General features: G+C 45.8%; 44 protein-coding genes and 1 pseudogene (2 of these 45 only partly in view). 6 read left to right on the top strand and 39 right to left on the bottom strand.

Features of this window, described 5'->3' with window-relative positions:
- Positions 1 to 1,027: the 5' portion of a glycosyltransferase family 2 protein gene (locus tag PSTEL_RS04220; protein WP_038693687.1), read on the bottom strand. The gene continues 38 nt to the left of window position 1, outside the view; the window shows 1,027 of its 1,065 coding nt (coding positions 1-1,027); it begins with the start codon at positions 1,025 to 1,027; its stop codon lies off the left edge, out of view.
- A gap of 203 nt (positions 1,028 to 1,230) precedes the next feature.
- Between PSTEL_RS04220 and PSTEL_RS04215 the strand changes: the two genes are divergently transcribed.
- Positions 1,231 to 1,428: a hypothetical protein gene (locus tag PSTEL_RS04215; protein WP_038693685.1), complete on the top strand. Its 198-nt coding sequence runs from the start codon at positions 1,231 to 1,233 to the stop codon at positions 1,426 to 1,428.
- Between the two features lie 140 nt (positions 1,429 to 1,568).
- On the opposite strand, the gene PSTEL_RS04210 is transcribed toward PSTEL_RS04215, so the two are convergent.
- From PSTEL_RS04210 to PSTEL_RS04195, 4 genes are all read right to left on the bottom strand, one after another.
- Positions 1,569 to 2,762 carry a PDDEXK-like family protein gene (locus PSTEL_RS04210; protein ID WP_038693684.1) on the bottom strand — a complete coding sequence of 398 codons (1,194 nt, stop codon included), beginning with the start codon at positions 2,760 to 2,762 and terminating at the stop codon, positions 1,569 to 1,571.
- 12 nt (positions 2,763 to 2,774) lie between these two features.
- A complete protein-coding gene (locus PSTEL_RS04205) occupies positions 2,775 to 3,725 on the bottom strand; it encodes a helix-turn-helix transcriptional regulator (protein WP_038693682.1) in 951 nt (316 codons plus the stop codon).
- Between the two features lie 87 nt (positions 3,726 to 3,812).
- On the bottom strand, positions 3,813 to 4,076 hold the full coding sequence (locus PSTEL_RS04200) for a hypothetical protein (RefSeq protein WP_038693680.1): 264 nt from the start codon (positions 4,074 to 4,076) through the stop codon (positions 3,813 to 3,815).
- 11 nt (positions 4,077 to 4,087) lie between these two features.
- Positions 4,088 to 5,035 (bottom strand): vWA domain-containing protein, encoded by a 948-nt coding sequence (locus PSTEL_RS04195; RefSeq protein ID WP_038693678.1) that lies wholly within the window; start codon positions 5,033 to 5,035, stop codon positions 4,088 to 4,090.
- Between the two features lie 520 nt (positions 5,036 to 5,555).
- On the opposite strand from PSTEL_RS04195, the gene PSTEL_RS04185 reads away from it, so the two are divergent.
- Positions 5,556 to 6,706 (top strand): IS3 family transposase gene (locus PSTEL_RS04185; RefSeq protein ID WP_281176753.1). Its coding sequence is split into 2 segments (ribosomal slippage): positions 5,556 to 5,811 and positions 5,811 to 6,706, totalling 1,152 coding nucleotides; the frame shifts between segments, so codons are not numbered across the junction.
- 24 nt (positions 6,707 to 6,730) lie between these two features.
- Here PSTEL_RS04185 and PSTEL_RS04180 read toward each other — a convergent pair.
- From PSTEL_RS04180 to PSTEL_RS04135, 11 genes are all read right to left on the bottom strand, one after another.
- Entirely contained in the window at positions 6,731 to 7,120 is a 390-nt protein-coding gene (locus PSTEL_RS04180; RefSeq protein WP_052098179.1) for a uracil-DNA glycosylase family protein, read from the bottom strand.
- 1 nt (position 7,121) lies between these two features.
- Positions 7,122 to 8,243, bottom strand: a complete 1,122-nt coding sequence (locus PSTEL_RS04175; protein WP_245625072.1) for an SIR2 family NAD-dependent protein deacylase — start codon at positions 8,241 to 8,243, stop codon at positions 7,122 to 7,124.
- Positions 8,244 to 8,446: 203 nt separating this feature from the next.
- The gene (locus PSTEL_RS26710) at positions 8,447 to 8,971 is read right to left on the bottom strand and encodes an IS3 family transposase (protein ID WP_084064683.1); all 525 of its coding nucleotides are present in this window, start codon (positions 8,969 to 8,971) and stop codon (positions 8,447 to 8,449) included.
- The gene (locus tag PSTEL_RS26705; protein WP_084064681.1) at positions 8,965 to 9,357 is read right to left on the bottom strand and encodes an IS3 family transposase; all 393 of its coding nucleotides are present in this window, start codon (positions 9,355 to 9,357) and stop codon (positions 8,965 to 8,967) included. Before PSTEL_RS26705 ends, PSTEL_RS26710 begins: the two co-directional genes overlap by 7 nt.
- A gap of 303 nt (positions 9,358 to 9,660) precedes the next feature.
- Positions 9,661 to 10,371, bottom strand: a complete 711-nt coding sequence (locus PSTEL_RS04165; protein ID WP_038693672.1) for a hypothetical protein — start codon at positions 10,369 to 10,371, stop codon at positions 9,661 to 9,663.
- A 378-nt stretch (positions 10,372 to 10,749) separates the two neighbouring features.
- The gene (locus PSTEL_RS04160; RefSeq protein ID WP_038693670.1) at positions 10,750 to 10,998 is read right to left on the bottom strand and encodes a hypothetical protein; all 249 of its coding nucleotides are present in this window, start codon (positions 10,996 to 10,998) and stop codon (positions 10,750 to 10,752) included.
- Positions 10,999 to 11,014: 16 nt separating this feature from the next.
- Positions 11,015 to 11,518 (bottom strand): hypothetical protein, encoded by a 504-nt coding sequence (locus tag PSTEL_RS27370; protein ID WP_156995771.1) that lies wholly within the window; start codon positions 11,516 to 11,518, stop codon positions 11,015 to 11,017.
- Positions 11,519 to 11,537: 19 nt separating this feature from the next.
- On the bottom strand, positions 11,538 to 11,948 hold the full coding sequence (locus tag PSTEL_RS04150) for a tellurite resistance TerB family protein (RefSeq protein ID WP_038693666.1): 411 nt from the start codon (positions 11,946 to 11,948) through the stop codon (positions 11,538 to 11,540).
- Positions 11,949 to 12,424: 476 nt separating this feature from the next.
- On the bottom strand, positions 12,425 to 12,967 hold the full coding sequence (locus PSTEL_RS04145) for a hypothetical protein (protein ID WP_156995770.1): 543 nt from the start codon (positions 12,965 to 12,967) through the stop codon (positions 12,425 to 12,427).
- Positions 12,968 to 13,013: 46 nt separating this feature from the next.
- Complete coding sequence (locus PSTEL_RS04140; RefSeq protein ID WP_084064678.1) at positions 13,014 to 13,502, bottom strand: PD-(D/E)XK nuclease family protein; 489 nt, start codon at positions 13,500 to 13,502, stop codon at positions 13,014 to 13,016.
- On the bottom strand, positions 13,499 to 14,041 hold the full coding sequence (locus PSTEL_RS04135) for a hypothetical protein (protein ID WP_038693661.1): 543 nt from the start codon (positions 14,039 to 14,041) through the stop codon (positions 13,499 to 13,501). The genes PSTEL_RS04140 and PSTEL_RS04135 overlap by 4 nt, the downstream gene beginning before the upstream one ends.
- Positions 14,042 to 14,499: 458 nt before the next feature.
- Between PSTEL_RS04135 and PSTEL_RS04125 the strand changes: the two genes are divergently transcribed.
- The gene (locus PSTEL_RS04125) at positions 14,500 to 14,850 is read left to right on the top strand and encodes a hypothetical protein (protein WP_038693658.1); all 351 of its coding nucleotides are present in this window, start codon (positions 14,500 to 14,502) and stop codon (positions 14,848 to 14,850) included.
- 21 nt (positions 14,851 to 14,871) lie between these two features.
- On the top strand, positions 14,872 to 15,753 hold the full coding sequence (locus PSTEL_RS04120) for a LysR family transcriptional regulator (RefSeq protein ID WP_218917573.1): 882 nt from the start codon (positions 14,872 to 14,874) through the stop codon (positions 15,751 to 15,753).
- A gap of 233 nt (positions 15,754 to 15,986) precedes the next feature.
- On the opposite strand, the gene PSTEL_RS04115 is transcribed toward PSTEL_RS04120, so the two are convergent.
- Positions 15,987 to 16,820 carry an amino acid kinase family protein gene (locus PSTEL_RS04115; protein ID WP_038693656.1) on the bottom strand — a complete coding sequence of 278 codons (834 nt, stop codon included), beginning with the start codon at positions 16,818 to 16,820 and terminating at the stop codon, positions 15,987 to 15,989.
- 14 nt (positions 16,821 to 16,834) lie between these two features.
- Positions 16,835 to 17,647 (bottom strand): amino acid kinase family protein, encoded by an 813-nt coding sequence (locus PSTEL_RS04110; protein WP_038693655.1) that lies wholly within the window; start codon positions 17,645 to 17,647, stop codon positions 16,835 to 16,837.
- Positions 17,648 to 17,824: 177 nt separating this feature from the next.
- Between PSTEL_RS04110 and PSTEL_RS04105 the strand changes: the two genes are divergently transcribed.
- A complete protein-coding gene (locus PSTEL_RS04105; RefSeq protein WP_038693653.1) occupies positions 17,825 to 18,859 on the top strand; it encodes an IS630 family transposase in 1,035 nt (344 codons plus the stop codon).
- 973 nt (positions 18,860 to 19,832) lie between these two features.
- The gene (locus PSTEL_RS04100) at positions 19,833 to 20,588 is read left to right on the top strand and encodes an alpha/beta hydrolase (RefSeq protein ID WP_038693651.1); all 756 of its coding nucleotides are present in this window, start codon (positions 19,833 to 19,835) and stop codon (positions 20,586 to 20,588) included.
- Positions 20,589 to 21,201: 613 nt separating this feature from the next.
- Here the strand turns inward: PSTEL_RS04100 and PSTEL_RS04095 are convergent.
- The 21 genes and pseudogenes from PSTEL_RS04095 to PSTEL_RS03995 form a co-directional block, all read right to left on the bottom strand.
- Positions 21,202 to 22,608 (bottom strand): hypothetical protein, encoded by a 1,407-nt coding sequence (locus PSTEL_RS04095; RefSeq protein ID WP_038693649.1) that lies wholly within the window; start codon positions 22,606 to 22,608, stop codon positions 21,202 to 21,204.
- 21 nt (positions 22,609 to 22,629) lie between these two features.
- On the bottom strand, positions 22,630 to 23,199 hold the full coding sequence (locus PSTEL_RS04090) for a hypothetical protein (protein ID WP_038693648.1): 570 nt from the start codon (positions 23,197 to 23,199) through the stop codon (positions 22,630 to 22,632).
- 14 nt (positions 23,200 to 23,213) lie between these two features.
- Entirely contained in the window at positions 23,214 to 23,690 is a 477-nt protein-coding gene (locus PSTEL_RS04085; RefSeq protein WP_038693646.1) for a helix-turn-helix transcriptional regulator, read from the bottom strand.
- A 370-nt stretch (positions 23,691 to 24,060) separates the two neighbouring features.
- The gene (locus tag PSTEL_RS04080; RefSeq protein WP_038693101.1) at positions 24,061 to 25,242 is read right to left on the bottom strand and encodes an IS110 family RNA-guided transposase; all 1,182 of its coding nucleotides are present in this window, start codon (positions 25,240 to 25,242) and stop codon (positions 24,061 to 24,063) included.
- A 360-nt stretch (positions 25,243 to 25,602) separates the two neighbouring features.
- Positions 25,603 to 27,591 (bottom strand): annotated as a pseudogene (locus tag PSTEL_RS04075) (DUF262 domain-containing protein); the annotation flags it as partial.
- Positions 27,592 to 27,601: 10 nt separating this feature from the next.
- Complete coding sequence (locus PSTEL_RS04070; protein ID WP_038693644.1) at positions 27,602 to 28,954, bottom strand: IS4 family transposase; 1,353 nt, start codon at positions 28,952 to 28,954, stop codon at positions 27,602 to 27,604.
- Positions 28,955 to 29,140: 186 nt separating this feature from the next.
- Complete coding sequence (locus PSTEL_RS04065) at positions 29,141 to 30,697, bottom strand: DUF262 domain-containing protein (RefSeq protein ID WP_038693642.1); 1,557 nt, start codon at positions 30,695 to 30,697, stop codon at positions 29,141 to 29,143.
- 670 nt (positions 30,698 to 31,367) lie between these two features.
- A complete protein-coding gene (locus PSTEL_RS04060) occupies positions 31,368 to 32,813 on the bottom strand; it encodes an AAA family ATPase (RefSeq protein ID WP_169744533.1) in 1,446 nt (481 codons plus the stop codon).
- An 11-nt stretch (positions 32,814 to 32,824) separates the two neighbouring features.
- Positions 32,825 to 33,817 (bottom strand): hypothetical protein, encoded by a 993-nt coding sequence (locus PSTEL_RS04055; protein WP_038693639.1) that lies wholly within the window; start codon positions 33,815 to 33,817, stop codon positions 32,825 to 32,827.
- Between the two features lie 53 nt (positions 33,818 to 33,870).
- The gene (gene brxL / locus PSTEL_RS04050) at positions 33,871 to 35,946 is read right to left on the bottom strand and encodes a protease Lon-related BREX system protein BrxL (RefSeq protein ID WP_038693638.1); all 2,076 of its coding nucleotides are present in this window, start codon (positions 35,944 to 35,946) and stop codon (positions 33,871 to 33,873) included.
- Positions 35,947 to 35,958: 12 nt separating this feature from the next.
- Positions 35,959 to 38,550 (bottom strand): BREX-1 system phosphatase PglZ type A, encoded by a 2,592-nt coding sequence (pglZ, locus tag PSTEL_RS04045; RefSeq protein WP_038693636.1) that lies wholly within the window; start codon positions 38,548 to 38,550, stop codon positions 35,959 to 35,961.
- A gap of 11 nt (positions 38,551 to 38,561) precedes the next feature.
- Positions 38,562 to 41,915: a BREX-1 system adenine-specific DNA-methyltransferase PglX gene (pglX, locus tag PSTEL_RS04040; protein ID WP_038693634.1), complete on the bottom strand. Its 3,354-nt coding sequence runs from the start codon at positions 41,913 to 41,915 to the stop codon at positions 38,562 to 38,564.
- A gap of 14 nt (positions 41,916 to 41,929) precedes the next feature.
- Complete coding sequence (gene brxC, locus PSTEL_RS04035) at positions 41,930 to 45,451, bottom strand: BREX system P-loop protein BrxC (protein WP_038693632.1); 3,522 nt, start codon at positions 45,449 to 45,451, stop codon at positions 41,930 to 41,932.
- Between the two features lie 13 nt (positions 45,452 to 45,464).
- Entirely contained in the window at positions 45,465 to 46,022 is a 558-nt protein-coding gene (locus PSTEL_RS04030) for a DUF1788 domain-containing protein (RefSeq protein ID WP_038693631.1), read from the bottom strand.
- 10 nt (positions 46,023 to 46,032) lie between these two features.
- Entirely contained in the window at positions 46,033 to 46,641 is a 609-nt protein-coding gene (locus PSTEL_RS04025; RefSeq protein WP_052098178.1) for a DUF1819 family protein, read from the bottom strand.
- Between the two features lie 51 nt (positions 46,642 to 46,692).
- Positions 46,693 to 46,884, bottom strand: a complete 192-nt coding sequence (locus PSTEL_RS04020) for a helix-turn-helix domain-containing protein (protein ID WP_038693630.1) — start codon at positions 46,882 to 46,884, stop codon at positions 46,693 to 46,695.
- A gap of 347 nt (positions 46,885 to 47,231) precedes the next feature.
- Positions 47,232 to 51,677, bottom strand: coding sequence for a coiled-coil domain-containing protein (locus PSTEL_RS04015; protein WP_038693628.1), 4,446 nt, complete (start codon positions 51,675 to 51,677; stop codon positions 47,232 to 47,234).
- Positions 51,655 to 52,473, bottom strand: a complete 819-nt coding sequence (locus PSTEL_RS04010; protein WP_245625071.1) for a DUF6063 family protein — start codon at positions 52,471 to 52,473, stop codon at positions 51,655 to 51,657. The genes PSTEL_RS04015 and PSTEL_RS04010 overlap by 23 nt, the downstream gene beginning before the upstream one ends.
- Positions 52,463 to 53,977 (bottom strand): hypothetical protein, encoded by a 1,515-nt coding sequence (locus PSTEL_RS04005; protein ID WP_038700097.1) that lies wholly within the window; start codon positions 53,975 to 53,977, stop codon positions 52,463 to 52,465. The genes PSTEL_RS04010 and PSTEL_RS04005 overlap by 11 nt, the downstream gene beginning before the upstream one ends.
- Positions 53,959 to 55,008, bottom strand: a complete 1,050-nt coding sequence (locus PSTEL_RS04000) for a Wadjet anti-phage system protein JetD domain-containing protein (RefSeq protein WP_038693626.1) — start codon at positions 55,006 to 55,008, stop codon at positions 53,959 to 53,961. Before PSTEL_RS04000 ends, PSTEL_RS04005 begins: the two co-directional genes overlap by 19 nt.
- Positions 55,009 to 55,116: 108 nt before the next feature.
- A protein-coding gene (locus PSTEL_RS03995; protein ID WP_084064669.1) for a DEAD/DEAH box helicase crosses the window boundary here: on the bottom strand, positions 55,117 to 57,671 show its 3' portion. Its footprint extends 199 nt past the window's final position; the window shows 2,555 of its 2,754 coding nt (coding positions 200-2,754); the start codon falls outside the window, past its right edge — the gene reads right to left on this strand; the stop codon is at positions 55,117 to 55,119.

The following is a 57,671-nucleotide window of genomic DNA, read 5'->3' as shown; positions in this document are numbered from 1 at the left end:
CCTTCCCTTTATAGTGTCTGAACATAAGAAGCAGCTGGCAAAATACCGGATGAAGCAGGAAGGTATCAATTAATCGATTTTTGCTTCCTTTGGATTTCCACTCCTTCATGAGTTCAATCATTTGGGCATTGATCCCCGGATAATCCTTCTCTACATCCCTCAGTAGATGCTTGATGCTGACTCTGGATGCCAACAGGCAGCTATTAATATTGTAGAAATAGTTCTCAACCATGTTGCGGAGCAGAAAGGTTTCTTCAATTAATTGAAGTCCGGGTCTTTGAATCATAAAGTCTGCTGTTCTTGTGAAAGCATCAACATAATCGAATTTTCTGATGTTATAGCTTCCCGTTATCGAGGTTTTACGCTGAAGATAAAAAAGCATGGTCTTTTTGATATAAACCACCTTTTCCGAAACTGTCAGGTTCTTCAAAATAAACTCTTGATCTTCACCGCTCATACAGCCGTTTGTGTAAGTGATGCCGTATTTATTTAATACCGACTTGCTATATAAGGCGCCTGAAGCTCCAATCATTCGAATGGTTCGATTGACAATAATGTCATGAAGAACTTCCCGGCCAGTAAAGACAGTCATCAACTCCGCATTCTTGTCCTCCATGCAGTTATCAATCGACCTCCCCTTTTCGTCCACTTTAATCGAGTCCCAAAAAACCATGTCCGGCTTATGAATGTCCAGCGCTTTATAGATACGTTCGATCAGGTCAGGGTGGACATAATCATCGCCATCAAGAAAATAGACATAATCGCCATCCGACTCACCCAATCCCTTGTTACGCGCAGCGCTTACTCCGCTATTCCGCTGATTAACAAGCTTGATCCTGGCCAATTGTCTGCTTAAGATATACTCTTGGATGACCTCAGCCGTCCGGTCTGTCGAACCGTCATTTACGGCGATAATCTCAAAATCCTTCCTGGTTTGCCGCACAAGGGAGTCAAGGGTTTTGACGACATACTTCTCCACGTTATAGACCGGAATAACCACAGATACTTTCACTTCCATCCCCTCCATGTGATCCTTTTTCCTCCCGCTTCTCATGCTGCCTGAACTGAATTTTTTCGTTCGTTAAAAAGAACTTTATCAATTCAAAGTGCCACATCATTGTCTCGAATATCTGTTCGCCCTATCTTTTTAATGAGAACGTAGATTCCTGACAGACAGTTATCCGTTGAAACGGATAGAATGACCGAGGAAAGAGAAAGCGTCTCTTTTACTTGGAGAATGAAACTAAGCGCATTTACCGCTTGAATGACCGCGAAGATGCATTTGTCATTGTGGATCTGGAGAAGCCCAATCCTTCCTACTGCAGTAGAGAACTCCCCATTGCCTTCTTTAGGGCGCTGATTACGCGAAGAGACGATATCTATCCGCTGGAATGTCTGCCGAGTCCGGACTTCCTCCTTATTTCATAAACGAAAGAAGACTGCCGGCGAATCGCTTGGCAGTCTTCCTTTTCTTCATTAATAAACTAATATGCTCCTCATCATATTCGCTGGACAATTCCTTATGTATCCCCCCTTTGTTCAAAAGAAATGAAATGATACTGTTAGTCCTAAAAATTATTGTTAATCAGCAATGATTTCAGTTCTTCATTCACCTCGGCATATTGAAACTTCTGTTCCAACAATATCTTCATTTGTCCAGATACATGCTCGGTATCAGACCAGTCATCAATCTCTATGCTTTTCGATCGGATCCTTGTGTATGACGAACTGTTTGATTTTCTTGAGAAAAACTGTTTCTTATTATTTTCTAAGATATTACTTAAAATTTCAGAGCGCTTTTGAATATCTGAAATGGGCCCTAGCTCTAAAATCAACAGAAGCCTCTTTTCCTCTGCGGCAAAAAAATAACTTAAGGCTTTAGGGGATTTCCACTTGCGGGATAAGCTGGGGATTTGTAATTGAAGCTCTTTGGGCAAGAACCATCTTTCCTTATCGCTCAAAAAAAACTTCGAATCCTCATTATGACTTATGCAGTTTAGTTCGTTTTCAAGAAGTTCGAACGCTTGGTTTAGAGAGGAGGTAGAAATTGTACCGTATTCTATAATCGCTTCAATCGCTTCTTTATGATGCTTATATATTTCTCTGCATAACTGGACGAGTTTCTCATCCTGCATTGTAAGAGCCTCCAAGGTTTGTATGTAAAAACGGATAAAATCGGCGACCTGATTATTCATATGCTCTTTGTGTAAATAGATTATTGAATTCAGAATATCTAAAATGCTGCGGTGACTAAATGAGTAGTACTCCCTGTGTGGGGCTTCATCACCGTTAATGGTAAGGTATATAGGGACAACATTTTTGACGTTCGGATACCTCTGTTTCACTGTGGTTATATATTTACTTAGTTGATGGTCAGCCAGACCTGCATATACTTTATTTTCAATCAAAATTACAAGAGAGTTGGCCTTGGAGAAAATAAGGAGATCAATGTTTCTCCATTCTCGAAGAACTTCTGCATCATAAAGGGTTCCAAGCATTATATCCGTAATCTGAAGCTGATGATTTTGTACTTGGATTTCACCGTATAGAACTTCAGCGAGCATCTTTTTTAAGAAAAGGTCGCCCAATTGATGATTTTCTTGAGGATTCAATAGCCATCCGAGCATATTAGAGTGCCGTATTTCATGCTGACTGACTCTTAATACTTTAAAAGGGTTAAACTCATTTAACCTCGCATTCAGCTGCTCTAATAATTGGTTGTTCGTTACAAAACGTGTAACTTGTTGATATAAGTCTTCCAAATTTAATGCCTCCTAGCTATACATGCCTACCCACTGGCTCAGCCGCTCCTTCATCTGCTCCCTCATCGCTTGGGGTTCCAGAATTTCGGCGTCCGGACCGTACTGCTGAACCCATTTCAAGAACTCTTTCTCATTATTGATCGTCACTTCAAAGATAAGACTTCCGTCCTTCTCATCCACCATCCGGGGATGCACGAACAATTCTTCCTCTTTGATATACCTTGCCACTTCCGGGTTGAAACGGACAACAAAGCGGGTATTCTTCTCTCCCCGGTCGATGGACCAGGTATTCTTGAGATATTGTTTGATGTTGAAGTCACCCTTGTCAAAGGTCTCGCCCGTGATGCTCACCTGCTGGAACCGGCTGATACGGAACGTACGGATTGCCTGCTTGAGGTGGCAGTAGCCGATTAGATAGAAGCGCTGGTCGCGCGGGACGAGATAGTATGGGTCGATCCTGCGCTCCGTCGTTTCGTTCCGGTACTGGGTATGGTAGACCGCTTGTATGGTCTTATGATCGAGAATCGCCTGAATCACCGGCTGCAAATAATTCGGACTCTCCGGCCGGTAGGCCGGCGTACCCATCTGGATAATATCCGCGATATTCTCCACAATGCTGTTCTGCCTCGATTTCTCGCGGTAATGGGTCGCCATCACCTTATCATAGGCGGTTTCAAATTCCTTCGGCAGCTTGTCCTTGTCGATTACAGAGGGGAGCAGAGAGAAGACGGTTTCTTCCTGTTCGGAGAAATTCAGCGGGTACAGGAAAAACTTCCCCATAAACCGGTAGCCTGTCCCCCGGCCCTCATTGGTGATCGGGGCAAACAGGCTGATTGCGTCCAAGTCCCGGTATATGGTTCTTACGGCTACTTCGCATTTCAGGGCGAGGTCCGAAGCTGAGATGCCCGGATGCGCCTGAATCGCATTGATAATTTTGAAAATGCGTATGACCTTGTCAATCATGTCCTTAATCCCCTTGTCTTGGCAGTTATATTTTACCTAATTCGACTGCCAGGGGGTAAATCCTTCCATCCTTTATGAAAATGAAAATTAGAAGTCGTAAAAACGAAAGGTTTGTTCCAAGTAATCTCCTACCGCCGTGCTCAGCATTTCACTCCAGCCGTTAAATCCGGTATTTCCAGCGATAAAATGGTCCAGTGCCTCTCCTTCGAAATCCGCCACGTCATCAAGCTTCTTGATCACAAACCCGCCGGAGGCCATGAAATCAATCAGGTTATCGTAAGCCGTATGTTTCTTCATGAACGCTGGAGTCATGATGGACTTCCAGTTTATCGAAGCTTTTCGTCTGTCCAAGATCATCCCTCCTACCGCTTCCGCTTCATCTGTCTGTACTTCTGCTCATGCAGCTGCTTTCGCGTGATGCTGTTATATTCAAAGTTCTCCAGCTGGCTGTACAGCCGCTCAGACTCCTGGCGGAGAACCTCGTCATCCGTATGGATTGCGGCGGACATCAGGCGTTCGGCCTGCTGTTTCAGCATCAGTTTTCCGAGAGGGACATCTCCTTCATCCAAGACCTGCATCGCGTCTTCGATTATCTTGGCCGATTCGGTTAATTGGATCTGCTTGTAGACTTCCGCATCCTCCGACAGATTAAGAAGGTTAATGTCGTTCGTGAATTCGGCTGAAACCTCACTTACTACGGTACAAGGCGAAGCTCCGTCCGTGACATCAACGTACTCCCAGGTAAGACGCAGCAGCTGATGAACTCCCTTGGTATGGGGATGCAGAGTCAGCTTCAGCAATACGGTCTTTACCTCTCCGGCGAACAGCTCCCCGGCATGGAAGTTATAGCGGTTGCCCTGCTTCTCACAAGCATAACCGTAAATCCCGGTAATCGAGGCACAATCAGCCGGTTCGATCGTAAGTGATAAATTCTGGGCAGTCACCGCCAAGAGACCTTCCAGTTCTTTTTGAAAAATGGCGGGGATTTCGTCCGGTTTCTCAATAAAGTGGAAGTTCCCCCCGCCATGCTCCGCCATCCCCTCCATCAGTTCTTCATCAAACCCCTCGCCAACCCCCATCACCGTTATGCCAATCCCGGATTGGCGGCAGGCTCTTTTGCTGAACTGCAAAGGCCGCCCGCTCATTGAACCGCTCCGATCCAGAACCAGCGAAAGGTTCATTTGGGCACGGTCGGATGAATCCACTTTTACTCCTTTGGCTTCAATCAACAGGTACACCTTCTCCGCTCCACCGGTCGGCAGATATGGACGGTTCCAGGCATGTGAGAACATAACCGGATGCTGATGCATAACTCATTTCTCCTTTGCTGCTTGATAGGGATACTGTACCAAAAGCAAAGGAATGCAGAGTGTCAGTGAACATGTGTTTGGGTAGGCTTATAAACATATTTACACGAGACTATATATGGTCTGAATAAGACAAAAAACCAAACAAAGAATCACTTTGTTTGGTACGTTTGAAGGAGGCAACTTATTCTTCTTATAAAAACACTACAGTTATTTATGTTTCTCGTTCACTTAACATTATCCAGTTCCGAACTAATTTATAGTCTTCCAATTGTCTCTCTTTATTTCTATAAAAATTCATTGCTTTTGGACTAGAATGGTAAAGGGGAAGAACTTGATAACCATTCCACAACCGAACTTGCGGATTACTGTTTTCCTTCGGCAAAGTCATCTGATGCTTTTTTATCTTATGTAATGCCAACAATGCCGATTTTCCCAAGGTAATAATGCTGTTAGGCTAAAAAGTAGACATGGAGAACCGAGAATCGGGTAGAATGAACATAACCAAATTCGAGGTGCTAACATGACGAAAAAATACGATAAAGAATTTAAACTGCAAACGATTCAGATGATCCAAGAAGAGGGTAAGCCGGTGGCACAGGTCGCTCGCGAGTTGGGGATCAGCGACAACACCTTGTACCGCTGGATGGCGGAATACAAACAAGACGGTGCACAGGCTTTTCCAGGCAGTGGGCAACTGAAAGCTGACGACAAGGCAATGAGAGACCTCCAAAAGCGTATCCGTGATCTGGAGGAGGAGAACGACATCTTAAAAAAGGCGATGCACTACTTCGCCAAAGACCGGCGCTGATCTATGCCTTCATCCACGATCATCGCTTCAAGTGCCGAGTCTCGAAGATGTGCGAAGCCTTTGAAGTGTCCCGAAGCGGCTATTACAAATGGACGAAACGAAAAGTCAGCAAGCGTGAAAAACGACGGCGCAAGCTGGAGCGGCATATCCGCCGTATCTTTCTGGAATCCCGCCGGTTATATGGAAGTCCCAAAATCGCTAAAATGCTTCATAAGCAAGGCGTACCCGTGTCGGAGAAATTAGTCGCCCGAATCATGAAGGAACTGGGATTGCGCTCCCGTACGGTGAAGAAATACAAGGCCACGACGAATTCGAAGCACAACTTGCCTGTTCATGAGAACGTGTTGAACCGTCAGTTTAGGCCGTCCGCTCCAAATGAGGCCTGGGTGGCTGACATTACGTACATTCCAACGAATGAAGGCTGGCTCTATCTGGCAAGTATAATGGATTTGTACAGCCGTAAAATCATTGGGTTTCACATGGACGAGCGGATGACCAAAGAACTGGTGTTAACGGCACTGGATCGAGCCTACAGCCAGCAACAACCATGCGGAGAGGTCCTGCATCACTCCGACCGTGGCAGCCAGTATGCTTCCCACGACTACCAGGAACGACTGCGCACCTACAAGATGAACGGCAGTATGAGCCGAAAAGGGAACTGCTACGATAATGCTTGTATCGAATCGTTCCACAGTGTGCTGAAGAAAGAACTCGTGTACTTGGAAAAATTCACAACACGCAAGCAAGCCAAGAAACGCATTTTTGAATACATTACCTGCTTCTACAATGGAAAACGAATCCATTCAGCGATTGGGTATTTTACACCCAATGAATACGAACGTATGTACCGAAATGCTGTGTGATTTTCTCGATTCTGCGTGTCTACTCTATTGACAGAGGTACATAATAAGTTGAGGTTCTATTAATAGAATTTGTTCGTAAAGAAATGGAGAGCAGTTCTTAATTTCGCTTTCCTTAGGTGTTCTATTATTCCCTTTATCATCAAGTGGAACACAAAGTACTGCATTCGTTATATAGCAATGTTCCCGTTTCAGTCCTGCTCCTTCGAGTAATTTCTCGAAATTCTCGCCCGTCTGGTCCCCATGCAGAGGGATTCTACTAATTTCAGCACCAAGCCGTCCTGGGGCCTCAGCGATAAACATTATGGGTTTATTCATATCGGACTCAGTCATCTGAATAACAGGTCTGCAAGCATTCATTCGAGGGCACTGAGGACAATTTTTATGATTAACTTTTTGAAGAAAATCATCTAACATTTCATTCCTCTTTTCCAGAATGGATATAATCCAACATCTCATCCAATTCGGCCAACAGTTGCCCGACCTTTCCCTTAATCATTAGATCAAACGATGGATCAAGCTCCTCAGGCATTTCCATGTTCATATAAACGGTATGTCCTGAGGTCAAACATGGCAGTTGATTGGCAGGTGCAACTTGCAGACTCGTTCCGATCACAAGAACAAGCTCGGCACGATGAAACCATTGAAACGCTTGATTCCAGGCATTATCCGGTAGCATCTCTCCAAATAGAACGACGTTTGGGCGTAATGGTCCTTGGCAGGATGAACAATTCAGTCTATTAAGAAAATCAGCAACATCCGAGCTTCTACCACAATAATGGCATCTAATGGACCGTATATTCCCATGCAGTTCGACAATATTGTGATTGCCAGCGACAACATGATATCCATCGACATTTTGAGTGGAGATTCCGTGAATCCACCCATTTTTCTCCCATTTTGCTAGAATGTGATGGCCGATATGAGGGGAGTATTGTTCCACCGTTTCAATCCGGTACTTGTAAAATCCCCAAAACAATTCATAATTTTCTTCTATAGCAGTAACATTAGCAACCTTATGCGGATCCATATTCCTCCACCAGCCGTCCCTGGAACGAAAATCAGGCAATCCCGATTCAGTACTCATTCCAGCCCCACTTAATACAACGGTATGTTTGGAAGAACTGATCCATTCAGCGAGTTGGTAAAGAGGGTTATTCTTCAAGCATATTTTTTTCCAATGGTAAAGATTACTTACCCTTGACTCAATGACCAACTTATACATGGACCATCGAAAGTCAGGATGAATTTCAACAGGTCGCAACTGCTTCCAATGACGTCCTAAGCTTTTTAACGCAAGTTCAAGATCACAGCCGATCATTCTCGTCCGGGGATTTAGCAAGAGCAGCAAATCCTGATCCTCCTCGTCGAGAACATCCGTCATTGCGCTCTCTTGACTCTCTCTGAAAAATGTCCAGCCTCCATCATCATTTTTCTTGCCTATTAGGGTAAGACTACCGCCCTCTCCACCTAATTTTAGGATCGTGTCTATGCGAATCCCTCCATACTCGACTAAAAGATTGGCACATCGACTCTTCATACACTATATTGGAGTATCGGTAAGGTTTTTACAAACCCGATTTTCGACGATTTTTCCTATATCGCTCCTATAAACATCCTAAGACAACTATAGAGCGATCTCCGATATTCTTTGATTCTCGGTATTCGAAGGATAGGACTATATTTGTAATGTCCATCGTTTGTACAATCCTGGACCTTTGTCAAGATAGTAGACACAGATTTTTAAGCAGTTCGGTTTAAATAAAGCCGTTCATACTCCGAAGGGGTATGGTAATCAATGGAGGAATGAATACGCCGGGTGTTGTAGAAGAACTCAATATACTCGAAAATGCTCTGCTTCGCTTGTTCCCTCGTTTCATAGCGGTTCAAGTAGATCAATTCCTTCTTGAGTACGCTATGAAACGACTCGATGCAGGCATTATCATAGCAATTGCCCTTGCGACTCATGCTCCCGATCATTTCATAGAGAACTAGCTGTTTCTGATAATCGTGAGAGGCATATTGGCTTCCACGATCTAAATGTGCAGTAGACCAGGATCTGGACGCTGACGGCCATAGGCCTGCTGAAGAGCCCCCATCACGAGTTCTTTGGTCAATCCGCTCGCCCATTTGCCAGCCGACAATTTTGCGAGAGTACAGATCTATGACACTCACCAAATACAACCATCCTTCCACGGTCCAGACATATGTGATATCGCTAACCCATTTCTCTCCTGGTTTTGTGGCTTGAAATTCACGGTTTAACACATTGTCTTGAACGGGGAGCGTATATTGGAGTTGGTGGTTGCCTTGTACTTCTTGACTGTACGCGAACGAAGGCCCTGTTTCTTCATGATCCGGCCGTCCGTGCGTTCAGAGATGACGATCCCTTGACGGTTCAACTGCCTTGTGAGTTTGGGACTCCCGTACAGTCTTCTGGACTCCTCGTAAGCCTTACGAACACACTCCGTCATCTTCCGGTGATGCTTTGCCCGTTCACTTTCCGGTCTGCACCGCCATTTGTAGTAGCCGCTACGAGAGACATTCAGAACGTTGCACAACTTCTCCAATCGGTACTCGAAGCGGTGTTCATGGATGAACGAATACTTTACCGACGGTCTTTCGCGAAGTAGTGCATCGCTTTTTTTATTCATAATGGGTTCGGCGGCTCCTTCGATGAATTGTGCTTCATCCAATATAAAGGACGGGACGAGATTTGGTAAGTTTCTTGCCGGGGGTACAATGCAAAGTGCCCGTAACGGATCGTTACAGGCATCTGCCGGTTTATGAAGCAGTTAGGCCGCGTCACTTGCCTTACAGCTTCTCGACATACTGCTTCGCATCACCCAGCCACCAACTTTATATATCAGTTACAGTCAAAAACTATGCAAACTTCTATTTTCATTAAGTATTAGGGTGCTGTTGTTGATTATAACTCACCATTGTAGATACTATGTTTACTCAATTATCAATTCATGAGACATTAATTCAAATTCTACATTTTGAAGAGACGTGCTTTCGGCTAATTGCTCCCATTTTTCATGGATTTCATCTGCATTTCTAATGAGTTTAGAATATTCGGAATTACGTTCAATCACTCCATTTACAACTGGAATAGCATATCTGATAACACTGATTATCTCTGTAACGTTTATCTCCCATGGGCTTTTCTTAATTATGACTTTTCCAATATTTACAGCCGTTACAATCGAATGTGCTAATAATAGCATTTCATGAAGTTTCTCTTTGGAACTCGGTTTAATAAATTCTTTAATGGCTGTAAAATTTGAATAGTCTTCGGTCAACTCATATTCTGCCTTATAGCTCTGTACAGATTTAATACCAAAATAAATTCTAAGAATGACTTCCACAATGATAGTCGATAACGACTGTATCATAATGTTCTTTAGGTTAAATCCATTCTGATACATAGTTGCAGCTAGCTTTCTAAGATCTCGATTGCTACACTCAACAAGAAGAGAACTGCCCGGAAATGGTAAACTGCAGGTTGAGAACAAATCGGCAAACATATGTTTTGCATACTTCAATATTGCTTCAATCCATCCTAGTTGTTCATAGGGTGTGCCATACTGATTTACACTAGACAAAACTTTATGTTCGACTCCATTGATATACCTAACACCCTCAAACCGACCATTTTTGAACATTATTATAGCTTCAATAAACCTTAAAACGTCATGACCTTTTGATAAGCCGCGATGAAATCCACCGCCAAAGCCCTTTCCTTGATAGTCAATTGGACCACCTCCATCGTGTTGATGGAACTGATCAAGCCAATTCGAAAACTCAGAACCTTTTCCAGTAAACTTGTTATTTCTATCACTCAGGATTATATCAACTAAACTACCAATTGAAGCTGCAATAAATACAGCAACAAAATCAGCTTTTTCCCATTTTTCTCTTCTTGGAAGATGTCGATTTAGTTCTTTTTCAATTTCGAGTAATTCAGTTTCTAGAACGAGACTACGATAATCTATAGAATCAATGTCTAATCCCCTCTTGACTAATTCAAGAGCAGCTTTATTCTATAATTCATCGTAACTTATTGCAGAATACTCCCATACACTCGGTTCAGAAGAATTTTCCGCTACTTCGATAGGCAAAATATTACGCTTTTTCATATTGAGCCTAGCGTATATTTCATCCAATCGATTATCAAAATCATCAAGTGTTTGTTCTCTGCTCGAATTTCGACACTCAATTTCATTAATTCCATCATCAATACTATCAGTTTCTTTCTGAATGTATTTCAGAATTACGCTGTCTTGATCCATCTCAAATCACCCTATTTCATGCTGTTTGTGCAGTTTTCAATTTTTCTAACATGTCTGCCAGTTGTTCTTCAATTAATCCTATCCTATCATCAGACTTGTCCGCTCGTGCCTTTTCATCAGCCAAAGCTCTTCTAAGTTTTTCAACCTTCTCATTTAGCTGCATGATTACCTTTTGTTTTGTGGCATTATCAATATTTGAATTTCTTAACTCACTTCTTAGTTCTTCATTCTGCTTCTTAGCCTTTGCTCCCTCAGCAACATTTGTCGCAACTACTGTAGTCACTGCACCAACTCCTCCAGCTACTGCAGAAATAATAGCTGTTCCTCCGGCCATTCCAAGTCCACCAGCTGCCAGAGAACCTCCACCGATTGCAGCAAGCCCAGCAGATGTTGCCGCTGCACCAGAAAGACCCAAAACCGAAGAACCAACAACTGCTCCTATCGCTGGGGCTGCCAAACCACCTGTAACTACGCAAAGTGCCCCAGCGCCTAAACATGCAACTACTTTCCATGCTTTCATAGTTGTTCACCTCACCACGTTATTCTTCTCGTTCCAATATCGTATTAATCTTTTTCTGCAATTGAATACTTTCTTCAATAATATTTTCAAGATCACGCAATTTACTAATTTCGATATTCAGTATATTACATACATTAGTCATACCATTTTTTTCAGCAAAATTATATGAACCATCTGTATAACATAGTGCCAACAACTCATAAATCAAAGCTAGTTTTGTCTGCCTAGACTTGATAGGTGATAGAATTTCTTCTACAGTCTTTTCTTTTTTCAAAACGATCTCCTTAATGGATTCAATTTCATCACTTGAAATTCCATACATTGCGGCAACTCGATTAAAGTGCTCGAGTTCATTTTCTTCTACCTTTTCATCAATTGTTGCCATAAACATTAGTGCTTCTAAATAAGATACTCGTTCTTGATACTCCACTTTCCCACTCTCCCAGTATAAATTAATATTTCCTCTTGTTTACTCACTCGTTCTTCGATTTTCACCCATTGATAGACTGGGGTATGGAGACATCGTGTAAATATTACATTATTCACCAAAAGAGGCGGTGGCAGGAATAGAGATTCGAGAATGTTGTTCCTAATCCATGGAATATCCATGCGATCGCACTTCGGATATCCACAACTGACTCTTGACGGCTCACCCTCCCATGTCACGCGGGGCATTTGCCCTTATATTCCTTCGTTCTGCCTCTCAAGAAGTGAACGCGTTTCTTGCTCCTTTCAGTATATTCTGTGTCTACTATTTAATTTAACTTCACTTTACCCACTTGAGCAACAGAGCGAAAGGACTTGGAAACGTGGTAGGGTCGCTTTGGTCTCCGGATTTTCACCGCTAAAGGGAATGGAAAATATCTGGAGAGCATCGCGATTGGAGCAATGGTCCATTTGCTATAGTTATTTCCAGTGCAAGTCTGGATTTTTAACTTTAATCTCATGAAGCTCATTTAATTTCTCGAGGAAAAACTTTTGAATTTCGTTGATGTGATCCTCATAATGAAGAAATTCGACTAAACTACGATCACAGGAAATCCCTTGCCATTCTGCGTCAGTGTTTAGATCGAAGATTTCCCAGCCCGAATGCGTAGCAATAAAGCTCTGCATGGCAACCACAACTTTAGGAACGTCTGAGCAGCGTCGTGGACAGAATTCGTAAACAACGGAAACAATGGGATAATCGTCATCTGTTAAATAAAAACCTACAGTCACCTCGGTGGCTCGCCCCTCTTGTTCACTAGCCTTAGCATATCGTTCCTGATACTTTAGCTGGTTATAACGGTTATATTGCTGAAGTGCCCTACCGAAATGTTCTGTCATTACACCGTCTACTGCTCCATCCATGCACTCGTCCATCATGCGTTGTAGCCGATTCATGTTCTGGATCGCATATACATCAACAGGCGTAAACTGCCGATTATCTTTCAATCCGATCTCCTCCATATAGTCCAAAACTTTGGACGCATAGATATTTTTCGATTCCAACTGCTTAATCCACTTGAAAATTTGAAACCACCGCATCTGCCTGAAAAACTATGTTTGCGTGATTCTCTAATATGAGCGAAGCATCCTTTTCATCAGCATATTGGGTTAAATAGATAAGATAATATTTCTTTCCTTGATTAGCGAGTACGCTGAGGTGATCCGCGTATCTAGAGAGCTGATCCGTTCCTTCCTGAGAGCCTAGCTTGCTTTCGATGAACAATACATATGGCTTCTGTCCTTCATAAAATCGTATCACCATATCCGGTCGGCTATCCGTCTGATGATGGGGCAATGCCGGAAAAGTTACTTGTGTTTGAATGGATGAATGCTTCACTTCCTGCACTGGAATTTCTAATACATTTCCGATAAAATCAATCATCGTCTCCTGATTACAGAGAAATTCGGCGAACACTTCAGTCAGAAAGTCCTCGTGAGGATGGCTGTTGCTGCTATTCAGCACCCGAAATAGTCGTGAAAATACGCTCTTCATCATCTGCTCCTTCTATAGAATTCCACGTAAGGATTAGATCTTAACGTCATTCCCGGATTCACCAGCGAAAGCATATATTGATGTTCTTCAAATGTATCGTTCAACCTGGCCAGCAATGCTGCATCCAATTCAATAGGAATTGCTTGGCCATCTTCAAAAACACAAAGAGGAACGGCACCTTCTAATATCGGGATTGCAGATTCCATTCGAATATATCCTTTATGCTTCCACATTGTCTCAACAATCGGATCCACATCTCTACCAACAACCTCTTGATAGAAAGGGGTCACAATTAACGCAAAACCATCTACAAATCGATTATTGTCTCCTAAAATCCTTTTCTGGCAAATCCAAAAGTAAAACGGACCTATTAATAATTTTTTGGATTTCTGCTTGGATAGAGCTTGGAGTGCTGATAAATATACATTTGTAGTATGCTCGTTAATGGTATCTTCATTAGAGTTGGCTAAAACAGACAAATCAAATTGGTACGCCCAGCCTGTAGATTTAAGAATTTCCTCAGTCAGCTCAACTGTTTGCAATGAAAACATCTCCTCTCAACTGCTGTTCTCTTGAAGTATAAATTAATGGCTGGGCATATATATGTCAGGAAACATATGTTCTTCGTAATGATTTTAATCATTTATATTTTGTTCTTTTCGGTATGTCATTTTCTCTTAATCAGTTCTATTTTCATAGATAGGTTCAACTAATGATTTTAGATTTGATAAGTTTCTGAAATGAAGATTCCATGCGAATACAAAGACGGTCAATAAGGGGCCAGCCCACCACCATCACCGAATACAACGAGCAGCTTGTCAGGCGGCTGATTGAAAAGGTTACGGTCCATGAGGATAGGTATTTGGTAGAGTTCAAGTCCGGTGTGACGGTGGACGTGGAGGGATAACGATAAAGTAAACAATGTGGTTGACGCAAATAACAATAGATTCTACTTTATAACTAAAATACAGTAGCACCAAACCCTATCGGAGGACACATTATGAGAAGAATTTATAGTAACTATTCGGATGAAGATTTTGATATGCTGACTGATATGGCAGGAGAACTTGGTTTTTCATTATCTTCTTTTCAACATTACTGTGTAATGCTTTATGCTGATCGAAGAGGTAATACCACCTCTATTAGCAATCTAATATCTGAAATGTTAAAGGATATGCAAAAAGTTAAGATCGGAGATATGTTCATTGTATCTGATTTATTACCTGACATATGGCTTACTTTCACGAGAAATGTCAAGATGACTTTAGCCAAGCAGCTCGCAAATAAAGTTCGAAACGATTCAAAATTCGATATTTATCTGGCCGCCAAAGGAAAGACTACTATTTTATAGAAGAATCGGTTAAGAAGGGAGTTGAGTGAGATAACAATTCGACATTTAAAAATATTTGTGACCGTATATGACGAAAGAAGCATGACTGTTGCCGGGAGAAAATTGTTTATATCACAGCCGACAGTAAGCCAAGCCATCCACGAACTTGAATCCATGTATAAAGTTGTTCTGTTTGAACGTTTATCTCGAAAGCTATACCCTACTTCAACGGGAGAGAAATTATATCAATACGCTAACCATATCATTAAGCTTATTGATGGTATGGAGGAGAGTCTTCGAGAGGACTCAATTAAGAAAAAACTGTTTATAGGGGCCAATTATACTGCCGGAACAGTCTTAATAAATACATGTATCGAACAATTTAAGATATTAAATCCAAGTTCTGAGATCAAGGTAGTCGTAAATAAATCTTCTGTTATTACGAATATGCTTAGAAAAAACGAGTTGGATCTTGCTGTTATTGAAGAATTGGATAATCCATCTGACTTGATTCAAGACATCTTTTATGATGACAAAATTGTGATTGTGGCTGATCCCGAATATCATCTATTTGAGAAAAAAGTTATTACTGCAAACGATATTGCTAATGAGCCTCTCTTACTGCGGGAAAAGGGAACTGGCGTCAGGGATTTATTTGAATCCAAAATGAGTCAACTGGGGTTATTTATTAGTCCATATTGGGAAAGTACCAGTGCAGTAGCCTTAATTAATGCTACAAAAAACAAGTTTGGTATTACTGTACTGCCCTTTCAAATAGTAAAGGAGTATATTGCTTCTGGAGAGTTAAAAGAACTAAAAGTAGAAGGATTAGAACAAAACAGGAAGTTAGCAATTGTATATCATAAAAACAAATTTTTTACAGACGCAATACAGGATTTTATTAGAATTTGCCACCAAATATGAATCAAAAAACCTTGCAGATTTATTACGCTTCGTTTACGTAAAAATCCACAAGGACTTTCAACTTTAATCGAGTCCTTACAACGTGATTTATGCAGCTAACATAACTGATCCGGATTATTTAACAGCTGTTGCTTTCATACTAGCGAGCTGTAAGCCCTAATGTTACTGCTGACCTAAAAGGCGTCATAGCGGTTTCCCGCTATAACGCCTCGTTGGACTTAGTTGTTCAGTTCTTATGGGCGCGCTGCACCGGTACGTATAATCGTACCTACATGCTGTCCACGCAGAGCTGCCGTGAGTCGGCCCGGTACCAGTCCGTTAACGATTTGCACTTTCTGAATGTGGCGTGCGTTAGCCATGACTTCAAGAAGAGTACGGTCGACCGGCAATGTGCCTGTTTGTTTCGCGAGTTCGTCATATGTTATTTCGTCAATAAGCTTCGCGTCCTGTCCTTCAGGGCCATTGGGGTCGGAACTGTAGACCCCATCCACATCCTCGACAATCGTAAGACCGGCTGCCCCAAGCGCATCCGCAACGAGGAATGCACCGGTGTCCGACTGGTGTATCGGTAAGCGGGAGGTTGGAAACTCATGGTTGTGGTAAGGCGGGAAGGCGCTGCCCACGACTGTAGGAGCATTGGCAAGGTGGTTGGCCAGTTGGTTGGAGATCGTGGGTTTCTCGACGTAGGAAACGAAGTCCTGCGCGAGCAGCTCTGCCAGGATATGACCGTTTTGACCCGCTTCGCAGGCGGCGAGAGGAGCCAGCGAACCAACCGGAAGACCGAGATCAAGACCGACACCGTAAATATGACGGGCGCGGATACCAGCCCCCGTGAGAATGAGCAGACGATGTTCCGGAAGGATTTTCCGAATCTCCTCCACAATGGGAAGAATGGCTTCCTGACCACGGTCAAAGATGGATCGCCCGCCGAGCTTAATGACCTGCAGCCAAGGAAGAAGCTTGACCGGGGGTACACTCGCGACAGGGCTTGTGAGTGTGCCATCGAGCAGCGTCTGACTGGCAAGCGCAGATGTAACGTGTTTAATATTGTTAGATGTGTTTGTCATTTATAGTCCCCTCCTTAATCTGCAGTAATAATGGTTCCGACGTGCTCGCCAGCTAACGCACGCGTCAGGTTACCAGGAACAAGGCCGTTCACGATCTGCACTTGGCGAACATGGCGAGCTTCTTTGAGCAGGTCAAGCACAGGGAACTCAAGGATAGAATCCTGTAGTCCCTCCGCCTTCATCTCAGCAACCGAGATCTTCGGGATTAAGGTTGCGTCCTTGTTTGTTTTGGGATTGGCGGTATAAAGTCCGTCTTCGTCCTTTACATAGATCATCGACTTGCAGCCAAACTGTTCCGCTACGAGGAAACAACCGGCATCAGTACGGTAGGGCGGAATGACAGTTCCGGCAGCCGGCCGTATCCAGAGACCGTAAGGGGGCATGCCGCTGAAGACAACTGCGTTTACTTCAGCCAGGTATAGCGGAACCGCAGAGAGTCCGGCGTCGCCGACCGATGAAATGCCATATTTGGCAAGAAGTTGTCCAAGCATTTCGGCGTTTTGATTTGCGACCGAGGCGCCCAGTTGTGAGAGTACACCGGCAGGCAGGTTGAGACCTGCTGCAATCGAGTAGAGGTGTCTGGCCCGTGTTCCTGCGCCTGTTCCGATCATCATTTTGTGATTCTTGCGAGCCGCGACAATCTCATCAACGAGCGGGAAAACGGCCGACCGACCGCGATCAAAAAAGCTCTGTCCGCCGATCTTTACAACCGATACGTCCGGCAGAATCCGATAGTCTTCCGCACTCTCCGCTGCCGCGTGGAGCTCAGGATCGGACAGATGCTTCTGTTTCAAAAGCTCTTCGAGTTCTGATATAGTGTTAGCCATAGAAAGGCCTCCTTAAAGTATAAATTTATATGTCAAAAACGTTTCCCCAAAATAATCATTCAGGTAGGCTAACCCTCCCCTGCTCCAGATTCTTCTTATATAAATTGAACTCGTAACATTAAGGACCGCCAGAATCGGGTAAAAGGTAAGAAAGAACCTGAAAAGGTGGAGATTTAAATGACTACAGAACAAGAGATCGGAAAACTGACAGAAGCCATGAAGGAAACAGAAAGTACCCGGATGTATGAAAGATATTTGGCGATAAGGCTGCATCTAGAGGGCCGGACCCTCACCGAAATTGCCGATATTTTGGGCAGATCCTTTCCGGCCATCAGCGGATACTGGAAGAACTACCGTAAGAATGGACTGCAAGGTCTCGAATTGGGTGAATATCCGGGTGGTTCCAAGCGACTTTCGAATGAGCAAGAGGAACGGCTGAAGCAAGTCATCGCTGAGAAACGCCCTGTCGATGTTGGCTTTGAAGCGAAGTATACCTGGACGTTAAAACTCATTCGTGCCTGGATTCTTCGGGAGTATTGCGAAGACTACACGCTCAAAGGCGTCTCCAAAATGCTGAACCGCCTTGGCTTCAGCTACACGAAGGCGACCTATACTTTGGCAAAGGCCAATCCAGAGGAGCAAGAGCAGTTTCGCCAAGTCACGCTACCTGAGCTCAAAGACCAGTTAGATCAAGGAAAAGTGGATCACCTGCTGTTTGAAGACGAATCGGCTATTCGGGCCTATCTAGCCTTACAGTACAATTGGTTTCCGAGAGGACAACAGCGAAAAATTAAGACGTATGGCCAGCATCAGGGTGCCAAGCTGTTTGCAGCGATCGATTACGAAACCGGCCATGCCCTTCACCGGGAAGAAGAAAAACTGGATGCGAAAGCGTTCCAACGCTTCTTGACCGACATTTTACAGACGTATTCCGGCAAGGTCGTGGTTGTCCTGGATAATGCCCACATTCATCATGCCGATGAAATTCAGCCTTTTCTCAAGGAGCACGCCCGATTGCAGTTGGTCTATTTACCCAAGTACAGCCCGGAACTCAATCCCACGGAAGGTTTGTGGAAATGGCTAAAGCACGATGTCGTGAACAATGTGTTTTTCCAAAAGTTCTACGTCATTCGTTCCCATGTGGCCGCTTTTATGAAAAGCATCAACCGAACTCCTCAAGCCGTAATTGACCGTTTACTTCTTCGGGTATAAAGATTTTCAGTTCAACTTATATATACTGTAGTTTGCAACTTAATATTAAAATAGCGTTATTTAAATAGTAGCATCAAAGTTATCATATTTATAATTGTATGTTGATATGGTTATCATAGGTTAAAACCTATACATTACATCCTGGTATATATTTCATGTGTTTTCTTTCAAGGACAATGCGCAAGGAGAGGCACTAGTACTGCAACACTCAATGGCTCCGACAGTTCAATAACCCCAAAATTATGTAATAAAGAGACTCTTCGCTCTACCGGATGGGTAAGCTAGCAAGAATAGGAGCATAGATTTGTCTATTTCAATAGATTCCTAACCCCTGATATAAAGGGAAGGTGACTACTCTCGACGAGCTGCGAGCGTTGAGAGTCTAAGCTTGTTCGCCGTCATATACACCATCGCGATCAAATTTTGGACATTACGGTAGTCCCGTGCCTTTCTCTTTGCGGCTTGAATCAGATTCGCCCGATACGGCGCCTGGACACGACGAATCCTTGTTCCTTTAGTTTCACTTTTATTTTGCGTTGCCATAGGTTTTGCGGTTCTACACTATCCATTTATAATGCTACACAGGGCTTGCTGAATAATGCACCAAATAATCATTTTTCACCTCTCACATAAACAAGCCCTCTCGAAATGAGGGGGCTAGACACCTTTGCATCTTGCATATTAATTTTTCACTAACAGTGAGCAACACTCCACATGCCCTGGGTAGATATTACCGATGAGGTTATATGAATCTCCCGAGCTTGAGGAAGCCGCGCCTTAAGAAAAAAATTCCGCCGCAGAAGTGGAGTTTGATCAATAAATATCGCCTCGGTTGTCGATAGCCAAAAATGTAAATCATTTTCTCTTCGAGATAGGAGATGAGTCCGTCTATCTTATACTTGAATACTGTCTGTCTAGTAATATAATCAAATTATAGGAATATTTATAGTAGCCGGCATCGGAGGAGTGTTGAATGAACTTTGTAAACCCACCAGCAGAATCACCTCAATATGTTACTCATAAAATATTTTATAGCCAAGTATTAAACCACGAAATAGGCTATAATATTTACCTTCCGCCTGGGTACAAAGACTGCGGCGAAAAATATCCGGTTGCGTACCACATTCACGGATGGACGGGCAACGAATCTTCCGAGATATGGCCGCTGGAAAAGGTCTGTAAAAACAGACGAGCCATTACTGTTTTTGTCAACGCTATTTCGTCGGAAGACAATTATTTCGATGCCTTATTGCAAATTGAATCCATCCTTATTAAGGAACTGATTCCCCATATCGACGGTCAGTACAGAACAGACACAACCCGTGAGAACAGAATGCTGTCGGGGTTTTCGATGGGCGGCAACATGGCATTTTATTATGCAATTAAGCACCCCGAGCTGTTTGGTTCCGTAACCCCTTACGCAGGAACCTATCACCATCTCTACCTCAAAGAATACCGCACTGTGGGAGTAGCACCGGAAAAAGTCATCAAGTTATACGAAGATATGATGAGAGAAGAATGGTATTTGGAGGAAAACAATATTTTATGCTTGGTACGGCAAAATGCGGAAAAAATTCGCAGCAAACTAAAAATTGATATTCATATCGGCACAGCTGACATATTATTTTGCGATAATGAAATTTTACATTTATATTTGGATTCGTTGAATATCCCGCATGAGTACAGGAAATTCGAGAAAATTGGCCACGACTTGGAAAAAATAGTATAGCACAGGACACTCCCCAAATATCCACATTTCACTTAGCTGTCATTAGCTGTCATCTTTTTGTATCCTCAAGGGTCTCAATACTTATGGCTATTGCTAATGTGCTTAAACCCCTTGATTTTCAACGCTTGACGTACATTCAAGCAAGCAGCAACATTCTGTATGCACCGTATGCGGGAGCATAGGCTATTTGGTTCCTATTTGCCGCGGCAGGCTAGACCCTTGATTTATAAGGCTTTCTCCATTTTTACTTGGTTCTGTTTGGTTGCCGTCTTGAACTAAATGACAGCTTTCGTCCCCAATTCGTCCCCAACCAGAAAGCTGTTAATGCTGTATCAATCAATTGCTAGGAACAAATTCACAGTGTATGGTGAATGTTTGTCTACATCATGCCGCCCATAACACATAAACAGTTTTATGTGTTTTTTGGATCTAAATTTGTTTATTCTGACCACTGAGAGCACCCATTGACGTGCATTAATCCCTTATAAATACTTATGTTTCCGATTAGTTTGTGGTCAATATGTGGTCACCGACCTTAGGGTATAATAAGCTTCCCGCAAGTTCATTGACCTCATGAGAAGCCCTTCGATAATGACTGCATAATATGTAAATCTCAATCCGACAGCTCGGAAAATAAGGCCTCGATCTCAGCCAGTTCCCTCTGCATTCCGGCATCCAAGCTGGCTTGAACAAATTCTTGTTTTAGTTTCGCTATGAACCTAACATCTGTAAATAGTCTGCTAATCGTAACTAACAAACCGCCAATGTCCAATTTCTTGGGATTGTTAATGATGCAGACTGTAATTACATTGCAGGTAGATGCGATCACATTGGAATACATCAATATTTTCCTTGTTCTCGCCTCGAAAAATTCTCGTTCTCCGTCTTTTTCTTTATTATAAAACATACCATGAACCAAACCAATGATCATATTTATTATAATAGCAAGCGTGGCCGAAGTTCCTACGATTTTCGCATCTCTCGCCAAGCAGAGCGCATCGTATTGACCACGATACAACTTTCCAGACAGGTTTTCCGAAAACGCGCCCAAAATAGGAATAGGCAACCCCAATTTTGTATACATATCCGACTTCAAGTGAACGCCTTGAGCGAATAAGGCGGCCGGCAAACAATGCATATCGTAATCGATGACATCCTTCACTTCAGCGAATAATGTAGGTAATGATATCATCTCATCCGTGATTGTCATATTTCTGACTCGATACGAAACAAAGGAATTCAATGTGATCGTATCTGTCATGATATTCGCCGTACCGAAAATCCAGCCTAGAATCGGATCATGTCCTAAGGTTTTGTATCTGTGATACCCGCCCTCCAGATTTATTCCTAAGTCTCTTGAACCTTTGGTTGCATCATATGGAACGGAATTAAACACCATATCCATCCAAGTTTTTCGTTCGCTCCTATTGACTTCCCAGGTTCCTCCTTGATTTTCCGATTTAAGATGCTTTCGTTTAAACTCTTTGTTCTGTCGCTTTACTTCAGCTTTTATCTGCTTGTCGTCGTGAGACATTCTTTCATCCTTGTTTATTTTATCCCCTAGTTCGGGAGTCAAAATCCAGCGAACGGTTTGTAATGCCGTTGCGATCAGTAAGAACTGGAAATCCATTTTCCGAAGCTTGACCTTGCGTTCAAACTCCGAATTAATTCGCTCTAAATCATCGTAAGCGATTCGGAATTCCTGTGCCGATAGAATATCCTCCAATTCAACATCGTCGTTGATCGCATGATTAGCCTCTTCGACAATCTCATCCCATTCTCGCAATACGGGCTTGCGATATGGCAAATGTTTATCATCCTGCTTAATGCTCTTATTCATAGCTTCTACTTCTGCGCCATAACCTAATAATTTTAACAAACTCTCGCCAGAACGGATTGCGGAATCTGCGGCTTCACGGGAGGGCCGCATTTCGGTTTCTATTTCATTGGACAGCATCTGATTTAATTTAAGAACTTTATTAATTTCCTTCTCTTTATCATTGTACTTGTATTTCCCCATACGCTATGCTCCATTCAAAGCTTAGGCTGCGTACCCTAAGTCGGCTTTAAGGTCCTTGATTGCTTGTTGCAATAAAATAATTATACTAGTTAAATATTCGATTCGACCCTTATCGGCATCCTGCTCATCCTTAAGGGCCTTAAGAATAGCAGTTTGTTTCCTTACCGCTTCTTGGTAAAGACGTTCCTTTTCCTGTTTTAGCTGCTTATGTTTCAGGTGCGATGCAATGCCGACTCCGCCTGCCGCTAATATTGCGACTGGAGCCGCCAAAACAAAAACGCCCGCTACGGAAGCAGAGACGGCTCCTCCTAAAACAGCTGCAACTCCTCCTCCGGCGCTTGCTAATCCGCTCATAATTCCGGCCGCGCTTAGCCCTACGGTACCCAATCCATATAATGCTGCAAAAGAACCAACCGCGCCTATCCCAGCGCCTAGCGCTCCGGCCAGCACCTCCGGTATAGCGCTTTCGCGCATCGTTCTTCCTTTATCTTTCAACGCTGCGGCAGCTTCGTTAACGACATTTACGACTTGTTGAAGGGCATCAACGCTCTGAAACTTCATATTTTTTTTCTTTTTAACGTATTCTCCCATGATAACACTCCTCTTTATTTTTTCTTGTCTTTTAAAATTTTGGCAAGCCATGTAGTACCGGCTACAATTCCTCCGACCGCTATTAAAGGGCCCCCAAAAATTCCTCCAAGTAATCCAGCGCTTACAGCTGCTAAAGCTTTTCCGCTTATTCCTCCTGAAGCGGTAGCTGCAATAGTTTGAACCATCTCAGATATCTTCTCGCGCTCTTCGTCAGTGTACTCTTCATCTCGATTAAGCAGTATTTCTACAACTTGCGGCAAGACCGTGTTTTCTTTATTCGTTTGGATTTCGAAGTCGATGACGGATCGAATTGCAATATATTGAGTCAGAGTCATCTGAGTTTTCCCGTTCTCCAGATTGCTAATGGTTTGCTTCGTAACGCCGATTCTGTCGCCTAATTGCTCGGACGTCCATCCTGCAATTTTCCTAATAGCGGATAGATTACTTTGTAAACAAGCGATCTGAGCGGTTTGTTTATTTTTCGATTCCATTTGGATGTTCCCCCCATCTGTTGCCATAATAACAACTAGATTTAACTGTGTCAATATATTTGACTAAATATATTTATTTGTCTTTGTAAAAATTCCGCGTGGACACTCTGCATTTATTCCGAACGCTCGCCAACGAAGCGGTACGCCTCTTACCTCGACCGGACGGAACACGGTTTCGGCTGGAGCGCATCCGTCGCAGGCCCTCCACCGACTAATTGTGCCTTGCCCGGGCTAGCGCGCGCGTTACACAAAAACCAGCTAATACTTGTCAAGCTTTTTGCTCTTGGTCTGCAAATGGTTTGTTGGTATACTATTTTATGAGCATGACAAATAACCTTCATGAGTAAAGGATATTTGGGGAAATATGGATTTAAGGGTTATAGGGCTGGTTCTTACTGAGGATGGCGAATATGTGATGAAGAAGCTTGTTGGCGCAAGCGATCACGACCACCTTGTAAGCCTTGCCCTCTTTTCTTTTTCTATCATAATAATCTCGAAGCTTACGGTTGATGCTCCCGCGTATCCCACACTGTACCGCTAAATATAAAGCACGTCGCAGTCTCTTGGAACCACGTTTCGTGATCTTCGAGCTTGTCGCCTTAAACTTCCCTGAGCTGAATATGCCAGGGTCTAAGCCTGCAAAAGCAACGAGTTGTTTCGGGTTTTGAAACTGTCCTACGTCCCCTATTTCAGCGACAAGGGCTGCTGCAAGCTTATCTCCTACGCCAGGTATACTCTTCATTAGTTCTACTTCGTGGAGACTGGATGCCATCTTCTCCATTTGCTTCTCCAATGTACTTAGCTGCTCCGAAAACTGAAGCAATAAGCTAACCATACCGTGCAAAGCAACGCTTTGAGAAGAACTTCTCCTCTGCTTTTTCCAATGCGTCAGCACTTCCTGGAGCCGTTCGGCTTTTTCTTGAACCCAGCGTTTCGACCGCGACTTCCCTGCGCCACTGTTCTCGATGATCTGATGAAGATCTCCCGGTTCTCCCTCCAGACAACGCGCCAGCACCTTTAGAGACGTAACCGAAAACAGATCCCGAAAGACCTTCTCGTACCCCGGGAAAACCTGATCTAATAAAGCTCTGGTGTTTAACTTCGCCTGCACAAACATCCCCGTCACAAACTCATGTTGCCGGGTCACATGCTGCAACTCTGTAAACGCTTCGTCCCATATACGATGTGGTGTAACGTCTCCGCGGTAATACATATCTGCTAAATGCCATGCATCTGCAGCATCTGTTTTAACCTTGCGCAGTTGCGTTCCTTTGGCCCGTTTCGACTGCAACGGATTCACGATAAAGTACCTCCAGCCGCCACGCTCCAGATACGCTACCAGTACCCGGTGGTAGTGCCCTGTCGCTTCCAAAACCACTACCGGAGTACATTTTGTTGTCTCCTGCAACTCCGCGAGGAGCTCCCCCAACCGTTCAAGCCCGTGCTCCTCATGCGACAGGCTTTCTGCCCTTCCATAAGGTTCGTTTCGTCTCGTAAAGGCTTGAAGCACACTAAACCCTTTTGCCACATCCACACCTATAACTGGTTCCATAACAACCTCCAAATAAAAGATTTACCGGCTATCCCACGATGGTTCCAAACCCATAGCTTCGCTTGTGATGCGAGGTCAATAGCCTCTACCAGCTCAAACATGGTCATTGGAGGTCGTGGGAGAACAGTTTTTGTGACGGGGTCATTGCCCCTAAAACCACCACGTTCTCCCGGCTTCCTCATCGTAAAACGACCATAAAAAAAGGCCAACCAGTAATTACTGGCTAACCTGATAATACGAAAAATCCCCCGTCAGCCACGTGGCCAACGGGGAATAGATTTTCCAGACCTTTGGTACTGTACCCTCGGTCGGTTCCGGGTACTTGCGTAACGCGGCAAATTGGTCGCTGGGAATGACAAATCATAGTTTAAGTAGATGATGCGTTGCCTCAGCAATGGGATCGTCTGTTTTTGTTTTGAGAACTACGATATCCTTTGCATCTATGACTATGAATTTCCCATTTTTAAATTTAACTTTGTGCTCCATTGAACGCAAATATCGGATTGCCCAAGTACCCAATTCACTTTCAAGATCCGATCTGATGCCTTGCTGCTTTAATGCATAGTGCAATGCGGTTGAGAATACCTCATAATTGTATCCGTTAGAAGATTTGTTTGGGATGATAAGTAATTCATCACCCACCTTACGCAAACGCAAATGTGATACGCTCATCCATTTGAACAATTCGGGAAATTTGACAAAACAGTATCGCCAGTCAATTTTGGGTAGCGTTGCTTTGTTTACAATATCTTCTAGTTGACTTCTGATATCACTAATTGTATCAAGCTCATCCAAAAGACATTTTACAACATTTCCATGATTTGAAAATAGTCGTTTCAAACTCGGCGTGCTTGCTGCTTCGTTCGGGTCATCAACGCACAATGTTTTATATTCCCCTACAGATATGGTGAAGTCACCATACGTTAGTAATGCCTGTCGTAGCAAATGCCCGTGTTTAGGCTTGCCTCTCTCAAATAAAGAGGATATCTTGTCCCAGTATCGAACAAAAGAATCTTTATCATATTTCCCCACACCGTTCTTTGAATACCAAAGTGCGGAGCGGACTTGCCCACTGAAATATGGGTGTTGCTCTGCCTTGTATATTTCCTCTGCAAAATCTACACTCTGTAATATTAACTGAGCCTTTAACCGTTCTTCTTCTATTTGTTCTTGTGAGAACCCTGTCACGTTTCCATTGCGGGAGAAATATTCTATTAAATCATTCCAATTCTCAGACAACGAATTAATACCGTTAATGGCGCGACGATATAAAACTGGCTGATCAATTTGAGAATTCAAAGTTAGGTTTTGAATAATCCGAAGCCACTTTCTTAACGAGCCCGTATCGATGCCTTTTGCATGAAACAAATAAGTTGTCACAGCATGAAACAAAACCCTATCCTGATATGTACGTTTTTCCTTCAGAGCATTAAATACAAGTTGGTGGACTTCATTGTTGTCTGGGTTTTGGCATAGGAAATTCAATGTATAGAATGCTGTTCCGAAAACCTCCTCTCCAATTTTGTCATAATCGAGCGTGTTCGACCAATTTGCCTCATTCTCAAAGAATCCCGCATTCATTAGGAGACCGGAAAAAAAAGCCAAATATGTTTGATCAAAGTTCTTCCAACTTTTTGACCAAAACAAATCTGTCCATTCGCGGTCGAAGTTTTGCTCAAAATCGTCTGTTAAAGTTGACTGGAGTTTCTGAAGCCGACCAATCAGCCGCGCTTTGAAATTCTCGAACGGCGTGAGAGGCTTTCCACGTTCATTGAGCTTTATGTATAGGCTATCTTCCATCCCGAGATCGTCAATATCCAGAAATTTAAATGCAATAGGCTCAGACTCTTGATCTGTCAGTAACTGATCCAGATTCTCGACATCCTCAAACGTTTCCTTAATTTTGTCAAGCATTATAAAAACAGATTGTATAGTAGGGTCATATTTCCAACTCAAGACAAACCACTCTGAATCTTCGATTTCCCTGGATGGAATTAGTTTGGATGAAAAAACTGCGGCCCTATTCTCTGTCAACTTCTCTAAGAAATCACGCGAACTTGTGCGTGTTTCATAGCTGAAGTTCCGAAGTAGTTTTGTTTTTGAGCTATCATTATAAAACGCATATAGGTGCAACAGAAAAAGTGTTGTCAACCGTTGTTGGCCATCTATCGGAATGAATTTACTACCTTCCGCTTTACCGTATACAAAGTTAAGGTCAAGTGGCTTAGTTTCACCCAGGATTGCCGACTTCATATCCGCAAGCAGGTTGTCACGCACCATTTTCGTATGGTCATCCTGTCGGCCTTGGGCATAATCACGCTGTATAATCGGAACTTCAACATAATATTTACTTAATAACTCAACTTTCGCAGCTCAAATCTCCAAACAAACCCTTGATATAGCTGGGTAAACCGGAGATCCATTCCTGTAGTTGACAAAAAACAGCTATTTTGTTCTTCTTGGTTTTCGCCTGGGACATTTCGAGAAATAAACTCATGAGCTGCTGGAGCGCGGTCTGGTAGTCCAGATCGCGGACCTCGTCGGCAAAGAGAAAGAAGAGCCCTCCCAAGGTTCGGTCATCACTCGATTGACGCCGTTCGTATTCCATTGCCAAATATCGGCTGAATACAATCGTCGTATGGCTAATCAGCCCGTCAAAGGAACGGCCCTGAAATTCAGTTCCCAGTTTCAAATAGCTTTTGGTGACTTTGAAAAAGGTCTCTATGCTCCAGCGCATGCCATAGATTCGTACGATTTCAGCTGCATCCAGCGTCACATCGGTACTTAAAATGGCCAGCCACTCCCGTTTTTTATTCCGGTTGCGGACAAACACAAGCTTCACAGGCAAACCGCAGGCGGTGTGCACGATGACCGAGCCTTTAATGTCTTTCGCGTTCGATGCGGGAAGGCTTTGAAACACCTCGCCGAGTGTCATTCGCTTACCTTGAACCAGGTAGCGTTGTTTCATTTCCTTCACCATACCAATCACGGGAAGCCCTTTGGCGGCGAGCTCACGGAGCAGTGGAGCTTGAGTAAACCAGCTATCCATAAGCACGTAGTCGGCGGCCAATCCGGCACGTAAAGCTCGTTCCAACAAGGCTACGACAGCATCCGGCTTCCGAAATAAGGCCTCCATCCGGCGCTTGTAGCCGTTACTGCGTTTGGAGAGAGTCGAAGCCATTTCGCACAGACGGTTGGCTAATTTGGCTGAAGACAGCATGACAAAGTCAATCGGAGCAAAGCTAAAACCGTCAGACCAACCTAGAGTCAGCATGGTGTAGCCTTTGGTGAATTTGCCCGTAGAGTGGTCAAAAACTCGTGCCAATAACTCTGCTTTTTTGCTCCGGTTTCGACTCAAAACAGAATCGTCGATAATGAACACACGTATTCGATGTGACGAAATAAGCGATTCAAAATGGCGCACGATGCGAAGACTTAAAGCCTGCAAAAAGCGTCGCCACGCAAAAGAAGCTTGATTTAAGAACCGATAAACAACATCTTTGCCAGGAAGATCTGCTCCTCGGTCACTTTCCAAAAGCCGAAACCAGTTCTTCCCTTCGAAAACCAAAGAGAATATGATTTGAAAAATGGCTAGACTGGAAAGACCGAAAGATTTAGAAATGCCCGCTTGCCGTAAGGTTTTTCCAATGTGAAGAGTGGCAAAAAGTTTGGAAAAGCGAGACTGTTCAGACAGGGAATGTTGTTGTAACATAGGGTTACGCACCTTTCTTGTTGGCATGGTAAGCTCGACACTTCCATGATACCAAACAAGCGAGGTGTTTTTTGTCAATACGAGTAAATCTATTGAATTCTCCTTACGCGCTCAAGGGTTTAAGCCATTTTTCCAGGTGCGAAAGTTGAGTTAATAATTTGAGCAACGTGTCAATCTTACATTCACTCATTTCCCAAACCTCCCTTCAAAGAACATTTCCAATGTAAGCGCCATTGCAGATATATAATCAGCCTTGTCATCATTTCCCCAGATATCCATATCAGTCAAATCTCTGGAATACACTTTCAAGAAGATATTCTTTGTGCATAATGGCACAAAGAGACCTCTTGACTCACGTTCTAGGATAACCTTACGTTTTTCGTTAAAAGGTTTATCTGCATATAAAGGGCTCCGATTTGTTCCGCGTTCAAGCAGGGTTAAATTCCATAAGGAATCGTCAGCGTCATCGGTTTCATCCGCCGTTGCATGAATATGTTCAATATCCCACCTTATTCGATCACGCGTTTCACCTTTATAAATATCAAAGGGAAAGCGGTACTGCTTTTCACTTTTACATACAAGTGTCGCGACGTTGAATAACAGCAGCAGTTTACGGATTTTCTGATTATCTGTGCCGTATGATATCCTATTAAGAACATCTTTATCTGTCTTACCGGTCACCCTTCTTACCTTTTCAAGCAAGTCTCTCGTAACTGTACTTTTTCTTTTGCCACGTGTAATGGCGAATACATCTGCAATTTTGACACCTGTAGCAATAAGATAACCTATAATGTGGTACTTATCTAAATCAGCGTACCATTCTCGGAAATCAGCATACAACTTTTCAACTTCTCCCCATAATGCCTTAACAAAGCCTTCCTTGTCAGCAGAAGCATTTAGGGTAGCTGAAAAAACTGAAAATGGGAAGTACTTCTGATTTATAGGTATCTTTGTCGGTAAACTGGCATTATATTCATTTGCTAGCAACTCAAACAACATATCTATTCTTGTACCGCTCTGTTCCTTCTCGTTTAGGAAATACCAGAAGGAGTCATCACGTAAACCCTGTTCTATTCTGTCCCACGCAATCGAGATTTCAGTTTGACGATTATTTATATCTGTACTGAAATTATCCTTGTTTAGTAGCAAGGCTTTAATCAACTCTGCATTTGTCAACGGAATTTTGCCTAAGTTCACCTTAGTGAACAGAGCAATTGGATCACTGTCATCGGGCATTTCGTGCCAGATGAAAAAGACACTTCTCCTTATTTTTGTGTTCATTTCCTGTATGGCGACCGACTTGTCTACTTGCTTATCGAACCAGTTGTTTATAGTCTCATAAGCAGAGGCGATATGATAGTAATCAATGTTTTTTGTTTTTTTAACTCCAAGATCTTCATCATCAGAGAGGGATTGCAAAAAGTTTCCGCTATCACTACGGGTCTCGTATTGCAACTCAAAGGGCGGTGTAGCAGAGCGGATTTCCTGCGATGCGATTTTCATAAAGATGTAAATAGTGGTAAGACGTTGTTGGCCGTCAACTACCTCAAAAGTACCATCTTTACGACGTTTAACAATAAGTGGCTGAATACAGTAGCGCTTACCTCCCTCGCTCGAAAATTCTGATATATCGTTAAGCAGAGCGGTTACTTCATATTCAGTCCAACGATAGCCTCTCTGATATGACGGTACGAAGAAACGATGGTTCTTTAGCTCACCGATCGTTTTTGTTTCAACAGACATATTATTCCCTCCCAACAGTGGCTGATAAAATATAAGGCAGATCGTTCAACACCGCCTGATGCTCCCCACAATGGTAGCCCTATAAGGATCGACTCCAGTTACTCATACTCGGTCCCTCAACCATAATAATGTGACAGCCACATTTAAAATGATAAAAATTAGATGGTATCCTTGCTTGACACCACAAATCACTTGTAAATGCAATCCAAAAGTTAACCACCTTGTTTTTTCAACAGTGGTAACTCACTCACTCCATTATATGGTATTTCCCAGGGATACTCTATAAAGAAATCCCATCAAATCTATTCGTTGAATGTCTTCAATTTCAGGTATAGCAAGTGGAGATCCAACAAACGGGCTATGAGCTTTTAGCCAAATCAAAGAAGCTAACTCACCAGCATACCTTGATGAGTAGCTTCTTCAATTAACCTTGTGACGGCGACTCCTCTCATAAAATCCGAGTTAGCTAGCATCCCGCCGGCCATGAGACAAATAATTTTATGGTTTTTTTGAGTCTATTTGTAACTATTTCGTCTGGTTCTCTTTAAAATTGGTTCATGTGAATAAGATGTGTGGGTAGAGTTTGTGGGCAAAATGTGGACACGTTGTGGGTATGAAATAACTCTGAGATACATTTCGTATGCCGGAAGCGACCTCATGTAAATATAAATCAAAACGGTAGCATTCTGTCCTGCAAAACAATAGTGTTCTTGTTTGGAAAAGCGTAGCTATTGTAGATAGAAGCTATTATTATTTGGTGGTCAGCATAATCCTCAGCAAGAATCGTCATCATTTCATTAATATTCTCCACGCTCACCTCGCGCCCGCTTGGCGAATCTAAAATTAACGGTAAGTAAAGACCTGTATGCTGCTGAATCAACTTGACATAAGAAATCTTAAATGCAAAAACAACTTTATGGTAAATCGCTCCTGACAACGATTTCAGATCGTTGGTGAAAATGTAGTCGTTCTTTGCACTAATATATCTTTCATCCAATCCGAGCCGTGCTGCATATGACGAAATCAGTTGATGTAGTTCACTGATGAGCGGATTATCATGTTTCACGCTATTGATTACTCTTTGTTCTAATAACTTTCTTTCCTGCTCCAATTTAGCGATTATCTTTTGAGTAGCCAAAGCATCAACATTGATTTTGGCAATTTCGGAATCAAACTGCTGAAGGCCTGTCTTTACATCAACTAACATCGCCTCATCGTCTTGCTGTGCTTTTAACAAAGCGATCTTCCTATCGATAGCTGCAAGTTGCTCATAATTGATCTTTTGCCTTGCCACAAGTAAGTCAGCGGTATCTCCAAAACCGATTAGAGTATCCTTATTAACCGGTACTTCGTCACCGTTTGGTGCTTTTACCCTAAGCCCAAAAGAGGTAATGAACTTCTCGAAGTTAGTATTCTTGCGGATTACGCTTTTAATTCTACTGAGTTCCTTTTCTAAAGGCTTTCGCTCGCAATACAATACTTCAAGTGCGTTTTCAATATCATCTGCCGGAGAGTCGATAAAGGAGGTCTCGCCCAGTCGGTTGATTTCTGCCTTATATGCCGCAATATCAAGCATGTGCTTATATTTCTGTATTTCTCGCTTGACGACAGCGTGCCGCTGCGCCAATTCATCGTTTGTTCTGTTAGACAATCCACGTAGCAAAGATTCAATCGAGAATCGAATATTTCCTATCACTTTGCCTCGGTTTAATAGAGTCCATCCTTTTTCTTGGTCTAAGAAAAAAGCACCAAGCAGATTGTCGACCACTTCAAGGTTGGTTATGCCATAAATTAAAGAGTGCAACTCATTCTGCTCTACGGGAAGTGAGTAACCCTTATCCACCTTGTTGTGCAGTACCTCAATGTAATCCCTGTTTCTTGTCAGCACAAAAATCTCATTGTTTGCGCCAACCACTGTTAGTACGGTTTCGTATTCAGAAAAGCGTATCCCACGGGTACTTGGGATTGGATAACCCAAAGCGTACATCAGTAAGCGCAACAGTGTTGTTTTTCCAACGCTGTTTTTTGTACTGAGAACTAAATTGACGTTTTGCTCGAACAAGAACACCTTATGATTATCACCTATGAGGGTTAGCTGATTAGCATTAACCTGCAATGAAACTATCCTCATAATTTCACCTTACCTTTAATTTCCGCAATGACTTTACGGCTCCTTAAGACATTGCTTACGGTTAGGTGAATGACCATCTCTTCGGTGATCGAGTCTGCACTTTTCAAATCAAAGAAGTCCTTATAATTTCCCCAGTTGTTGTCAATGAATTTAATTGTTCGTTCTTTTGATTTCATTTCTGGGTGGAACTCGTTATAGTCGCTAAGAACTCGAGAAATGAATTCAAAATTTTCGCTTTTATTGTTGATAACACTCCTGTACTTTTGTAATATTTCGGCAACATCGCTCTCGTCAAAATCTACAAGTTCCGCATCATCTTTACCCACCTCGCAGAGGATTGCTATTACCGGCCACACCATTCGTTTCTTAGTGATTGAGGTCGTTAGTTGCGAGGCATTGACAGCAAATGAATGTTGCCAAAGAGTAAGCAACTGGTTTGTAGAAATTTTATGAACACCAAGATTGTTGAGAAATTCGGTCGTTAGTGTCGACAAAACCTTGTAACGCTCGTCCTCATCTTCGCCGTGGAACTGCATCACGCACACTGTAAGCAATGCGGTATCGAAATCATATCCTTCCGAGGTGCAAATATCGCTTATAGTTTGTTGACAAGCGGTCGGTAGCTCCGGAAAAGGCACTATGTTAAGCGGACTACTAAACTTAAACATAGTTGTCGTGTCATTGAAGGGATTCGGCGAATTTGTAACGAAAACAAGCTGTTTTACGTCTGATAGCTTCGAGGCATTATTTAGTGTTTGCAGTCCCGCTTTCAATTTCTCTTTGACATGGCTGTAATCGTCAGGCTTTACGACCGCCTTCACCTGTGACATCAGCGTTTCCCCGTCTGTAAAGGTAATCTCAACATCTTCAGCCGCACCTTCCACTTTTACTTTGAAGGCTTTCTCAATGTTTTTAAGCATCAGCATAATTGCCGCATTACTTTGAAAATCCCAACCAAAAGCTGATGCTGATGCATTTGATGACCTCAATTTGTATTCCTCCTTCCATCAGCCAGGAAAATAGAATAGTCTATATCAAGTACTCACTCTACACCCAAAGCCTTAAACACAGCTTCCTGCGGGGTTGTGTAAAATATCAGGCTGAAAGCACCGATAAGATCAGACGGTACAGAACCAAGTTCGGGAGCTGATGTTATTGGTAACAGCACTTTTTTCGCGCCGCTGTCGAGGCAGACTTGCAAGGTGCTCGCAAGTTCCTCGACTTTGAGAATTGTGCCGCTTATGCTTATTTCACCAAGTACTGCAAGGCTCGAAAGCGTCGGTTTATTCAGGGCACAGGAGGCAAGTGCAATCACAGATGGTAGCGTTAGGAATTTCGTCATTCCGATGCCATTTAAGTCTTGATAGTTGATGATGTAGTCCTTTGTGGTCGTGCTGATAGAACCGCTTATCTGCGAACCGCTCGCTTTCAGGAAGTTGAAAGCTGTGTTAGTGGCTTCCTTTGCATCGCGGTCGGAGCCAAGCCCAGTGCGCTCAAACTTGCCATTGCCGGGTAGCATTTGAGTTTCAAGGCGGTAAACACCTATCATTCCACTCTTACCTTGAGAAATCGTATAGACGTTGCCCGGATTTGTCATCCCCTCTGGGATTATCTTACCGCCACCTTGCTCCGGCACGGAAACATAATGTTCCTCGAACGTCTCGTTATCGACATAGGAAAAATTCACATCGTAGAACTCCATACCGCCGATTTTCTTTAGCTGCTCCTTGACGCGGCGGCGCATCTCGAGTGCGAAGGTGAGGATCTCCCTGATGTCCTCCTTGCTGAATTCACCGTTGGGGTAGAGCAGCTTGGCCAAGCCGGAAACGATTTTACGGACAGCGATAGCATCGCGCTGGTTAAGATTGCTTCCAAAACGAAAATACTTGTCGAATACGTCGCCGAACGGCTCTTTCCGCATCTCACGCATAAACTCAGCAAGGTAGTCAGTAATAAAGCCATAATCGTTGGTGAATGATTCTGGGCGATACTTCGGAATCTCCCAACCAGGTATGTAGCAATGCATACGGTCGAGAAAAGCCGTGTCATACGACATCGCTTCAGGAAAGGGGTCAAACAGGTGCGATGTTTTCAGCAGAACATCCACACTCTGATTGATGTTTCCTACAAAGACCATTGAGGCTGTTGCCGCTTTTTCCTCTTTTCCCCTGGCAAATGAACCAGAAGCCATATAGTCTTTCATGATCTGAACGCCGTCTTTGTCCTTGAATGTGATACCTGCGACCTCATCAAAAGCCACGCAGTCCCATAACCCAACAAGCCCAACGGTCTTGCTCGACATATTGTAGAAAAGATTCGCTACTGTGGTTTGCCCACCCGACACGAGGATACTGTTCGGAGAAATCTCCTTATACAGGTGCGACTTGCCTGTGCTACGGGGACCAAGTTCACACAGATTGAAGTTGTTCTCTATCAGCGGCAACATACGTGCGAGTTGCAACCACTTCTCTCGCTCCGAAAACCTATCCGCTTCCATACCCGTGGAGCGGAGCAGGACGGTTATCCACTCATCCTTTGTAAAGGCTCTGCGACCGGCTTTTATCTCCTCCATGTCAATGTGCGGCATCTGAATAGGCGTAATTTTCACAATACGAATAGGTGTGGACTTCTTATCTTCCTCGATGTATTCATATTCAAGCCCAACGATGCACCAGATGCCGCCGCATAATAGGCGGTCGTATTTAGACACATAGTCTGAAGATATGGGGATATCACGAACACCAAGATTTGAGAAGTCAGCTTCATAACGGTCACGTTTGATATTTAAACTCACTGTTATACGGTCGATAACTGTATAACTACCGCGCTCGCGTAGTGAAGACAGTACCTTTTGCGCTTCGTCAGGACGCACGAAGTTATCGGAGAGTATTCGCTTTACATTCTTCACTCCGTCTTCGATTATTTTAGGATCGTCGGAGCCACAATACTGACCGAGCAAAAACTCCAAGACGTAGACGGGAACGTTCGCCCCCTCCTTGATGGCCTTGGTCAGGTCTTTGCGGACAATCTTACCGTCGAAATGCTTACGTAGTTTCTGATGAATAACCGCGTTCGCATCATCCGTTTCCGGCGTATACTGGTTTGCTTCTAGTTCCATTGCGAAGCCCTCCTATAGGTCAAATCCGAAATCATCGGCAAATGCTATGTCAATGCGAAACTCGGCCTCTTCCGGCACGTCCGTATCGTTTGCAATGACAAGGCGGTATATTTTATTTCGGTTAAATTGCATTTGTTTTAGGGTAAACCTCACGCGGAATACACGCTCGGAAGCATTGTCGCTTGTCCTGTCTGCGATGACCGTCTGTGTGTCACTAACGGGAACGCCCATGTCGTCAGTGAAATACAGGCTGTAATTGCATACCTGCACCTTGTCGCCAATCGGCTGTTTTTGCAGAAAGTCGAGAGAGAACATCAGGTTCGTCACTTTACGGCTTTCGCTAATAAGTGAAAGTCCCGGATTCTGAACTTCAACGTACCTCTTAGATCCCGACCGCATACCCTTATAGACAATGACAGGCACAACCATTTCCTGTAGGCTGATGCCACCGTGGACGTAGTTCTCGCCACCACCCTGAACCCTAATACGGACCGTGTCCTGCGGGGCATAACCTTTCATCGGAATTCCCCCGAATTCACGCTCCGTTTTTACGGGAAGAAGGTAGTTAGCAGTCGTTTCAGGCGGAACCAGAGCGTAACGCCGACCAAGTTCATAAATCTCGCCATTAAAGGTCTGACGGCTGATTTTCTGGCTTTCCTCAAGTGGTTTGTAGGTGTATAGGAAGCCGTGGTCGGCAGTGATCAATACGTTAGAGCCACTTAGATCGTTTACGATTATCTTAACGATTGCGTTCAGTTCAGAGATTGCCGAATCGCATGCCTCGAATACCTTAGTTTCGGTAGCAGGCTTGTCGCCTAGTGCATCAATCGTGTTGTGATAGATATAGACGATCTCCTTACCCTGCACTAATGCGCGGCGTTCTGCTTGCTTCATCTGGAGCAGGTCTTTATAGGTAACGGCAACGCTGTCAGGGTTGGCAAAGCTCAGGATTGTGCCGCGCCCTATGGTGCTACTCGTTGGGTTGCCGTCAACTGTCACTTCCATCTTGTCATTTACAGATAACTCTTTCCCCGAGAGTAAGGCCGCCATCCCGAATTTGGTAATGCTTGGGAAAACGGCTTGTACTGCCTCAAGTGTAGCCACACCTTTGGTGGTGTGCGCGAGGTTTTCAGAGAGCTCAACGGCAACTTCGAAACGAAGGGCGTCGGAAATCACGACGAATACACGATTGCCCTTACTCACGTTCGGAGAAACGTATCTCCGATAAAAATCCCGCTGTTTATTTATTTCAGAAACATAGCCGAGCGCGTCTAAATCACCCGCTATGGCATTGGTCCAATTTAAGGTGAGTTCTTTCAAGAACCACTCACAGTATAAGCCCTCAACCACATCGGAGCACTTCTTCAAGGCGTCTTCCAAGAGAACGTGCGGGGATTTGAGCGTATTTCCAAAAAAGTAATGGAAGTGCCGATAATAGCTGTCCATCTTATATGCATCGGTTGTATAGAGTTTCCAGACCTTCACAGGCTCGACGAGGTGGAAACCTTCGATATGAGCCAGATAAAATTCCTGCATCTTAGCGATATAGTAAAGGCTTTCGAAGTAATCCACAGATAAGTGATACCACCCCGAAGTGCGGCGATTCTCAACCACATCAAGGATAACGTCTACTCTAATTACACGCTCACTGATTTCGTTGTAAAAGCGTTTTAAGATGCTTTCGTTGATCGCAGGAAACGTGTCGCTTTTCAAAAGCCCGGTTATTTCTACCTTGTCAAATCTTTCGAAAAGGCGAAGTTCATGTTCCACAAAGCGACAAATCTCAACTAAATCCCCAATGTTTTCGCTGCGTTGCCACTCATGAACAAGCTGATAGCAGTACGCTTTGGAGGAATCAGAAACATACCGCTCCAAGCCGCGCAAAGCGGAAGCAGGAGTCGTCTGTGACAGAGCAGTTATCAGAATATGTGCGGCGAGATCGGAAAGCGGGCGGTCGTCGGCATTGACGTATCCCGTATACTTCTGAATCAATTGCCAGAACGCCTCAATATTACCGAACTTCTCGATATTAGCAAGTGGGACGTTGTTTTCCTTCTCTAATCCGGCCGAAAGCACAGCGATGATAACATCCTGAGCTGAACCGCCGGGAAGGTTGCTCAGTACCGCCATTATATCGATGTGCAACTGAAGCGGTGCTTGGTACATCCTTCCGATTTTGCGGAGTTTAGCCTTACGGTCTTTGTTATCAAGGAATTTAGCGTATAGTTTCATCGTCTTACGCATTGCGGAAGAAGGCTCGACGAGCAGTTCCTCCATTTGAAGCGACACGAGGTCGGCGCGGAACTCTTCGCTGTACAGCTTGATGTCAAGCAGCCAGTCGTCCTTCCCGTCTTTATCGTAAGAGAGTGGGTCATAGACAAGGTAGTCGCCCGTTAGGTCATCCGCTGCAAGTAGTTTCTTTACGGCAAAGTTATTCTTGCCGTTAAGTTTTACGAGCGTCACGCCGCTAAGAGCCAGTTCATCAACAGCCTCGGCAAATTCGGAGTCCTCATCATACCAAAAGACGATGCGGCGTTTATGGAATTCCGGCAAGGGAGCAGCGAACCGCTCCACAAGCCTTGATTTTATTGTATCCGACAGCATAGAATCCTCCATTAAATCTTCGCCAAGACATCAGTGAAGATCTCGTAATTCTTCTTTACACCATCGTCGAGGTCGATCGTGATTTTTTGGTCGGCTAGGTGGTGAACTTTCTCCTCAAAGACGGTGAGTTCCCGCAGTTGCTCAGTTAGCCTTTCCTGTTGTTTCAGAAGCCGCGCACGTTCTGCGCCTGTTGCTGTGTTCAGCGCACCCGAGATATGGGAAAGCTGGGTACGGTAACGCTCTTGTTGTTCGTGGACATAATCCGTCCGCAGTTTGGCAAGCAGGTCGCTTGAATAGCGGTGCATATAGATGAGCGCCTTGAAGCCGTTTTTCTTACCGCTGTCGAACAGCCAGTAAATCGGGCGTTTCTGATAGATTTTCAGATGGTCTTTGTAGAAGTCGTTTAAGAAGTAATTCCGAATGACTTCACGCGGCGTACCCTTGCCGCCAAGGGCATCGGCGATAAAGAGTAGGTTTTCCTCCAAGGTGTCCTCAGCGTAAACCGTCTTGACGAACTCCACGAACCGACCAGCGATATCATCGTCGAAATACTCGTCGTCGCAAATGGGGATGATATTATCCTTGTCGGCGGGTAAAGTCTTATACTTGCCCGCGTCCCAATCACCGCCTGCATAGGCAAGCCCCTCGCAATCAAGCGAATACCGACCTAACATACAGCCCATGGCATAGCTAATTAGACTGCGTATCTCGCGTCCTAAATCTGCGCGGCGCACACTCACGTCTTTGTCCTCGACCTCCGGCGAGAGTTCGCCCTGTAAGCCGTAGATATCGATAAAGATCCGGTTGAGCTCTTCCTCGTTAGCTTTGAGCGTATCAAACCGCTCCGCCGCCTCATGCTCCCACTTGGAAAATGAAGCCGCAACCGTTCGCTCGCCACAGATTAGCGGATGCCTCTTGAAATCCCACGAGGTTTCAAATGCATCCCAATCGGACATTGAATGCTTAATGCAATCACTTGCAAGTTCTTTGATAATCTGATTCTTATCAGAATTTGAAGGATATGGTATCCTTGAAATATCACCAGTTTGAAATGAAATTGTTGGAGCGAGAATACGCAAGCACTCTTCAGCAAACACTGAGTTGAGTGTTGCCATATACATGAGTAAATCCGATTGTTGTGGATAAGCAGAAGACCCCTTTACATCACAAATAAATCCTTGTGGCAAATATCGGCAAGAGAACTTACTCGAACTAATATCCGACCAAGTCACTCCTTCAATACAGAGAAAATCTAAATTCTGAATATAACGTGACCAGTGTTTCCCGTTATTTCGGACCACGGCATATTCTTTAATTTCCCTTCCATTGTCATTCCAATTTATTAGATAGAAATAGTTTCCATACCATTTACGATAAGGCCCACCTTTACTATATGGAATCCACTTGAAAGGTTGTTCCTCAATTTTCGAATGAGGTGTATTGAGACCAATTTTGTCGTTTGAGACTTCATGCCACAATCTCAAAAATCTCTCATTGTCACCTGTGTTTTGCCCAACTCTTGGTTTCGCAATGTCGGATATCTTCCTTTCTTTTTCAAATACTGATAATAACTGATTGCTAGCCCAATACGCCACAGGGCTGCCGGGTATCTTCTCGAAATTCTCTGCACTTGCGGTGCAATTACGCTTGTGGGCAGTCGGAAAGACAACAGGTTTTTCATCCTCAATGTCTTTCATTGTCATGTAATTGTACTGACCCTTGTAATCGGCGATGTGGTGTCCATATAGATTGGCAACTGCAGTTCCAAAGGCGATACCCATAACCATATTTTCCATATGAAGCAGATTCGTGATTGTACGCAAGGACAGTATCTTTTTACGCATAGTTTCAAAACTTGACAGGAACATCCACGATTGCATTGTAACCATACAGTTATAGCCAGTCGGCTTTATCCAGTCCAAGCCGCGCTCAATAAAGCACGAAAACAGATCGCTCTTGCTGTCGGGGAAGTTTTTTTGGACATACTCCGACATCTTAGCGGTCATTCCTTTATTCCCCATATACGGCGGGTTGGTGACAACAACGTCGTATTTCTGAGCAAGCAGTCTACGAAAATTCCAAGCATTCAACTTTGCATCGTAACTGTCGTCAAACAGCGTGAGCTGACCTTCCGGTTGCTCTGGCATCGGTTCAAGCTTGTCCACGCGTACAAGCGAGCCGTATTCCATGCCGTCCGCATAGCCCGTCGGCTCGTACACTTGCGGGCGCACGCCCTGCGTCAGGATTCTGCGATTATACTGCCGTGCTTTCATCATCAGCGCAAAGTAGGCAAGCTGATAAGCGCGGCGGTCTATCTCCAAGCCGTAAAGGTTCTTTTCGAGTATCAACTTCGCCGCGTCGCGCTCGGAATAGCCCTCAGATGTATAAATCTGCATCAGCACGTCAAAAGCGTAAACCAAAATATGACCGCTACCCATACAAGGGTCTATTACCTTGATGTCTTCTGGCGACTTGACGGCGTTTTCGCTACGCAAAACGCGAAGACGCTCCGCGACTTCTGGCGTTTGCTCCGCCTCGTCAAGGTAGTATTTCCAGTTTGCACGGAGCGAGCTGTCTGGGCGCGATTCAAGCCACAGCCTACCAAGTGAATTCTCCACCATATACCGTACAATCCAGTCCGGCGTGAAAAGCTGCGTGGCGGCAGGGATATTCTCTTTCGTAATTTTGATGTTCTTCTTGAGTCCGTCAAACACCGCCTGTTTCGGCTCGGTGTTGTAATACTGGTACAACCAGCCGATGATCTGCACTGCGTCACGGAAATCTTCTTCGGGTATATCTTTTACAAGCCGCCCTATAACACCTTCAGGCTTTAAGATATTATTCGGCAAGAGCATTTCAGTATACGCACCCATACGCTCGAACATCTCCGGCAGGAACGTATTCAAGGCATTGCACTGGGTCAACAAAAGATAGCGATAGAGTTCATCCGTTTTATTGGCGTTCAATAGTTCGGATACTTTCGTCTTGTATAGCCCCTCTAGATCGAGGTGCAGAACATTTTTTAGAATTTCGGGATTAAAGCCGCCACTCGAGTCTGAAAACACACGGACGTGAGTCGGAAGAAAGTCGTTCACTTCCATATAGCGAAGGGCTACAAATCGGTTGAACCAAGTGTATGCTACTTCTTCAACTGCTTGCTTGAAGCCGCTTTTTTTTATTATCTCGATAAAAGACTGCCGCTGACGCTTTTCATCATGCTCCAACACACGCCCTGCGATGACGGTGGCATTCTCGTCGCCGTATCCCTTGTCGGTAATCGCATATTGGTAGGCACGCTGCTTCACCTGTTCGATGAGTTCGGTACGCGCCCAGATAGCGAATTTTTGAATGGCGTTCTTATTCATATTCTCACCCTTGTTTAGTTGATTTGAATGCCGTCGTTTGCTTCCAGCGTGTCGTACAGCTTTTTACGGATACCTTCGAGATAACTGTCTACATCCTCGTGAGATGCCAACCGTCTGACGGGGAACACGTCATATCGGCGTATTTGTGCGATTTTCTGCGGCTTTGGAGGCGTTGTACCGCCCGGTATAGCCGGCTGGTCGTGGATCATCGATTCAATCCTCTTGCAAACTTGGTCTTTATAGTTCAGCAATTGTGTGATCATCGCATCAAGCACAGTCAAGCTTGTCGCGTCATTAACTTTACGTTTATACTCTACAAAGCGATCGTCTGACTTTTTCACTTCGTCATATGCTCGGCTTCCAGCATCCGCGAGTGTGTGAACATCGCCCATACACTGCGTGATAATACCATGAACTTCCTCTTTCTTCTGCTCGAGCAATGTGCCGTAGGCCTTTCTGACACCCTGCATAAGATCGGAGAGATCTTTAATCCTACCGTAGGGCTTGGGCATCGCAAGGATTGACGAAATCGCGCTTATCTTTTCGGTCGCATCTGTATTCGTAACGAAGTAGTCCCGCTCGTCTTGCAGGTCGCGCTGTAACTGGCGCGCCGCATCATAAATAGTCCTCTGGGTTTTGAAGAAGGTCTCAACTTCCTCCATATCCTCAGAACAGTCGCGAAGATCGTCTTGTTTAGCAATCAGGCGAGTGAGAAGTGCAACATTGTCACGTTTTTGCGATAGAATGTCGCTCATCAGATCACGAGCGTCCGTTACCACTTCTTTTTGTGGATAGCGGTCGCGGTTGTATTCGTTCAGGAGATTCTCATAGTGTGCAAGTTTCGGTTCAAGCGTCTCTTTCACAAAGGTGATAAGACCGTCCTCATCTTCGGGAATTCCCATTTGACCGAGCCAGTCGCGCAGGAATGTAATACTTTTACGCATCAGTTCTTCGCTCGGAGCAATTCGCCGACTTACAGTCGCCTTGTCTATCTCGGACTTTTTACGGAGGTAGCCGACAATATTTCTGTCGTCCTTACCGACTACTGCACCGCCATATCGGATCTCAATCTTCTGCGATACAATAAGTCTTGCGATGAGTGCGGCGATATCCACCTCACGCCAACCATAGGGTATCGCCTGATAACGTCTTTGCACGTCTCCCATTGAAACAGGGACGCGGTTCATATAGCGTTCCTCAAGCCATTGGCTTACCTCAGTCAGAGCAAATTCATTATTCGCCCCACTACCAGCAAAGCCGATTTGTTCCGGCCCCCCGTTGAGGATTGTCAGAATATCCGCGTCACTCTCGCTGAATTTGTTTATGAGGTTTAGTTTGGAGTAGACGCTCTCTATCAGTTGTTTTAGGGCTTCGTCAAGCTTGCTCCTTGCATCGCCATGTTTTATCTCAATCTTTTCACCGTAGATGTAAAATACGCCGTCAACGATAGACTTTTCAATTTGCTTCTTGGCGTTCTCTTCAAGCATCCGCGCCTGTGCCTGACGCTTGCGGATAATGTCTTGAATGCTTTCAGGCAGTTGTGACACGTTCTTTTGTTTAATATATTTCTTAATCTTCGCGGCGGTTTCCAATTCCTCGAAGTATTGTACTGCGCTTGAAAGCAGCACGATTGCCTCGTTATTGACCTGCGAGTCCATTATTAGCTTTGTTTCTGGGGCGTTGTAGTAGTCGCTTGCTACGGTGACAAAACGCAAGCGAATCCCACCGGTCGCAGCTCCAACGAGAGTTTCGTCGATGTACTGATCGTAGGCGAAGTCATATTTGTTGTATTTGTATTTCTTTGACGGATAGATATCGCTGAATATCGTTTGACCAATACTCTGGACGATCGTCGCACTGTCCACGGTCGTGTTACGGATGTCGATAGCAATGTCCTGTTCTTCGTCGGTCAGGAACGAGTAGTTATCTCCATTTCGGGCAACATAGTTTTGCGTTTCCAAACGCTCCAACGAAGCAGCGATTTCAAGGCGAAGAGTAATCTTGTCTGTGCGGATGTCGTCAATCATTAAAATAGCAATATTGTCGATGTTAGCCTTGATGTCCTCAATATAGCGAATAAGGTAGAGGAGTTTAAGAACGCTCACATCACACTGTTCCAAACCGTCGTGCCTGTCGGCTGCGGTCTGACAACGGTCAATCACTCGACGTATAGGGCTTTCAAGGAAAGTATGCACCGTATCGTAGAACTGCGAGAAAGGCACGAGTGCATTTTCATCTTTATCCTGCACCTTTTGCGCAGCCTCTTGGAAGCCGGAAAGCATGGAACGCTCGCCGCCCGCTAGATGTTTGCCAGAGTTGCCGTGCTTACGTATCTCGGCTAGGACTTTTTGGATGATAATAAACTGATAAGGAACGAACGGGCAGGTAGCAGAAAATTCGGTTCCATCGGCGTAACCCTTGATGTCCAATACCGCATTGTTGAATGTGAATAAATTCTTCAGCACGGCGCGCTCTTTGTCATAAACAAGCCGCAGAAGCTGGTCGGCATCTTCATTCTTTTTAAGAATACGTTTTTTGATTACCTCATCTACCGATGCTGATGACAGCGACAGACGGGTATTGAACCGTCCTTGAATCTTAGAGAAGTCGTCGCCGCTGATTTTTACGACAGAGTCAATGGCTTCTTGGCTCGTGACCATTACCCAGACTTTACCTTGGCACTTGCTTCCAACTTCTTCGACAATAGACTGAAGGTTTATCATCAGGTCGCCGTCATCCCCAATGTACTGGCCGACCTCGTCCACGCAGAACAACAGGCGGAAGTCCTTTCCTTTTGCATCAACGTACGTCTTAATCTCCTCAACTAGCTGCTTTATGCTCATATCGGTGTTTTCCTCGCCATTGAACCAGTTGCGGGCAGCGATTTCACTCATACCGAGAACACTTTGCAGGACAGATACGATATCATCTTCAAAGAAGGCATAGGTGGCACGGGCCTCTAACCATGGTGCGCCATTAACCTCTTCGAAGGTCTGCCTAAACATCTCGGTCTTGCCTTGCATATCTACAAAGCGTTCGAGTTTTGCTAGCTTCAAGTCTTCTCCGTAGAAGCCCAGATGGTTATAGAACACCTTGGTGAATACACGAAGGACTGCCGTTTTATCTTTAATAATAGGCCCTTCAATGTCTATGTTGAAGAGGATAGACTCTGTGGGGATATTCGTACTGCGGACAACCGTCGCATACATCATCGGGTCATCAAATTTATGTTTGAAGAAGTCCACGGCTCTTTTATCGCCGATTTTGCGGTTCGCTAGAAGATAGGACAACATTTTCAGGAAGTGCGATTTACCGCTTCCAAAGAAACCCGAAATCCATACACCGATTTTATCGGTAGGGTGGTCGATGGCTTTCGAGTAGTTATCAAAAAACGTGCCAAAGTGACGACGGAGTTCCTTGGTGATAATGTACTCGTCAAGTTCCTGAACTAGGCTTTTCTCGTCATCCTGCGCCACTTTGATAACACCGTTAATATCACGATTAATATCCTTTTGGAACATACTTTGAATCTTCATTTGCTGCCCCCGATTAAAGTAGATTAAATGCCCGGTAATAGTTTCCGTCAAGGAACTTCTCGAACAGGATTAAGCTTTGTCCGTTAAATTCTCCTGGATAGAACATCACAATGGGTATATCCGAGAATACTTGCTGCATACTGTCAAGCATTTTATGTGACCTCATAAAGGGATACACTTTGCCAATGCCCGTTAAAAACAGCACATCACCGCGCTCGTGGGGCTCATATTTCATCTTCGCTAGGAATGCCTCCTGCGTTGCGACCTTTTGTAACTGAGCAAGGAGATAGTCCTTCCCTTTTTTTTCTTCAAGTCCCGAAACGCTGCCAAGCACACGCTTCTCCTCCAATATTTCAAGCAGAATCTTGTACATATCTCTTTCAATGACGCGAAAATCATCGGACAAAGTGTTGACAAGCCGTTCAATGTAATTCCGAACGATTAATTCATGCTGCGGTGCATATGTAAATACATGTATCCCAACCTCGTTCGATAACCCCTTGTTAGCAAGGAAATTGCTATCTGCGATTCGCGCTTTGATTCTATCCAATTCTTGTTTAATGTCAGCCATATTCGCACTCCTACCTGAAACAGTTAAATGCGGCAAGCGCGGTCAAATCAATATTATCGCGGATGCCCGATTCCAATTCTTCACTGATGAAAATTGGATTCAGTGTGGTATCCCTTACGCTATCGAGCATCTCCGTTTCAATCAGACACTTAGTCAGTACCTGTTTCAGTTTTCTTACCGTTTGCTCGCTCCAAGCCGCAACGTCGTCGTTCTGTTCCTGCAAATGGGAGAAAAAAACGTTGATATCCTTTCGAGTGTAAGAGAAGTCCTGCTGACGGTACTTCTCGCCGATGAGATCGGTCATAAACTCCCGGACCAGACGATTGTATCGCATCATCGCATAGAGATTTATTTGCTTTGCTACCTCGACGGATGCGTTTGCCAGTTCGTAGACCAATTTATCATTGCTAAGGGCGACAATTCTTCTTTGACAGGCCCGAGCTAGTCTGGGTACCTCCCGCTCAGTCGGGTACTGGAACAGGTTATCCCGTTTTATATATTCAATTATTTCGTCAATAGTTGTTCCTTCAAGGTATTTCTTAGAAACAATTCTCATTTCGTAGAAAAGGAACTGCTCGGCAGTCAGGCTGCCGTTGTACGGCATATTTACAACCACCATATTAATCTATCATCCTCCTACATCCCCCTTCGACCTATTGTCATCGGCAGATTATTTAATCTTGGCACTCTTGCCGCTGTCTACCCAAGTATCCACTTCCGAGATCCTGAATTTGAACAGCTTACCAATCCGACGGTGCGGGATGACGTCTTTCTTAATCCAGCTGCGAATAGTATCCTTACTCACACCGAGATGTTCAGCTATCTCTTCAAGACTTGACCATTTTTCAGTTTCGTTCAACATTTGCTTATCCTCCCAGTATAGCCCTATGAATAAGGTTGGATTATTATAGCAGAATCTCAATTGATCTTATAGGATTTTGTATGAATTAGTATGAACTGATGATAATAATGTTATACCGAGTCAAACGTATGTGCAAGACATTTGACCAAAGTCCCCTGTGTTCTCCCCAACCTTTCTATTACTTCCATCTTACTGGGTTTAGGAGTTTACACAAATAATTTTACAGACTCGGTCATTACGCACATCGATCGATACTCAACCACTGAACTCTCCAAGTTTAAAAAGCAAACAACCGGCCCTCTCAGGCCGGCTGACAGTTTAGCTTGCAAGCTTGGCAACTCTCAGCCTCAGAACAGCTTCACCTGATCCATTCGCGAATCGATACGCTCCAGCGTCTCCGGAGCATGGTCCCGGAAGTAGGCGGACTGCACCCGCTTGGTCGGTTCGATAATTTGCTTGGCGACATCAGAGGTGCTGCGGAGGCGGCAGCTATAGACGATTGGGAAGTAATCGTGCAGAAACTTTCCTTCCGCATGCGCAGTCAGCGCGATAATCTGAAAGCCCAACTGCTCGGCGATAAAAAAGACCGGGCTAAGCACATGATCACTGGACGCCTTGCCGAACGGATTATCCAGAATGACAGTGCGGTGAATTTTCATATTCGTTTCGATATACTGCCGCCGTTCGGCAACATAATTAAGCAGCCCGAGAAACAGCGTCATATTTTTGCTCCATTTCTCCCCGCCCGACCAGCGGTTCGATTGTTCCCAGGAATAGGAAGCCTTGGTCACCTGATGGTCGTTCATGACTTTGCGACAGCTGACCTTCATCGCTTCGTTCTTCAGAACCACCTGCAGCAACTGTCTGGAATCCAGCCATTTCTCCAGTCTCCGGCGCACCTCGCCCTGCGGCAGCTTGCTCTGCTCATCCGAAGGCCTTTCCCTTTCGATTCTCTCCAACTGCTCGAGTATCCACTCCACATGGCTCCGGATGCGGTCTTTGCCGTCCTGATCCTCCCATTCCGGAATCATGAAGCTGTAGATTTCCCGCCACCCATCCGCAGTCTTGATCCGCGTCTTCCTTGGCAGCTCTTTCAACTCCTGCATTATTTGCTTCAAATGCATGTGAACCCGCTGGATGAACTCCTGTAGATCGCGGTCATGGGTCTGAATCGTCTCCTCCGCAATATGAATCGCTTTCTGGATTCTCGTCTCCATCGTCTGCCTAAATTCCATTACTTCCGCATAAGAATCCTTCAATTCAATGCCCTGAATGGCCATTTGCCGGAGCTTGACATCCTGGACGCGCGAGACACAGTAATTCTTGAAACTGTCCCTGCCCCTAGCAACCTGAATCCTCTCTTCCTCCATCTTCTCCTGACAGCTCTGCAGCCCGGCGACCGAACGCTCGCTGAAATCCATGCGCGCATAGGCAAAATCCATCAGGCGGCACTCATCCAGAGCGGCCGTCCGCAGCCGGCTGTCATCCAGCCGGTGCACCAAAGCGTGTTTATCCCACAGCCGCAGCACCTGTTCCAGTTCGCCAAGCCTGAGCTCCACCGCATCGCTTCGCTGTTGCCACTCCTTCTTCTCCTGCTGCAGCCTGACGTTCTCCTGGCGCAGCCGCTGCCGCACCTGCTCCAAAGCCTCGCCAAACGAGACCGGATGCTTCTTCGGAAATTGTCCGCTGAACTGAACACGCAGATTCTCCAGACGCCCTTCGCTCTTCTGCAGCTTGGCCTGCTGCACCTGCAGCCGGTCTGAGACCCGCTCCAGCTCGGCGCGATCCCCCTCAATCTGCTGCCACAGCGCCTCCTTCTGTGTTTCCGCCTCGACCAGCAGGATCATCCGCTCATTAAGATCCGGATGCTCACGCAGCAGCTCATGCATCGCCTTGTCCGCAAAAGTGATCTTCTCGCGTTCATACTCCTGCTCCGTTTCCAGCTGATTCCGTTCTTTCATGATGCCGGCGCGCTCCCGCTCCAGCACCCGATACTCTTCTTTAAGCTCGGCCAGCGGCCGGCTGGAGTTAACATGCGCGAATGGCTGAACTTTCCCGTACAGTTCGTCGCTGCGCAGCACTTGCAAGCGGATGTTCGTATCATTGCAGCTTCGCTCCACCGCCGTCTGTTCCTCCTGAAGCCGCTGCAGACGGTACTGATTCATCTGAAGCTGTCTTTCCAGGCCGGCCAGCTGCTGCTTGACAGGCACCAGCTCTTTCTCCAGCTTCTCCCGTTCAAAGCCGAGCGCCTGATACCGCTGCCCGTCCTTCAGCCACACCCCCAGCTGGTGAATGAGATCCTGCATCTCGGCCAGTTCCGTACGATATTTATCGACCGCCTCTTCCAGCTGATTCAATCGCTGTTCATGCCGCTCGTGCTGCTGCTTGCAGCTAATCAGCTCTTTGCGTGCCACCTGCAGCTGCTGTTCCAGTGTCTGGACCGCCGCCAGCGGATATTGATTGAGAAACTGCCGGAATCGCTGCTCCATCCGCTGCCATAACACCAGTTCCTCTTCTTTCTCCTCACGGTCCTTCCGAATCTGGCCGGCGCGATGCAGCAGACCTGCCTTCCACTGCCGGAACACAGCTTCATCCTCGTTGCTTCGCCAATGATCCGGAACGGCCCACTGTTCCTCCGTTACGCCGCCTTCTGATCCTCTTACGATCTCTGCCGCTTCTCCCGCGCCGAGCACTCGAACCGGAAAGGCGAATTCCTCGCCTGCAGCGGCCAGCTTCTGCATCAGCAGCTTCTTCTCTGCGCCCGTTGTCACTAGAGTGACCGGCCATAACGCGTCTTTTGCCCGGCTTCGGCCCTCTTCGTCCAGATTCAGCGAGCGAATGTACTGGATGCCCGTCTGCAGCAGACTGAACTGTCTGCTCCAGGAATGGACGAAACCTTCAATAACCGGATCGGCAAAGAACATATCCTGCTCATGGTAATCATCCACATAGCGGTAGGCGAGCCGCTCCTTGTGCAGACAGTCGCTCTTCTGATCCTGCCGCTTCTGTATTCCCTCAAGCAGCTGCTCTGAAATCGACGCCGCCTTATCATACAGGGAAGTGAGGCGTTGCCAATTCGGCCGCAGCGCAGCCAGATCGCAAGCAAGAACATTATGCTGCTCTTGCAGCTGTTCCCGCTGCTGTTCTAGCTTCGCCTGCTCGCGCTCTGTCCGGCGGATGTCTTCCTCAATCGTCTTCTGGCGGCTGCGGACCGCGTTTTGTTCCGCGTTTATCTCCTTGAGGGCGCGCATATGATCAATCCGCCGTTCTTCCAGCTGCTGCTGCTGCTCCGACCAGATTGGCATCTGCTCTTCCACCTTCTCCAGCGAAGGATTGGCCAGAACAGCACGGGCAATCTGTTCCTGCTGCTCTTTCTTCGCCTGCGCCTGCGTCTCCTTCTCCCGCAGCTGCAGTTCCCATGTCCGTATCTCTTGCCGAAGCTTTAAGACAGCCTTCTCCGTCTCGGCCTGTTCCTGCTTCAGACTACCGAGTTCGGAACGGTAAGCGTCCAGCTTCGCAGACACTTCACGTTCATCCCGGGCGAATACGGCTCTAAGCTTGCCGCCGCAAGTCTCCCAGCGCTGCTGCAGCCGCTGCTCGTCTTCACTCTGCTCCAACCTTGCAAGCTGCAGTTCCAGCTGCTGCAGGCGTGCGCCGGCCGTTTCCCGGCTCACCCGCTGCTCCGCGTATTTCAAAGAATAGAAGCTGCGCTCTCCCTGTTTCAGCCGCTGCAGCTGCCGGTCCGCTTCTTCCTGAAGCTGCCTCATACACTTAGATAGCGCGGACTGCTCCTGCTCCGCCTCCGCAATTTCCAGCGACTTCAGCTCCAGCTGCAGCGCCTCGCTGCGCTGCATCCACTCCTGCAGCCTTGCGGCAAGCCCGGTCTGCTCTGCCTTCGTCTCCTCGTGCTGCCGCAGGGACAGCTCTCGATACGCTTTTGCCTCGCCTCGGGCCTCGTCATACCGCTGCTGCGCCTCATGCAGACCTTCATATACAAGCACATACCGGCTGAGCTCCTGCAGAATCAGTTTGTTCTCGGCAATTTGTTCTTTCAATTCCTTGTAGCGCTTGAACTCTTCGCGATGCGACTCGAACAGCGCCGCGAAGCCTCCCGGCTGAAAGCCTTCCATCGCTTCTTCCACAGTCGGAATGAGCAGCCGATCAAACAGCTGGGACGTCGATTTGCACTCATCGAAGAAATTCTCGATTCCACCCTCTGTACTGTTGATTTTGGCAATAGCCTCCCACTCCGAAGCTATAATATGATAGTGCTCTTCGAGGTAAGACCTGTACTCCTTGATCGTGCCGAACGTCCGCGCTGTCAGCGGATAGCGCTGCGCCATGGAAGAATAATAGTCCTGGATTTCGCCTTTGTCGGATGGCCGGGTCTTGCCCATATGCTCCTTAACGAATGGGATATGATCCAGCCCGTGGTCATCATGCTCGCTGTACTCATAAACATAACGGTAGGAATCCACACCGATTGCGCTCAGGAACAGACTGATACAAGCGACAGCATACCGGCGGCGGGGCTTGTCGTTCAGAATCCATTCCACCGCGATATGGGCAGGCCCGTTCTCAAGGAGAAGCGTGTCCTTGATCTTGCGTCCGGCCAGGTCCGTATGCGGCGACATCGCCTGCAGCGCCGTCTGGATGAACACGGTTTTGCCGCCGCCGTTCTCCAGCACGATTGCCCCGTTATGGCCGTCGAACAGAAAGGTTTCGTCGTTATAGCGTTTGTTCCCGCCTTCATACATCACATGAGTAAATCTAATTTTGGAAATTGACGGCATGCGGTTCGTCCTCCTCTGTAATGCTTTGGCCATCCGTACGAAGTTCTTCCATGCTGCGTTCTTCCAGCTTACGGTCATCCAGACTGTATAGGAAATTCAGTATTCCCCGGTTGTACTCTAGCTCCATAAAATACCGCTGCACAATCACCTTCGTCTTCTCGGTCAATGCCAGCTCGCCTTCGCCGACCTCCTCCGCCAGCCGCTGCTCCAACAGAAACCGCTTGACTGAATCCAGAAAGCTGAGCCGGCTGATCGTATTGCCCGCCTGCCGTTTGGCCGTTTCCTTGATATCATCCATCGTATCCCACTTCTCAATGATCGCCGTCCAGTTGTACGAGAACTCGCTCTCATAGCGCTTCAGCGCTTCCGCATCATGCTCCTTGAGCGATTGAATTCTCTCCTGCAGAAGCACAGCCCACTCCTCCAGCGGCAGGAAATTTCGGGTCGGTTCCAGACTCTGATAGCTGTCGTAGAAGGCGCCGAACAGCACAATTATCGCCATGTACATCAAGTAAAGGTCGGCATTTACCGCGTTAGCGCGCAAATACGTTCTCTTCATATGATCATTGCTCACATGGAACGGCGACAGGCGCGCAAGCGGAATCAGATACAGCTCGTCCCCCGCCGCGATTACCGCGCAATCCACCTCTGCCGCGAACTGATCGACCAATCCTCTGACGTCATCATCTGCCATATATTCCTGCAAACCTTCCCTAGCCGCCAATCCGTTCATCGACAGCTGCGCATACAGCCGGAATGCCTGCATTATCGTTTCATTGCTGTAGCTATAAGCCAATGGATTCGTCCTCCTGTGTCAGCTTCATATTCTGGATTTGATAGCGTGTTCCCGTTTCGACAAGGCCTACGGCCTCCCACACCAGCAGAACTTTCCGCCCAAGCAGACCAAACACCTCTTCCAGTCCGGTCTTATCGTCCCTCTGGTCCATCCCTACTGCACGAACCGGACTCCGCTGATGCAGAATCAGCCAGAAATCATAGAAGCTGCGCCGATCCAGCCAATCCTGCCGTCCATATTCGCTAAGCCTGTTCAGAAATTCACGCAGTTCCAGCTCCGGCGTCCGTTCAAGCTCCTGCAGCAGCAGCCCCATGATTTCCATATAAAAAGCACTTCGCCGCGCTGCATACTGCAGCTCGCGCCCGTCATCCTCCGCTTCCAGAAAGCCTTCTTCCCGGGGCTCCTGCTCCCCTATGCCGCTAATATTCTGCTCGGCCAGCAGCGTCAGCGGCGACCAGTTCCGCGACTGCTGCAGTGCCATAAACGGGGATACGATACCTCTCATTGATTCCAGCGGCAGCGGCAGTCCGAAGATGAGTCCTGCAACATCCTGCTCGAAGTTAAATGAGCTAAGTCCGGTGTAATACAGCGATTCCTTGGCGGAATACAGCGCCTGGTTCTTCAATTCCATACTCTGCTGCAGCAGCCCGGAATGTTCGGCATGCACTTTTTCCAGCTCGCCTGCAATCTTGACTATATATTCATACGCACGTACCCGGTTCTCCGGCCGATTATCGGCATACAGCCGCGCCCGCGTTTCTTTGACAAATTGCCTCAGTTCTTCAAATTCGTCGTTCTCACGCTGCAGCCGTGCATAAATATCTTCCAGCAACTCGCTGTACCGCTTCAGCGTCTCTTCCGACACGATGCTACGCTTGATTTCATGCTCAAGCTTCATCATCCGTTCCTGCAGCGATTCAACATCAACCCGCATTTCATTGATCTGCCGAAGCGCCCCCTGGAATTCGCCTTTCTCGAGCTGTTTGCGAAGCACAAGCTGGTGAATCGACAGCTGAAATTCCGAATAGAACTCCTTTGTTGCAAATACGAGCTCCAGCCCGTCCTCATCCAGCGCATAATACTGGGTCCCCGTCTTCGCATCAAAGGCATTGGCCCGCAGAATGGAAGTATGCACCTGCTGAGGCTGACAGGCCTCCCAATTATAGAAGGCGAACTCGCGCTTCTTGCCCGAGGCTGGGCGAAACACCTGAATGATGTCCCTCGCCAACTCCTCGCCTTGTGCTTCGTCTACCTGCAGTTTGCCCTCCATGAGCCGCAGCAGATAAATAGCCAGTTCCTTGACACCCACCCGACTATTTCTCAACAGTTTCTGTTCAAAAAAGAACAGCAAAGCAAGCAGGCCCAGCTCCATCATATCAATCGGCTGCCCGGAGGCATCCGTCTGTTTTTTGCGCCTAAGCTCAAATAGCGGATCGAACAGCGCAACCTTCGACATACGCTCTTGAAAACCCGAAACCGTACCTTCTAATTCCATGCGATCCATTGCTTCCACTCTTGACTCCTCCATATTTGCTGCAGTTCTTCCGAAGTCAGTGTTTCCTGCGGAATATAGCCGCCGCAGCCCAGACAGCGTATGAGTTGATCCTGCGCATCCCCTGAAAAATACGAAAGAAACGCTCCTAACGCTTCCTCGTTTCTTCGCTGATTGCTTTTGCCCAGTACATAGGGCTTGGCGAGACATGCCTCATAGAAAGGGAGGGCGGGAAGCAGCGGATGCTGCTTGCTGGCCTCATGCCAGATCCTGATCCCCTCGTAATCCAGGTCGCCGAAATAATAGAACCGGTGGTCTCGTCCGGGCACGGGATACTGCAGCGGAAACATATCCAGATTGCCGGTAATTTTGTTGCCGCAGCCATAAATTAAAGTGCTGAACAGGCTGGAGGTAAGGACAGGAAGCAGGGCTTGAAAGGTTGTCTTGTTCTCGACAATCAGGTTCAGGCAGCGGGAAGAGGCGGGGTGGGATAAGGCAGGATTGACCGCGAACATCAGCGGATCGGATACCGGATGAATAAGCAGCCGTTCCCAAAGTCCCAGCCGCTTTAATAGAGCATGTCCGCCAAGATCCGTAATCCACTTCTCATTACCGGTAAGCTGAAAGCTGCGTTCCGGAGCAGGTACGGCAGAGGAGGGGAAACCGTAGATTTTCAAATATTGATTGATCTGCTCAATCCACGGCTGGTCCTGCTGAAATTGCTCCGCCGACAGCGCAAAATAGCCATCCAACTGAATCGCCGGATGAAGACTCAGGCGGACCTGCTGCAGCAACCGGATATGGTGCCCGGTCATCTCTTGTTTGTTCACCCGGTAGCGGTAAGCCAGCGAGGGCTGCTTCAAAGTGCGTCCGGCTGCTTTCACCGACTCCAGCACCCCGCTGTTCTCCAGTTCAAGGACAGCCTCCGCAAACGCGCGTGGGCCCACTTCGGCGCCCTTAAATAAAGACTCCAATTCCTCAAGCGGGATGGTGGTTTTCTTCATTAAGCTGATATGCTGCTCTATTGTTTGTTTGATTTGCATAGGGAAGGAACTCCTGCCTACTGCTTTATCTTCCTCGCGTATTGTCTTGCTAAATATCAGTGTAATATCCGCTTGAGACAGAGTCATGTCAGCGAACATACTTTCGCACTACAACCCCTTTAAGACTTCATCCTCAATATTAAGCTTTCTGCTCGAAACAATGACAGACGAAGCCATCTCCTGTTTGTCAGTCAGCAGCTTGTGAACAATCTCCTCGACCGTTCCCTGTTTGGTTAATCCCTGAGTATCAGCAACAATCGGATAGTAGACATAGACCGGCTTATCCTGGCCGATACGGTAGGCGCGGTCGGTTGCCTGATTCTCCACCGCGGGATTCCACCAGCGCGTATAGTGGATGACATGATTGGCAGACGTAATAGTCAAACCAGTTCCGGCTGCCTTTGGGGATAAGATCAAGACATCAAAACCCGGATTCCGGTTGAACCGGTCTACCTGTTCCTGTCTTCGCTCGGTCATTCCATTAATAATCATAGGATTGATATCAAAGCAGTCACGGACGGCAGCACGCAGAATTTCCTGCATTTTAATATATTCCGTAAAAATAAGAGCTTTCTCGCCTTTCTCTTTCACTCGCCGCAATATAGCAATGGTTTCTTTCAGTTTAGGAACACGGTCATACGGCAGCCCCGAATAACAATCTGCTACCAGCGAAGGATGCGAACTCAGAGCCTTCAGTTTCTGGATAGCCTGCAGTCCGTCCATCGCCTTGTTTCGCACCAATGTAATAACCTCGGCATACAGCTTGGCTTGCTCCTGCCCTAACTCGACCTTGGAAAGGATCGCTTCCTTAGGCGGAAGTTGATCGCCCAATTCCTCTGACTTGGTTCGACGTTTGTACACCATAGAGATCCGGGCAAGCAGTTTCTTCTCGGCTTCAATATCACGGGAATCGCCATGCAGCTTGTTAACGAATTCCTCCTTGAATTTGGTCAGACTACCCAAAAACCCTGGCTGCACGTAGTCCATAATCGACCAGAGCTCGCTCAATCCGTTCTCAACCGGAGTGCCCGTCACCGCCAGCCTGAACTTCGACTTCATCGCCTTGAGCACTTTGGAAGCGGCCGTTGAAGGATTCTTGATCGCCTGTGCTTCGTCGCAGATTACCGCCTGCCAATCCACCTGTCCGAACACCAGCTGGTCCTTGACGAGCGTATGGTAAGTCGTAATCGTAATTCCAATCCGTCTCAACTGCTCCGCATCCTTCAGACGCTGCGTCCCCCGATGAAGATTCAGCGATTTCAGGAGCGAAGGGGCAAATTTCCCGATTTCCTTTTCCCAATTGTCCATAAGGGTCTTTGGCACAACAATCAGGGTCGGGGTCAACCGGCCTGTTTCATGCAAATAGGAAAGAAACGAGATGACTTGAATGGTTTTGCCAAGCCCCATATCATCAGCCAGCAAGCCGCCAAGCTTCCGGTAATGCAAAGACTTCATCCAAATATATCCGTCCGTTTGGAAAGGCTTTAGCACTGCCTGCAGTGAAGCAGGAGGTTCCTCTGCAAGAATACCAAGGCTTTGCAATTCCTGCTGTGCCTGCAGAATCGGCTGATTAAACTCCAGTTGACTGATATTATCGTAAATCTCCAGGACATAGGGCAGCTTCGTTATATCTACAAGTCCACTGCTGCCGGTAAATTCCTTGGCTGTTTCCGTTGCTTCCACGAATTCCTTCGCATCTTTGGGCAGCTTGAGCCAGTTGCCGTTCCATTCAATGAATTCGTCCTCATTCTCTTTGGCCTGAGCAATCAGATTCATCATCTCGGAGGCTTCCCAGATCTGATGAATTTCTCCATCCTCATCCTGTGCTGAAAATCCGAAATCCAGCTCAAACCAGCCCCGTTCCTGTTCAGAAGCATGAACAAACGGCTGGGCCCGGTACACCCGGATTCCTAGCGATTTCACCCTTTCTCCGAACCGGGAAAGCTCGAGTCCCTCTATTTCCGGAAGAAAAGCTTCCGGATTATCTATAAACCGCGGAATGTTTGTTCCTGTAATTGGCGGGAGCTCTTGAATCACACGGGCTTTATCGGCAACGTCCGGCTTGACGAACACTTTACGCTGCTTGCCGTCAACGGCGTATCGGCTAGATGCAGCACCCATCCCTTTCAGAAACTCGGGAGAGATATCATCTGTCGAAGCATAATGAGGCGAAAATGTGATTGTTCCCTGATCATAAGCCAAATCGAGATTGACCTGATCAACGAAGAGGTATTCCTGACGGCGTAAATAATCATCCATCGGGTATCCCTCACGCAGCGCCCAATTCCGCACCTCGGCAACATAGGTGAAAATACGCTCCCGGTTAAGAGCTTGCGGTGCCTTATCAATCAGCTGTTGGAAGCGGTACTGTTCTTCGTCCATCAGCAGTATCTGACGGTCAGGCAGGATCATCCATGGTCCGATGGACTTGGCTGACCTCTCTAGATGCTCCCAAGCCTCATAGCTCTTCTCCAATATAAATTTGAAATGCGCTGTTCCTACTGCACTCTCATGCCCTAGTCTCAATTTCAGTTTGGTCGGTTTCGGAATGTCCAGTCGCATCCGCAGTTCGGGCGGAATCTCACTAATCTTCTCCAATGGAAGTACGTAGCTCTCGCCTCTTAACTCCAAGCATTCCTCAAACCACAGATCTTCGAGCGTCT

The organism is Paenibacillus stellifer, assembly GCF_000758685.1.
GTDB lineage: Bacteria > Bacillota > Bacilli > Paenibacillales > Paenibacillaceae > Paenibacillus_AQ > Paenibacillus_AQ stellifer.
This window is presented reverse-complemented; position numbering and strand designations above follow the sequence as displayed.

Coding starts and splice junctions, on each gene's coding strand:
- PSTEL_RS04030 (WP_038693631.1), bottom strand. CDS start 46,022: ATGGCTGACATTAAACAAGAATTGGATAGAATCAAAGCGCGAATCGCA.
- PSTEL_RS04145 (WP_156995770.1), bottom strand. CDS start 12,967: ATGGAGGAGATCGGATTGAAAGATAATCGGCAGTTTACGCCTGTTGAT.
- PSTEL_RS04000 (WP_038693626.1), bottom strand. CDS start 55,008: ATGCAAATCAAACAAACAATAGAGCAGCATATCAGCTTAATGAAGAAA.
- PSTEL_RS04160 (WP_038693670.1), bottom strand. CDS start 10,998: ATGGATCAAGACAGCGTAATTCTGAAATACATTCAGAAAGAAACTGAT.
- PSTEL_RS04085 (WP_038693646.1), bottom strand. CDS start 23,690: ATGGAATCGAAAAATAAACAAACCGCTCAGATCGCTTGTTTACAAAGT.
- PSTEL_RS26705 (WP_084064681.1), bottom strand. CDS start 9,357: ATGAATAAAAAAAGCGATGCACTACTTCGCGAAAGACCGTCGGTAAAG.
- PSTEL_RS04110 (WP_038693655.1), bottom strand. CDS start 17,647: ATGGCTAACACTATATCAGAACTCGAAGAGCTTTTGAAACAGAAGCAT.
- PSTEL_RS04100 (WP_038693651.1), top strand. CDS start 19,833: ATGAACTTTGTAAACCCACCAGCAGAATCACCTCAATATGTTACTCAT.
- brxL (WP_038693638.1), bottom strand. CDS start 35,946: ATGGAACTAGAAGCAAACCAGTATACGCCGGAAACGGATGATGCGAAC.
- PSTEL_RS04165 (WP_038693672.1), bottom strand. CDS start 10,371: ATGTTCAAAAATGGTCGGTTTGAGGGTGTTAGGTATATCAATGGAGTC.
- PSTEL_RS04105 (WP_038693653.1), top strand. CDS start 17,825: ATGACTACAGAACAAGAGATCGGAAAACTGACAGAAGCCATGAAGGAA.
- PSTEL_RS04005 (WP_038700097.1), bottom strand. CDS start 53,977: ATGGATCGCATGGAATTAGAAGGTACGGTTTCGGGTTTTCAAGAGCGT.
- PSTEL_RS04180 (WP_052098179.1), bottom strand. CDS start 7,120: ATGTTAGATGATTTTCTTCAAAAAGTTAATCATAAAAATTGTCCTCAG.
- PSTEL_RS04175 (WP_245625072.1), bottom strand. CDS start 8,243: ATGAAGAGTCGATGTGCCAATCTTTTAGTCGAGTATGGAGGGATTCGC.
- PSTEL_RS27370 (WP_156995771.1), bottom strand. CDS start 11,518: ATGAAAGCATGGAAAGTAGTTGCATGTTTAGGCGCTGGGGCACTTTGC.
- brxC (WP_038693632.1), bottom strand. CDS start 45,451: ATGAAGATTCAAAGTATGTTCCAAAAGGATATTAATCGTGATATTAAC.
- PSTEL_RS04070 (WP_038693644.1), bottom strand. CDS start 28,954: ATGTTACAACAACATTCCCTGTCTGAACAGTCTCGCTTTTCCAAACTT.
- PSTEL_RS04140 (WP_084064678.1), bottom strand. CDS start 13,502: ATGATGAAGAGCGTATTTTCACGACTATTTCGGGTGCTGAATAGCAGC.
- PSTEL_RS04090 (WP_038693648.1), bottom strand. CDS start 23,199: ATGGGAGAATACGTTAAAAAGAAAAAAAATATGAAGTTTCAGAGCGTT.
- PSTEL_RS04125 (WP_038693658.1), top strand. CDS start 14,500: ATGAGAAGAATTTATAGTAACTATTCGGATGAAGATTTTGATATGCTG.
- PSTEL_RS04195 (WP_038693678.1), bottom strand. CDS start 5,035: ATGCATCAGCATCCGGTTATGTTCTCACATGCCTGGAACCGTCCATAT.
- PSTEL_RS04065 (WP_038693642.1), bottom strand. CDS start 30,697: ATGTCTGTTGAAACAAAAACGATCGGTGAGCTAAAGAACCATCGTTTC.
- PSTEL_RS04025 (WP_052098178.1), bottom strand. CDS start 46,641: ATGGTGGTTGTAAATATGCCGTACAACGGCAGCCTGACTGCCGAGCAG.
- PSTEL_RS04080 (WP_038693101.1), bottom strand. CDS start 25,242: ATGGAACCAGTTATAGGTGTGGATGTGGCAAAAGGGTTTAGTGTGCTT.
- PSTEL_RS04095 (WP_038693649.1), bottom strand. CDS start 22,608: ATGGGGAAATACAAGTACAATGATAAAGAGAAGGAAATTAATAAAGTT.
- pglZ (WP_038693636.1), bottom strand. CDS start 38,550: ATGCTGTCGGATACAATAAAATCAAGGCTTGTGGAGCGGTTCGCTGCT.
- PSTEL_RS04015 (WP_038693628.1), bottom strand. CDS start 51,677: ATGCCGTCAATTTCCAAAATTAGATTTACTCATGTGATGTATGAAGGC.
- pglX (WP_038693634.1), bottom strand. CDS start 41,915: ATGAATAAGAACGCCATTCAAAAATTCGCTATCTGGGCGCGTACCGAA.
- PSTEL_RS04020 (WP_038693630.1), bottom strand. CDS start 46,884: ATGTTGAACGAAACTGAAAAATGGTCAAGTCTTGAAGAGATAGCTGAA.
- PSTEL_RS04205 (WP_038693682.1), bottom strand. CDS start 3,725: ATGATTGACAAGGTCATACGCATTTTCAAAATTATCAATGCGATTCAG.
- PSTEL_RS04115 (WP_038693656.1), bottom strand. CDS start 16,820: ATGACAAACACATCTAACAATATTAAACACGTTACATCTGCGCTTGCC.